Origin of the sequence: Campylobacter devanensis (assembly GCF_002139915.1) — a bacterium.
GTDB lineage: Bacteria > Campylobacterota > Campylobacteria > Campylobacterales > Campylobacteraceae > Campylobacter > Campylobacter devanensis.
In genome coordinates, this window is sequence record NZ_CP018788.1 from 980,415 (window position 1) to 1,038,085 (window position 57,671).

Sequence of the window (57,671 nt, forward strand, 5' to 3'; positions counted from 1 at the left end):
TAATTTAAATATATATATGCAGGGGGGGGGTAGAGACATTTGTTAAATTTCTATTTTCCACATCTATATAATTATTTTAAATATTTTTTAAGGTAGAATCAATGAAAAAAATATTGGTTGTATTTGGAACTCGCCCTGAAGCTATAAAGATGGCACCACTTGTTAAAAAGCTTAGCACTATTCCTGAGTTTCAAACAAAAGTATGTGTAACAGCCCAACATAGACAAATGCTTGATCAGGTTTTAGAATTATTCGATATAACTCCTGATTATGATCTTGACATAATGAAAAGGGATCAAAATTTAGTTGATATTACGAAAAATGTTTTATCTGGCATAAATGATGTTTTATTGGATTTTGCTCCAGATATTGTACTGGTTCATGGTGATACTACCACTGCAGCAGTTACTAGTTTGGCGGCATTTTATAATAAAATAAAAGTAGCCCATATTGAAGCTGGGCTTAGAACAAACAATCTCTACTCTCCATATCCAGAAGAGGCAAATAGGCAGATAATAGGAGTTTTAGCTAATTATCATTTTGCGCCTACAAGAATTGCTATGGAAAATTTAATTAGAGAAAATAAGCCTACTAGCAATATTTTGGTTACTGGGAATACTGTAATAGATGCTTTATTATTTATATTAGATAAAATTTTGCATAATGAAAAAATTAAAGATTCTATTTTAAAATCACTCAAAAATGAGGGCTTTATTTATAATCAAAATAGAAAACTTATTCTTGTAACAGGTCATAGAAGAGAAAATTTCGGTGATGGATTTATAAATATTTGCAATGGTTTAAAACAAATTGCTTTAAATAATCCTGATGTAGATATTTTATATCCGGTGCATCTAAATCCAAATGTTCAAACACCTGTAAATAACATATTAAGCGAAATTCAAAATATCCATTTAGTAAGTCCATTAAAATATGAAAGTTTTGTATATATGATGCATTTGTCGCACTTCATTATTACAGATAGCGGTGGCGTACAAGAAGAGGCTCCAAGTCTAGGTAAACCAGTATTAGTAATGAGAGATACCACGGAAAGGCCTAGTGCTTTGATAGCTGGCACCATAAGGCTAGTTGGCACAGATATTACAAAGATAACTCAACAAGCTCAAATATTGCTAGACAATGAAAGTGAATACAAAACAATGTCAAACGCTATAAATCCTTATGGTGATGGAACAGCATCTGAAAAAATAGCTGCCTATTTGCAGCAAAACTTATAAACCTAATAATATATAAAATAAGGAGATTAATATGGAAAAAGTAAAAAATATTTGCGTAATAGGCTTAGGCTATATAGGACTACCTACTGCTGCACTTTTAGCAAATAATGGTTATGTAGTTCATGGTGTTGATATCAATCAAAACGCAGTTAATACTATAAATGAAGGTAAAATACATATAGTAGAGCCCCAGTTGGATAAATTTGTATATGATGCTGTAAAATCTGGCAAATTAAAAGCTGATACCAAGCCTTGTGAGGCAGATGTATTTATAATAGCAGTTCCAACTCCATTTCATCACAATAATGATGATATTCCTACTCCAAATTTAGACTATGTAACAGCCGCCACACAATCCATACTTCCTTATATAAAAGATGGAAACATAATAATATTAGAATCAACATCACCTGTTGGGACAACAGATATGATAGCTAATATATTAAAAGATAATAAAATCAATATAGATAAAGTTTTTATAGCTCATTGTCCAGAGAGAGTTTTGCCAGGACATATAATGAAAGAGCTAGTTTATAACGATAGAATAGTAGGCGGTATAACCAAAGAAGCTACAGAAAAAACAGCTCTATTTTATAAGAGCTTTGTCAAGGGTGAAGTATTACAAACAGATGCTAAAACAGCAGAGATGAGCAAGTTAGTTGAAAACAGTTTTAGAGATGTAAATATAGCTTTTGCTAATGAGTTATCACTAATTTGCGATAAGCTTAATATTGATGTATGGGAGCTTATAAAACTTGCTAATAAACACCCTAGAGTAAATATTTTGACACCTGGATGTGGAGTAGGAGGCCATTGTATAGCAGTAGATCCTTGGTTTATATGTAGCAGTGTGCCTGAATACTCTAAACTTATAAAGACGGCTAGATTGGTAAATGATTCTAAACCTAAATATGTAATATCTAAAATAAAAGAAAAAATAAAAGATATAAAAAATCCAAAAATAGCCTGCCTTGGTCTTGCATTTAAACCAAATATTGATGATTTAAGAGAGAGCCCAGCTGTTTTGATAACAGAGGAGTTATCACAAATTCCAAATTCTCAAATTTACGCAGTTGAGCCAAATATAAAATCTCTACCAAAACAATTAAACAAAGATAACATTCATCTAACTTCATTAGATATAGCATTAAAAGATTGTGATGTTATAGTAGCCCTTGTAAAACATAATGAATTTATAGGACTTAAATCAAACAAAATTGTAGATTTTGTGAATTTGTAAGGAAAATAGTATGAATATAGATAATAGAGATGTTGTGAATATTGATGATGCAACTAAAATTGATCAGTTGCAAAGAGAAATTTTAAGACTAGAAAAAGAGTTAGAAGATTATAAAGGTGCTAGATTAAAATATAAAAGATTGGCTACAAGATTGCAAAAAGAGTTAGAAGATTATAAAGGTGCTAGATTAAAATATAAAAGATTGGCTAGTAGTTGGGAATTTAAATATAATAAGTTAAATAATAGTACTCTAATAAAAATTTCTAGATTATTAAAAAAACCATTTAATAATAAATTATTTAAAAAAAGATCAAAACATATAAAATTAGAATTATCAAAAAAAGACAATATACCATCCATAAAACTAGATTACGACAATGTTGCTTTTGAAAAATTACAAAATTTTGGTAATAAAGACAAACCAGTAATACTTATCTATGGCGACATTAGTTTAAATGTAGTTGATGGCTCATCTATTTGGCTTAGTAATATATATAATTTGGCAATCAGTGCTTGTGATGTGATATTACTATCAAAGCAAAATATACAAAGCAATCTGATTACTTCAAATTTTATAAAAAATGATAATCAAAGTATAGTTTTAGAACCAAAAGATTTTGGCGAAAGTGAATTTAACATAGAAAATGCTATAAAAGCTTTAGTGGCAATTGATTCATTTGTGCCTAATATTCAATTATTGGTTACTAGAGGCTTGGAGCTTAATGTAGCAATATGTTCAAATAATGTTTTTAAATATAGGTTGGTGCCTTATTTAACAGATTTTTATACCATCACGAACAAAGGTCTAGAATATAAAGATGATATAGAAAATAAACTTGATTTAATAGCCAAACAAGCTAAGATTTGGCTATTTCAAACGCCTAATATTCAAAATGAAGTTGAAAAAATCTTAGGATATAAATTAAATTCTATAAATTTTGCTCCAGTGATTCCTAAAACAAAAAATTATCAAACTGTTAAAAATGATGTGATTACTATAGCTTATGGAGGTAAAATTCAGCCAGATTGGGGAATTTTGGAATTGATAAAAGAATGCAAAGAGCTAATATCTCTTGGTTATAAGCTAAAACTTGTTATAGTATCTAGTAAAATTTCTGCTAAAAGCGATATTGTAAATGATAAAAATTTTATTCAAAATATAAATAAGCTTTTATCTGAGCCTTTTGTTGAGTATATTGATAAAGCCAATCAAGAAAAAACGCTAGAAATACTTAGCAAGGCTGATATTTTATATGGTTTTAGACCTAAGTATTTTGAAGAGCATACACTTGAGCTATCTACAAAAATTTTAGAAGCAGTAGCTCTATATAAGCCTATAATATGTTACCCAAATGATATAAATATAGAGTTATTCGGCAAGGATTATAGATATTTTATACATGATATTTATGAATTGGTTAATATATTACAAATGGATAATTTTGATATAGATAAAAATATCTATGATTCTATTATTAAAAAATACTCTTTTGACTATAGAAAAGACTCTTTTAAACAATTTTTAATAGATAGTAAAGATAAAAGACTGCTATGTATGGCTGGGCATGATTTTAAATTTATTGATCATTTTTATTCCTATATGAAGGCAAGTGGATATAGAATAAATAAAGATGTATGGGAATGGGGTGAGTGTAAAAATGAGATGAGAAGTAAATATCATTTGCAAGTTAGTGACACTATATTTTGTGAATGGGGATTAGCAAATGCTGTATGGTATTCAAATAATAATAGCAATAATAAAAAAATTTATGTAAGAGTACATGCACAAGAAATTAGAGAAAAAGCTAGAAAATTCGGATTTAGAATAAATAGTAGCAATATTACAAATTTTATTTTTGTAAGTGCTAGAGTAAGAGATGAATATATAAAAATGTTCAACTTAGAAAAATCAAAAACTAGCGTTATACCAAATTATGAGCTAAACGATGATTTTTTTATAAATAACAATAAAAAACTTGGTATAAATTTAGGTATGGTTGGCATTACGCCACAAAGTAAAAGATTGGATAGGGCAGTTGATTTAATTCAAAATTTATTAACCATATATCCTGATGCAAAATTATATATAAAAGGTCATAGACCAGAGCAGTATGAGTGGATGCACGCACCAGGACGCATAAAAGAGCTTGAATACTACAATCAACAATACCAAAGAATAAATGATAATGAAGCCCTGAAAAATGCTGTTATTTTTGATGGATTTGGCAATGATATGAGTAGATGGTATCAAAAGATAGATTTTATACTCTCTCCTAGTGATTTTGAAAGTTTTCATTATGCCTTGGCCGATGGTGTTGCTTCTGGATGTTTGCCTGTGGTATGGAACTGGGATGAGGCCAGTGTATTATATGATGGCTCTTGGATTGTAAATGATGATACTGAAGCGGTCGAAAAGATAAAATCATATTTAAATGCTGATAATATAGATGAGATAAGAAATAATAATAGAAAATTGATAATACAAAGATATGGATATCAAAAAGTGTTTAATCAAATAAGAAAGGCTATATATGAATCATAATATATTAAGAATTTTTTATCCAGAAATTTTTAGCAATTTAAAAAAAAGTAGCCTTAAAGATAATTTAGATAAATTAAAAAATAATATCCTAAAAGGTGATAAAAGGCGAAATCTAGATGATCTAAAAATAATAAATGAGAGAGATTGGGAGCAAACAAATACATTACCAGACTCAGCTGCTTGGCATTTTCATACATTAGGCAGGTCTTTATCATCAAATTTATATGAAAAGATCAGAAGCGATGAGAGCATAGATTTGGTTGTTGAGCATGTGAAAATGTGGATAAATTGGGATAAAAATAGCAAAATAAAACACGAACAAGTATACAGTGGTCATACTGTAGCATTAAGATTAGAGTTTTTATTGCTAGTATATATATTTAGACAAGATAGCCTAATACTAAAAACAATACAAGAGCATATTGATTTTTTAAAACAAAATTATGATGGCGATTGGAATCATGGATTAGATCAAAGTATAGCACTTTTAAAAGCGGCATATTTTTTTAATTTATCTGCTATAAAAGAGCTCGCTATACAAAGAATATATTCAAATTTTAATCAAACATTTGATGAAGAAGGGGTCTGCCAAGAACAAGCTATATCATATCATCATTATAATATATATAGATTTTGGCATGTAATGAAAATATTCAAATTTATAAATGAAAATTATAAAATATTTGAGAATAAATTAAATTTAGCCAATAATTTTTTACTATGGGCGATACTTCCAAACGGGTATTATTGTAATTTAGGTGATACGATATATGAAAAACCTAGTTTTGATGTTTTTACAAAAGAACAAAAAGCTTTAATTGAGCAAAATAGTAGTTTAATAAATGAGCTTTTTTATCCATCTGTTAATGGTGGGGCTGTTTTTAAAGCTGGTTATATATTTATGAGATCTAATTGGGGGGGGGTAGTGAATAATTCTTCTCCTAGGCATTTATCAACTAGATTTGGTCCAGCTAGAATTATACATGGCCATAATGATCACATGAGTATAACATATTTTGATGGCAAACCTTTGATTGTGGATGGCGGTTTTAGTGGATATTCAGATGATGCTTTTAGAAATTTTGTTAGATCTCCATTAGCCCATAATGTAGTATTTATTGAGAATCATCCAAAATTTAAATGGGATAGTGAAACATTTTTAAAAGAGTATAAAACTTACGAAAATAACGCATATTTTACATTGGAGGATACTCCCTATGATGGAGTAATAAGAAAAAGATCTGTGTTTAGCAATATAGATAATGCTACGCTCGTAATACAAGATACAATTATTTCAAATAGGGAATTTACTTATACTCAAAATTTTAATATAGATGATGATATTTTGCTAAATAATAATGGAGATATTGCACTAAATTGCGGATATATATTAAAAAATATAATTAATAAAAATGATAAATTAGAAATATCTAAAGTCAGAATGCAATATAATGGTGATAAAGTAAATATATTAGGTGGATACGCTTGTAATGTTCCAAATAATAAAGAAATTTATAATGTTCGCACTTATAAAACTGGCAAAAAAGTTGATTTTTTATCTATTTTTTCTAAAAACAAGATAGATTTAATAGATAATAATTTAATTATATGTGATAATACTTTATTTGATATTGCTAATAAAGCACAATATAAAATTAACTCTTTAAATACAACTTCACAAACAATAACTAACAATAAAAATAAAAAATCTTTTATAGAAATTGACTTGCCTTTATGGCAGTATATATTACTATATATAGAGTGTCAAAATGATGGATATTTCTATATAAAACCGAGCGATAAGATAAAATATAGGTTTAATAAATACTACATCTTAAAGGATAAAAAACAATTAGAATTTGTATTATTAGAAAATCAAAAAATAGATGTAAAAATAAATATTAACAATTTAGAATATTTAAAGTATAAGGAGAAATAATATGATAAAACCAGCTGTGGAACCAAAAGTGGTATTTCATGAGAGCGATTTAATCGATATAGCAAGTAATGGAATATGTACTCAAAGTAGTATAAGTATATATAGTCGTCAAAATGATGCAAGAAGACCTATTTTACAAAATAATACGGATTTGAGAGACTTTTCTATACATACAGCCGCTGGGCCAAATCAATGGTGGATGATAGATTTACAAAAACCACAGAGTATAGAATATATAAGAATAACTAATAGGGATAAATATAAAGAGCGGCAAAAAACATTAAAATTTGAGTTTTCTATAGACAAAGATAGTGAATTTATAGAGTTTGATAAAAGTCTTATTGATTGGAGTGACGACTTGCAATATATAACAATATATGTAGGTTACAAAATGGATATTAGATATATTCGCATTACGCAAACTGCCCAGTGGCCACTTTATTTTAAATATATAAATATTTATCAAAGAAAATTTCCATATCTTATAGTGGCTACCAGATTAGATGGTTTTGGCTCTCGCATTTTTGCCCTATTAAATGCGATGTATTTAGCTTTTAAATTAAAATCAAAATATGGGTTTACTTGGAATTCCTTTTCTAACTCATCAAAAACTATTGGCGAGCTAGATGAAAAGTATATATTTACTCAAGATTATCTTAAAAAATATAGCTATACAGACTCAGTAGTTCATAGATCTTTTCCAAGATTTAGTTTTTATGGAAGTTTTCAAGAGCTTGAATATTATCCAACTGAAAGATATGGATTTTATATGCCAAATCATTATCCATTAAATAAGCATTTCATAGATTTTGATGATAATGAATATAGAGCTTGTCTAAATAAATCATTTTATAATATAGGTTTTAACGATAGTATAAAAAATGCTATTGATATAGCTAAAAAATTATCTGATGAATTTGGAGAATTTGAATGCATTCATATCCGCAATGGAGAATGTATAGACGAGCTTATAAATTTTATTTTAAGAAGCGATGCAAATGGCAGAATTTTCCCGTTGGAACTGGTAAATATCTTGTTAAATAAACTCAGTAACAATAAGACAATAGTTTTATTTAGTCCTGATAACTCCGCTGATCTTATATGTGATATTATAAAAAATAAAAATATTATAAACTCGGCAAATTTATTTACTACTAAAACTACATATAAGCTAAATAGTATAGAGCATATTGCGTTTGATTTAGTTTTGATGAGTAAATCAGGCGTAATATATAGCAGAAAAGCATCTGTTTATTCTTTGTTAGCTTCATATATTGGTAATACCAAATTAGAGTATATAGATAATTTATTTGATGAAAATGAGATAATTTCTTTAATAAAAACATCAAATATAGATTACAATGATAATAAATTTAAAATTGCCAAATTTGCATATTTAATATATATAATGATGCAAAATAATCATCCAGATTTGGAAATTACAGTACTTGATGGGTATAAGCAGACTGGTTTTGGTATATTTTTAGCCGAATATTTAAATTATTTATTAAAAAATAGTGATACCGATAAAGCAAACTTTTTTATTAAACAGCTAAATAGTATAGATATTAACAATATGCTTAATTATCTTAACCCGCAAAATCAAAATCAAGCATTTATACAAGTTGGTGGATTAGAGTATATATCTGATATATCAAATAATTTAAAAATATTTTTTCAAGAAAATAAAATAGAATTTTAATAACAATAAAAATATTGTTTTATTTTGTCCAGATTCTAAATCTATTAAATGCTATAAAAGGGTATTTAATAGATTTAGAATACATTAATGTGCATATTTCAAATGATATTCTTAAAGACACTTTTGGATATTTGGATAAAATGTCAATGACTATTGCCGATTTTGCTCTATTGTTGAAATCTTCAAATATTTATTGTGGAGACAGCTCTATATCTATACACCTAGCTACTTTGATTAATAACAATTGTAAAGCAGTTAATATATTAAAATATTTTAATATAGATGAAATTTATGAGTGTATAACAACTAGTCCATTGATACCAAATATAACTCCTTTACAAAAAGCCGGTTCTTTATCATATATTTTTGCTAAGTCAAAAGAGCTAAATTTGGATATGAATAAACAGATAGATATATCAACTAAAGCTTCATTTCATGATTCTGAAAATTTCGCATATCCGATTATGATAGTCATAGTTTTGTTAAGATTTAATTGTTTTAAAGAGGCAAATGATCTTTTAAAGAGATACATCGATGACTCATATGAGCAAATTATAAATATTGCCTTTGTTAAATATCCTGCAGAAACAAGGGCTAGTTTGGCAAGAACACCATTAGAATACATTGAACTATTTAATATATTAGGTGTTTCTGATATAAAATCATATGAATATTTATCCTTTTTATATGCTCATTTTCTAAAATATCAAAAAGATTTTGAAAATGCTAAAAATATTTGTAAAAATATTGATGCTTCAAGGATAGATAAAAATATATTTAATGATTTTTTATCTAGTTTATCTTAAATTTATTGGTTTGTATAAATTTAAACCCTTATTTATATATTCAAGCAGTGTAATACTGCTTGAATATATAAAGTATATGGCAAGTGTCAATTAATACTATAAATAAACTTTATATATAATAAACTTCAAAGTATAACTGTAAATATATAGCTACACTTTGAATTCAAATTTAAAAACTAAATCTCTCAATTAGATCGCTATGATACTTTTTAGCTACATCTGGATGAGATCTAATCATTCTTTTAAAATAATTTTCTGCAACATTTCTAAGAAGTGGATTTTTAGGGTCTGTATCTACTCCGGTACTCTCTTTTTTAAGGTGCTCTGGCAGTTCTAAAATCGGTATATCCTTATCAAGCTGCACACCTAAAAAATATGCAATAGAAAATCTCTCATTAGGGGTTAAATTTACCCTATGGATTGTTGCTTTTAGATAGCCATTTGTAGCAAGCTCCAAAAACTCACCGATATTTACCACCACAGAGCCTTCCATTGGCGGCACATCAATCCACTCGCCATTTAATAACCCTTGCAATCCCGACTCTTTATCTTGTAAAACAAATGTTATTAAACCGCCATCTTTATGCGATCCAACACCTTGAGTGTTGCCATCAAATACTGGCGGATAGCGTAATAATTTAGCATGAGCGTAGGAATTCTCTCCATAAAGTTTATCAAAAGAGTCTTGTGGCAACTCAAGAGCTATAGCAAATCCTTTTAGAAGTTTTAAAGTCGCTGTGCTTGTTTGTTCAAACCACTCATTAAAAACAGTTTTAAGCTCTGGAATCTCTTTAGGAAATAAATTTGGGCCTTGAATTCTCATCCAAATAGGCGAGTTTATATCCCAATTTAAAGCCTCTTTATCGCTTCCAGCATCTATTTGTTCTCTATAATCCATTCCGCCATCTGTATATTCACCACCCTCTTTTGAATAACCACGAAATTGTGGCGATTTAAGCATCGAAATTTGCTCTTTTTGTTCTAAACTTAGAGCAAAAAACTCCTTGCTAAGCCTTTGAAGCTCTTTGCAAAGATCTAAATCGATACCATGATTTATCAAATAACAAGTCCCAAAAGTAGTAAATGCTCCCTTTAAATCTGCTATAAATTTTTCTTGATTACTATCTAACTCACTTAGGTCAAGTACTGGTATATTCATACTTTTCTCCTTAGTTTAAATTTAAAATTCTCATTTTATCATATCTTTTATAATAAAATAGAATATATTAACCAAATTTATGTAAAATTAATTCATAATTTATTAAGAAAAAATATAAAAAGGATAAAAAATGTTCAAATTCTTCACTAAAAAAGCGCTACTACCCCCCCATATCTTTAAACGATGAGCTTGAGCGACTACGAATACAAAACCAAGAACTCCTAAAAACCAATAAAGAACTAAAAGAACAGATAAAAGCACTCCAAGAAAACCCAAAATCTAACTACTATGAAGCATTTCATAATATTACAATGAGTATGACAAATAGCTGTGTATCAAATTTAAATCTACTCCAAAGTGAATTTAGTGACTCTATTACACTGCTAAATGATACTCAAGAACTATCAACTAAAAATCAAAAAAATACTATAAAAATTCAAGATATGCTTCTAGATGAGTTAAGCCATATGGAGGATAGATTGCAAGATTTTCATGAGACAGTAAAGCAAGTACAAAAAGATTTTGTATCTATCTCTGGTGTAATTTCGCTAATCATTGATATATCTGATCAGACAAATTTACTAGCCTTAAATGCTGCTATAGAAGCAGCACGTGCTGGAGAACATGGTAGAGGCTTTGCCGTAGTAGCTGATGAGGTTAGAAACTTAGCTGAGAGAACTCAAAAGGCTACAAAAGAGATTGAGATGAATATGGCAATAGTTCAACAAAATTTTGCTAAAATGCAATCTGCTACTGATGATGTAGTCGAGCATATGCGCTCTTTAGCTAGTCGTAATGAGACAATGAATGATGTTCATGAACTATCAAATACGATTAATTTCAACTCTCAAAAGGCGCTTTCTACTATATTTATCAGCCTTGTTAAATTAGATCACCTATTATTTAAAGTTAAAGGTTATAAGGCGATTTTTGATGAAAACTTAAATGAAAAATTTGCCGATTGCCATAGTTGTCGTCTTGGCAAATGGTATGAAACAGGACGCGGCAAAGAGCTATTTAGCAAATATCAACACTATGCTAAATTAGAACCAGTTCATAAAGATGTTCATGAAAATATCGCCAACGCACACAAAATAATGGTAGAACACGGCAAGACAAATGGGTGTTTAGATAAAATTTATAAACAACTAAATGCGGCTGAGAGTGCAAGCAAATCTGTTATAGATATTTTAAATACTCTATTAAATGAGAGAATTATGGAGTTAAAAGTTAAATTTAATAAAAAATAACTATATTAAAATAGTGTTGGCTCATCTATGCTTTGAGCCAATACAGCCTCTACATCTTCATAATTTTCAAAAACTAAAGCATATCTAAACTCATCAAGCTTTTTTATATCTTCTATATCATCATATACAAAATCAGCCATAAACGCTACACTACTACTAGCCCTAGCACAGATAATAATATCACTAAATTTCTGCCTTAAAAGCGTAGCCTCTAGCCTAAAAAGCTCTTCATCGCTTTCGCAAATTATCGCTCTATGACTTTGGCCAAATTCTTTAATCACAAAAAATTTATCAACAAAAATCGCCTTAAAATGGCTAAATTTATCAAAACTATGAACCTTAAATCCCACACTATACTCATCAAAAAACCTCATCACACAAACTAAATCTTTTATAAAAATATTAGGAAATTTAAGCTCACTATAGTAATTATTTTTAAATAAAATCGTAGTGTAAAAAAGCGATCCATTATCCATAAGCTCATAATGTAAATCGCTTAGACTATCATCGCTTAAACTTGCATGAGAAAAGCTAAGTCTATCAATCATCGCCTCATCATAGCTTAAAACTACCATATCGTTTTCTGCCTCAAGTATCTGCATAAAAGCTTTACTAATATCACAGCTAAATAGACACATCGATCTAGGTAGATATAAACACTCTAAAATCGAGCTTTGTAACTTTGTAAGATGGATGAAATTTAGCTCTTTTTGTGCTGAGAGAAATCTCATCAATCTTATCATCGCCATAACCACGCTATCAACTTTGATTATTGCTATTTCATCATCTTTGCTATTTAAGCTCAAATCAGTGATAATAGCATAAGCTCCACTTTTGATAGCGAGCAATGCGTCATCTATCGTCGCATTTAGAGCAAAATAAGCCATGCCAACTTTAACCAAATTTGGATCTAGACAAAATCCATTTATCATACTGATTTTTGGGCTATTTTTTAACTCGCCATTTAATAGCGTGGTTAGGTTTTCTATTCTCATCTATCCTACAATTGCTCCATTTTTTACACTTGCGTGAGTACCTAGAAGCGTTAGGCTCCCATCTTCAGCGCTAAGAATCATACCTTCACTTAAATGTTTAAATATCTTAGCTGGTTTTAAATTAGCTAAGACGCAAACTTGTTTGCCTATTAGGCTTTTTGGCTCATAATACTTAGCTATACCGCTGATAATCTGTCTTGGCTTCTCTTCGCCTAGATCGATTTTAAATTTAAGCAATTTATCACTACCTTCGATATTATCGCATTCTAAGATAGTTCCTACCTTTATAACACACTTTTTAAAATCATCAATTTTAATCTCTTCATCTTTTGATTTAATCTCATCTATTTTAGCCACCGGTGCTGGCGCCATCAGCTCGTGTTCTATCTTGGCAAATAGAGGAGTTGTGGCGTTGGCTTTAAAGTTGATTAAATTTGAGTTTATTATTAGCTCATTATAGCTATTTGTATTGATTTCAAATTCCAAAGTATCGGCTATTTTTTGAGCAGTTTGTGGCATAGCTGGACTTAGCAAAATAGCAACCCTAGCCAAAAGATTTGCCACCAATGCCACCAAGGCATTTGCTTCATCAAATTTATTATTCTTTACCAAATTCCAAGGCTCATATTTAGCGATAGTGGCATTTGCTATATTTAAAACCTTCCAAAGCTCTTCTAAATATCTATTTGGAGCGATATCTTCTAAACTAGCAAGTGCTTGGTCTATATGTATTTTTGAAGCTTCAAGCTCACTAGAATAAAACTCTTTTACATTATTTGAATTAATTATATTAGCTGAGTATTTTGAACTCATACCCACTATTCTACTTAGCAAATTCCCTAAATCATTGCTCAATTCGCTATTTATACGATCTATCAAGGCTCTTTGTGAAAAATCCCCATCTTGACCAAACGGCACCTCTCTTAATAGAAAATATCTAAACGCCTCTAATCCATAAGTATCGGCCACCTCTTTTGGATTTACCACATTGCCAAGGCTCTTGCTCATCTTAACCCCATCTCTAGTCCACCATCCATGCGCTGCTACGCTTACTGGTAAAGGCAAGTCAAGACTCATCAAAAATGCCGGCCAATAGACCGCATGAAAACGCAAAATATCCTTACCAACTATATGTAAGGTGTTATTCCAATACTCCATTCTCTCTTCATCTCTAGTGTATCCTAAGGCTGAGAGATAATTAACTAGCGCATCTAGCCATACATACATCACATGTTTTGGCTCATTTAGCTCTTTTGGTAGTTTAATCCCCCACTCAAAGCTGGTTCTAGTGATGGATAGATCCTTTAGACCGCCTTTTACAAAGCTTATAACCTCATTTTTCTTGCCTTTTGGTAGGACGCATTTGTCATTTTCATACCATTTTAACAATCTATCTTGGTATTTTGATAGAGCAAAAAAGTAACTCTCCTCTTTTACCAACCTAGTCTTTTTACCGCAATCAGGACAGCACTCATCATCTATTAGCTGATTAGCAGCAAAAAAGCTCTCACAACTCACGCAATAGCTACCCTCATACTCGCCCTTATAGATATCTCCATTTTTAAGCATTTTAATAAAGACATTTTGGCTAGTTACCTTATGATACTCATCGGTTGTGCGTATGAAGTGATCATAGCTTATACCAAACTCATCCCATAAGGCTTTGAATTTCGCACTTATCTCATCTGCGTACTCTTTTGGGCTTTTGCCTCTAGCCTTAGCGGCCTCTTCTATCTTTTGGCCATGCTCATCTGTGCCTGTAAGAAAAAAGACATCATCGCCCCTTAAGCGATAAAATCTAGCCAAGGTATCGCAGATTATCGTAGTATAAGCGTGTCCGATATGTGGGACATCATTGACATAATATATTGGTGTGGTTATAAATTTTTTCATCATCTTCCTTTAAATTTGTTAAAAATCAAATTGACCGCCACGGCCTTCATTCATCTTTTCATATGTGGATTTGACATAATTTTCCCTTATATCGCACTCAAAAATCCTATCACAATCCATACAACTACTTAGATTATTTGCCTTTTGGCAATCTTTGAGCCTAGCTGTGGCAATATCAAATTGTAAAATTACAAACTCCTTAATCCTATCACAGCCAAAGACCCGTTGACACTTTGAGCAGCTATCTCCAGATGAGTTTTGAGCGATACAATTTTTTAGCGCTATCTTTTTGGATTCTAGCTCATCAATAGCGCTAAATTCGGTAATTTCAGCCATTTTTGACTCTATCAATCTCAAATTTAGACCCAAAATAACAAGGCGTAGTTTGGTGAGTCTTTTCAATTTTGATATCTAATAAACTATCATTTACCCCATCAGTTGTGGCACCACCAGCCTTTTCATATATATAGGCAAATGGTAAAACCTCAAAAGCAACCCTAAGCTTGCCATTTGGCGCATCAGGCGTGGCTGGATAGCTAAATAACCCGCCGCCTTTTAGTAAAACTTGATGAAGATCGCTTACCATAGCGCCACTATATCTAAGCCTATAGCCATCATCAAATAGCGATTTTATCATAGCTCTATGAGAGTCGCTCCAGCCCTTTTGTGTGCCACCTGTGGCATTTATCTTGCCTCTGTCTTTTAACTCTAAATTTTTGATAAATTTAAACTCATTATCTCTATTTAACCTAAATAATCTCACGCTATCATCGCACACTACCATCTCAAGCCTTGGGCCATAAACTACATAAATCGCCCCTACTAAACTCCTAGCATCCAAAGAGCCTTTATAAATCCCAAATATCGATCCAACAGCGAAATTCACATCCACCAAGCTACTACCATCAAGTGGATCATAAGCTATAATATAATCTGCATTTGAGTTTATCTCTAAAATAGACTCTTTTTCTTCACTAATTATAGCCTTGATATTGCTAAGTTTTTTCAATCTATTTTCTATTATCTCATCACTTAATATATCGAGCTTTAATTGAGTATCACCTGTGGAATTTGAGCTTTTGGCATAGCTAAAATCACCATATTTTAGTAGTTCGCTAATCTCTATAGCGATCTTCTCAACTGCTTTTATAATCTCTTTCATTTTACACCTTTTTTGCGTTTTTATCTATCCATTTTATAATCTCATCTATATCTTCAAGACCAAATTTATCCCCACAAGTATCAAACTCAACATTACTAGCAAAAGCATCGCTAAATGGGATAAAATCATCTATAACCTCATCTCTAAATATAGTAATTCTAGGAAGTTTTAAGCTCTTTAAGCCCTCAATTATCAAATAATCAAACTCACCAAAATGAGCCACTAAAATCTCTAGCTCACTATCAAAATTATCCAAATTTGGCTCAAATTTCTCATTTTTATCTCTGTGTGATTGCGAGCTTATCCTATCTTTACCACCAAATAGCCCACTTTGTAAAAAAATTGATGTTCTATTTGGGCTTACTACTGCGACATCTACGCCGATACTACTATATATATAGCTATCCTTGCCAGGATAATCAAATTTCGCCTTATCACCTGGATCGTGCTTTGTTATCACAACCTTAAATCCACGAGATATAAGCTCTTTTGCTACCTTAGATATGAGCGTTGTCTTGCCGCTTCCACTAGCTCCGCTAAAAGCTACAGCCAATCTTTTAATGATATATCCTTTTTTGAATTTCTCATAATTTTAGCCAAAAAAATCTTAAAAAATGAAATTATAAATTTATTTAAAATAGCGTATCAAATCGCTAAAAACCTCATAAAGCTTCGCTACTTCATCTATGCTTACTCTCTCATTGAGTGCGTGAATTCTATCATTTACCACACCAAATTCCACCACAGGCACCCCAAAAGCCGCAAAATACCTAGCATCACTTGTCCCACCAGTCGTGCTAAGCTCAGGCCTAACCCCGCAAATTCTATTAATGCTATCTATCAAATTCGTAACAATTTTGGAATCTGCATCTGTCAAAAATGGCTTTGAACTCTCCTTAAGAGTTAGCTCATAATCAAGCCCATTAAATATATGCTCGCAATATTGCTTAACATCTTCATAGCTTGTTAGGTCTGAATTTCTGATATTAAACATTATTTTAAGCTCACTTGGCGTTACATTACAAACTTCCATACCGCCCCTAATATCAGTGATTACTATCTTTGAAGGGTCAAAATATCTACTTCCAGCATCCATATCATATCCAGCAAAATTAGCCAACACGGCACTTGCTTGATGGATTGGATTGATACATTTAGATGGATAAGCCGCATGACCTTGAATGCCATTAACCTTGATAACACCATTGATAGAGCCACGGCGACCTATCTTTATCATATCACCAATTTTATTAGTAGATGTAGGCTCGGCCACAATAGCAAAATCAGGCAAAGAGTTATTATCCTTTAGATATTTTAACGCCTCTTTAGTTCCATAAATCCCATCACCCTCTTCATCGCTTGTCAAAATAATAGTTAAACTCCCATCAAATTCCCTAGCATCCTTACACGCTTGTAGTATCGCTGCTACTCCACTTTTCATATCTTGGGCACCTCTAGCATAGATATATCCATCTTTTTGCTCTGGCTCAAATGGATCACTACTCCATCCATCTCCTGGTGGGACTACATCGATATGCCCAGCAAAGCATAAATTTAGCCCATCACCAAATTTTTTACTAAGGATTAAATTCTTAACCCCATTAATATCCAAAAGCTTAGCATCAAACTCACTCATAAGTAGCGTGATGTAATTCATAGCACCATCATCATCTGGCGTGATACTTCTAAATTTCAATAGCTCTTTTAAAAGCTCTATAACTTCCATTTTAACCCTTTAAAAATGTATTAAATATCAGCATAATAGCAAATCCCGCCATTAAAATCGCCGAGATATATGCAAATGCCATTTGAGTTTTTGCCCCTATAAATTTGCGTGAGCGACTAACTATAAAAGACAAAAACACCACCCAACTCACTATACTAACAACCAACCCGGTAAAGCCCATAATCACACTAGGCAGTATCATAAACACACCGCTAACAGAGAGCCAAAAGCCAATTATATATGGATTTAAAATATTCATTAAAGCCCCCTTAATAAAACAGCTCCAAAATCCCCCTGATAATCCAGTTTTTTGCCTAGCTAAACTCTTAGCGCTTTTTAGTGTAAAATATGCAATATATAACAAAAATAGCGCCCCAAAAATAGCTAAAATTTGAGTTAATATCTCATTTTGGCTAAATTTCAAAAGACCAAAATTAATAGCCAAAAGATAGCCTACATCTACAGCCATCGCCCCTAGACCAATAGCTAGCCCAAGGCGAAATTTAACCAAAGCATAACTCATAATCAAGATATTCACAGGCCCAATAGGCACCGCCGCACCAAAACCCAAAATAGCACCGCTTAAAAATCCCCCAATACTATCTATCATAATTTCACCACTTTACTACCAAATCCACCCTCGCTTGGCGCCCCATCTTTGAAGGCTTTGACGCTTGGATGGGATTTTAAAAACTCTTTTACGGCATACGCTAGCTTGCCTGTGCCGATACCATGCTTTATTAAAACCTCATCAAATCCTGCTATCAAGGCATCAGAGATAAATTTATCTAATCTTTCAATCGCCTCATCGCTCCTAAGCCCATGAAGATCTATCATCACGCTAGCAGAGTTTGGGCGAGATAGGCTTATATTTACGCTTTTTTGGTTATTTAATGGGCTTTGATTAGTAGGCTTTAAAAGCGATATTGGCACTCTTAGATTAACCCCATTGCTATCTATAATCGCATCATTTTTACTAAGGCTTAAGACCACGCCTTTAATCTTATCATATTTAACTCTATCACCTACTTTTAGCTCTATTGGCTCACTTAAAATCGTAGGCTTTTGGATAGATTTTGCTATGAAATTTGCGTTATTTAGGCTTCTTTGTTTCTCTTTTGTATCTTTTAAGTTTATCCCTCTTTTAGCCTCATTTATAGCTTTGTAAAATTCAGCTTCTAATGAGCTTAATCTCGCTCTTAGCGTCTCATCGGCTCTGATTTTAGCCTCTTTTAAATCCTTTAATAGCTCGTCTAATTTTAGCTCTTTTTCCTCTACGCTTTTAAGCTTTAATTTTAGCTCTAATTCTAAATTCAAAGCCTTAGATATCATCTCATTTAAATTCTCTTTATCATCGCCATAAGCGCTCTTAGCACTTGCTACAAGATTAGCTGGAATTCCATATCTACTAGCAGTCTCAAAGGCGTAAGATTTACCTATAATTCCTTTTAAAAACTCATATTTAGGGCGTGAGTTTTGCTCATCATATAGTGCGGCTATCAGCTCAACTTCGCTATTTTTAGCTAGTAGCATAGCAAGTCGTTTGTGGTGAGTGGTTATAACCATTTTAATATCGCTACTCATCATTGAAGTTAGCAATACGCTATATAGACTAGCTGCCTCTTCAAAGTCCGTTCCTAGCTCTATCTCATCTACACCGATTAAAATCTGCTTTTTGCCTAAAATTTTAGAAAATCCTAGCATTCTACCAGCAAAAGTGGATATATCATTTTTGGAATTTTGTGGATCTTCTATTATAGCCTCAAACTCCTTAAAGCTACCAATGCTAGATTTAGTGCTATTTATGCTCATAGGAAGTAGATATTTAGCTAGTAATGCCGCACTCAATATACTCTTTAATAGCATACTTTTACCACCGGCATTTACCCCAGTGATTAAGAGAATTTTACCACGAAAATCCACGCTAATACGCTTTGGATTTTTAAGTGCTGGATGGGCAAATTCGCTCAAAATTATATCTTTGCTAGAATTAGCCAAAACAAAGTTATAATCCTTGCTCTTAGCAAAGCTCACCCTAGCAATCAAACTATCTATATAATCAAAAGCTGAATTTATAAATTTCAAAAATGATAAATTTTTATGGAAAATAGCGCTAATTATCTTAGCATGCTCAAACAAAATCTCCTCTTTTTTATCTAGCAGATCGCTCTGTTCGCTCTTTAATTTACTGACAATATCAGGCAAAACATAGAAGTATCCACCGCTACTTCTAGCTATCACTGTGCCTTTTAAAGCGTGATTAAATCCGCCACGCACCAAAAGAGCTTCATTTGAGTTGATATAGTGAATTTGAGTATCGACTAGATATGGGCTTAAATGCTTGGTATAAATGAGCTTTTTTAAGCTCTCATCTATCTGCTTTTTTTTGTTTTTATAAGCTTCGTTTATAGATATTAAACGCTCATCAATGCTCTCTTTAAACTCCCCATTTTCATCAAAATAGTCACAAATTTTATCAATACTAGATGGAATTTCAATCTTATCTAGATATCCACGCATTTTATCACCGAAATTTTGCGATTTTAGGTAGTTAAAATACTCTATAATCTTGCTAAATTCATATATCTCGCTGATATGTAAAACAGCTTGTTTAGATACTCTCATCAAGGCATCATCTAAATTTGCTATCTCTTTTGGGCTTTTTAAATTTAGAGATGAAATTTCTTCTATTTTTTCATAATTTGCCTTACTATCCCCACTTATAAAAAGCGATTTAGGCCTAGCTAAAAATTCATTATACGCACTCAAATACTCGCTTAAATCCAACTTCTCAAACAGCTCTTCCATAAAACCTCGCAAAAAATAATTTAAACCTCAATTATACTAATTTTGGCTTAAATCTATCCATTTTATGAGAGTTTGAATTAAATTTAACTTATCAAATTTAAATCTAAATTTAATAAATTTAAAAATATATTAAATTACTTTATATTGACAAATAGCTATCTTATTGATATAATTCTCGCATTAAAAGATTAATATATCTTTTTACTATATTTTAATACAAGGAGAAAAATATGGCAAATTGTGCTATAAATTCATGTACTAGACTAGATCCAATTGACAAAGCTGGTCTAGAGGCTCTAATCAAAGCTGGAAAAGAGAATCCAGATGTTATTAAGACACTTAAATGTCGCACAGTCGCAGAGGGTAAGTTTCGCCACGCAAACTATATAAGAAATCTACCTGCATACATAGTAGATGAGCCACCAACACTACTTGGAGAAGATACCGCACCAAATCCTAGCGAAGCTGTTTTAGCTGCTCTTGGAAGTTGTATAGCAGTAGGAATCCACGCAAACGCAATCGCTCAAAATATAGTTATTACTAAACTTGAAGTTGAGCTTGAAGGAGACCTTAATATAACTGCAGTTTGGGGAACTGGCGATCTAAGCCAAAAGCCACTTGGCTTTACAGATGTAAGAGTAAATGTGATATTAGAAAGCAACGCTGATAAGGCTAAACAAGACGCCCTAATAGCTCACGCTTTAAAATACTCACCAGTAGCAAATACTTTGCTTAGAAATGTAAATTTAGAAGTTAAATAAGGATAAAAAATGGCACTACAAAAATTAGCAGAATTAGCACACTCTATAGATAAAGATGGAATTTACCCAAAAGAGTTATTAAAACAGATAGCTCAAAATGGTGATTTCGCTGTTTTAAAAACTAGAAGCGATATATACAAAGCTATAGAAAATATAGCGAAAATTTCAAATATTTGTGGAACTAGTGGATTTTGCATGTGGTGCCAATTTGCGATTATCTACTACTTGATAAATAGCGATAATCAAGAGCTAAAAAACGAGCTATTACCAAAACTATATAGTGGTGAAATTCTAGGTGGAACGGCACTATCAAATCCTATGAAGGCCTTTGCTGGGATTGAGAAAAATCATCTCAAATCTACAAAAGTAGAAGGCGGATATATCATAAATGGCAATCTACCATGGGTATCAAATATCACTGAAGATAGCGTATTTGGCGCTATAGCCTTAGATGAAGATGATAAGCCTGTAATGGGCGTAATAAGAGTTGGCAAAAATGCTACTTTAAAATCAAATATCAAATACGCCGCACTTGAGGGCTCAGCTACAAAAAGCGTGGCTATAAAAGATTATTTTTTAGCTAGTAGTGATATTTTAGCCACTAATATCTATGAGTATCTAATCAAAATAACTCCTGGATTTATACTCTTACAAACAGGCATAGCAGCTGGAATCATAAAAGCAGCCTTAGATGAGATAGAAAAATCAAACAAAACTCACGCTGATATAAACTCATATCTAAATATAAATTTAGATGAGTTAAAAAGCGAATTTAACAATCTTTTAAATGAGATTAAGCTTATATCAGAAAATATCGAAAACATAGAGCCAATTAGGGTTTTAAAAGCTAGGTTAAATGGCTCACTCCTAACTCAAAGGGTAACGAGTGCTGCGGTGTTGTTTTGTGGTACTAAGGGGTATTTTGAGAAGTCTCATGTAGCAAGACTCCAAAGAGAGGGTAATTTCGTCCTTATAGTAACTCCTAGCATAAAGCACCTTTTAAAAGAGATAGCTCAAGTAGAAGCTGGGCGTGGCTGCATAAAATCATGGCGAGAAAAATTATAAAAAGGATAAGATATGAATAGAAGATATGCACTTGGATTTTTAGCTGGTTTTTTGGCTCTTAGTGCGACTAAGAGTGTGGCAAATTCTAAATTTAAAAAAGGTATTAAGATAGGATATCTGCCGATTTGCGATCATTTGATTATAATCGCTAAAGATATCTTTAGTAGTGATGAGTTTGATATTGTTCCTATTAAATTTGCTAATTGGGCGGATTTGAGCGAGGCTCTAAGGGCTAAAGCAGTTGATGGGGCGTTTTTATTAGCTCCGCTTGGGCTTATGCTAAAAGGTAGTGGAGTAGATATCAAAGCCATTATGGCCGCACACAAAAACGGCTCATCTTTGGTGGTAAATAACAGCATTAAGACAATCAATGAATTAGAAGGCAAAAATATAGCAATTCCATCTAGATTTTCTAGCCACTACTATATCTTACACAAGCTTTTAAGCAAGCATAATATAAAAGTAAATTTAGTAGATATGGCACCTACTGAGATGCCTTTTGCCTTGCTAACAAATAGAATTGATGGATATATTGTTGCTGAGCCTTTTGGTCAGCTTGGCGTCCAAAGGGGAGCTAGAAATTTGATATTAAGCAAAGATATCACGCCTAATCACATCTGCTGCTTACTAAACTACTCTAGCGAGTTAGCCAACTCACCAGTTGCGGCGCAACTGACAAATGCCTTTAAAAAGGCGGCTGATTTCATAGAGAAAAATCACAAAGAAGCCTCTATAATAGGCTCTAAAATCCTAGCTCAAGATGCCAATATCATCAACAAAATTGTAGAAGATAAAATCGTATCATATAGCGATTTAAAGATAAATAAAGAAGATCTAATAAATCTAAAAGAGTTTTTGATATCTCAAAATTTAGCAAATGATGGGCTAAAAAATTTAGATATAGATAGTTATTTAGTGGAGCAAGTATGAAATATATTTATCAAAGTATAGTTTTAGCTTTTGCTATATTAATATGGCATATATTTAGCTCTGAGCTAATTCCATCGCCTATGCAAGTTTTAAACGCATTTAGGCTAATAATAGATAATAATAGCTTACAAATTGGAATTATAGATTCGCTATATAGATACGGTATTGGGCTTATTTTGGGCGTTATTTTTGGGGTTATAATTGGTTTTATATTTGGTTATAATCCAAAATTTGCTCAAGCATTTGATCCGCTATTTAATATTTTGCGTCCTATCTCGCCAATTGCATGGGTGCCAATTATCTTAATAATATTTGGAATTGGAGATTTACCAACTATATTTATTATAGCATATTCAGTATTTTTCCCTATGGTATTATTATCTACAAAAGCCATAAAAGATCTACCTAGCCAACTAATAGTAGTAGCTAAAAATTTTGGTGCTTCTAAATTGCAAATTTTCACTGGAGTTATCATACCATCTAGTTTTTTATCTCTTATATCTAGCCTTAAATTAGCCGCAGCTCTTGCTTGGATAAATCTAGTCGTAGGAGAAATGTTAGGAGCTCAAACTGGACTTGGATATATGATTATCGATAGTAGAAATCAATTAAGAATAGATATATTAATAGCTACAATTATTACTATAGGTATCATTGGTATGATAATTAATACTATATTTGGATATATAGAAAAAGTAGTATCAAGGAGATATGGCTATGATAGAAATTAAAAATCTTAGAAAATCATTTGGCGATATTTGCGTTTTAGATGATATAAATTTAAAGATTAATAATGGTGAGTTTTGCGTACTTTTAGGCTCTAGCGGAAGCGGCAAAAGCACAATATTAAAAATTTTAAGCTCTCTTGAAAGCTTTGATAGTGGTGAGATTAAATTTGATAACGAGAGCTTTAAATCTCAAATTCCAAACTCCAAAGAGCGTCAGATAATAATGCAACACTACTGCTTAATGCCATGGCTTACTGCGCTTGATAATATCAAATTTGCTCTAAAGTGTTCTGGCTTAAAGAATAAAAAACTAATAGATGACATAGCTAAAAAATATCTAAGCCTAGTAGGGTTAAAAGATAAAATGAATTTATATCCAAATAGCCTAAGTGGCGGCCAATGCCAAAGAGTTGCGATTGCTAGAGCTTTAGCTCTTGATCCAAAGGTGCTATTTTTAGATGAGCCTTTTAGTGCTTTAGATCCAGTTGTTAGAGCAAATTTACAAACCGAGCTTAAAGAATTAACTAAAAATAAGCAAGTGATATTTGTAACTCACGATATTGATGAGGCTATACTTTTAGGTGATAAAATTGTGATTTTACATGCTGGAAAGATAATTAAAGAGCTACAAAATCCTAAATTTACTCCAAATACTCCAAAATATTTTGAGCTAAAATCTGTAATATATAAGCTAATTAATGGCGAAATAGAAAATATAGAATATATGATTTAAGATAGCCAAATTGGCTATCTTTATCTATCTTAGAAGTGTTGATACTTGTTGAGCTAGTAAAGTCATATTGTGAGCAGCCGCCAAAGTCGTGCTATTGAGCTGTAAATTTGATCTATTTAGATCGCTTAAATTTTTTACTACATCGTTATTTTGTAGCTGTGATTCACTAGCTTTGGCTGAATTTGATGCTGTGATAGAAGAGTTGATATTGCTTAAAAGCCCTTGCTGAGTGCTACCGATATCAGCTCTCATAGCATTAACGCTATCCTTAAAAGCAGCTATGCTATCTTGAGAGCTAATATCAATTGAGCTAATATTTGGACTATTTAGCGATATTGTAGTTGCAGAACTACCAGTTTGAAAGTTCATAGTCGAACCAAATATATTTTGACCATTAAAGCTAGTTGAATTTAGCGTATCTTGCATAGATGTCTTAAGCGCTTGAGCCTCTTTTGCAATAGCAGCTCTTGAGTTACTATCCATAGCTAGACTATTTGAACGAATTGATAGTTCATTTAATCTATCAGCACTATTTGTTAAATTTTGTAATGCTCCATCAGCAATTTGTAAAACACCAATTGCGTCATTTGCATTGTTAACGCCTTGAGAGATGGCATTAGCATTGCTTAAAAGTGTATTAGCGATAACCATATTAGCACTATCACTACCGCTAATAGCACGATTTGCTAAGATATTATCCAGGGCTTTATTAGCACTATTTTGAGCATTGTTTAAATAGTAATTTTGCATACTATTTGAATAGTCATTTATCTTCATTTGATACTCCTTACTTTATTATCTTAAATTTTAACTAAATTTAGCTTAATTTTCACCTAATTTAGGGGTAAATTTAATAAGTTTAAGATATAATTTCGCCACAAAATTTAAAGGAAATTCGTGGATAAAATCCCTGTGGCTTTGCTTATTGGTGCTAGTAGTGAAAGCTTAATTGCTATAGCTTATGCTAAAAAACTTGGACTAAGAGTTGTTGCCTTTGATATTAATCCTACAGCTCCAGGACTTAAAGAAGCCGATATATCATATAACGAGGATATCTCAAATCCAAATAAAATAATAGCAATTTTAGAGCGTGATGGATTAATACCAGCAATAATTTTACCCGTACCAATTGGCAGATGTCTTAATACTATTGGTGCTTTAAATGACTATTATAATCTAAATGGTTTTAGTTATAAAATGGCAGATATTTGTACTGATAAGCTCAAATTTGCTACTGCTTTAGCAGATAATGGGGGATTAGGCTCTTTAAGAGATATAAAATTTGATATATTTGATCCAAATTCAAATCACAATAAGCTTAAATTTCCACTAATAATCAAGCCAAGATTTGGCAGTGGTAGCAAGGATACGATAGTTATATCTAATCTTGATGAGCTTAAAAATATCACTCAAAATATTAAATTTACTAAAATGAATTTTTTAATCGAAGAGTTTATAGATGGCTTAGAGTATGGGATTGACGCAGCTATTATTAATGGCGAATTTCATCATATTTTATTAAGACAAAAGCTATTAACCCCGCTCCCATATAGACAGGCTATAGGGTATATTAGCATAGATGAAATACCATTTATAAGTAGCTATATCCAAAAGGTTATAACCAAATTAAATATAGATAATTGTTTATTACACGCTGATATAATAACCAAAGATAATAGAGCATTTATCATAGAGCTATCTACTCGCCCAAGCGGGCATTATCTAAGTAAATTTATAGAGATTACAACTGGGATAAATCCTACAAAAGAGTGGATAAATAAGAGCCTAAATCTACCATATAACTTCAAGCCAAAATTTAGAAAAAATACAATAATACGCTATTTTGATTTTGAAGGCGACTGGATAGCGGCTGATTTTGACTTGCTTAAAGATAGCTTAGGGATTATAGATTATAGGTGCGAAATTAATTCAACACTACCAAAAGTTATAGATGGCTCTACCATAATGGATAGAGGCTATGCGATAATACAAACCAACTCAAAGGAGCAATCACTTATAAACACGCAAAAATTAATATCAAATTTTAAAAGGAAAATAGATGGATGAGATAATAAAAGCTCAAGAACACTCATATAAATTATGGGAGCAACATATATCTAACTCAATGCTACTATACCCAAATGAGTATTTGACTCGCTATATCTATGCTAATAGAAGGGATTTTAATAGTATATTGGATTTTGGCTGCGGTGATGGACGGCACTTAGAGATGATAGCTAGGGCTGGACTAGAGCATATAATTGGCGTAGATTATAACCGTTCAGTGCTAGATATAGCTCAGCAAAGATGTCAAAAATATAATATCAAATGCGAGTTATATCAAAATAATCAAAACTCAAATTTAAAAGATCTAATCCAAAGAGATAATTTAGATTGCGTGGTTTGCTGGGGGATAACCCTTACTAATGCCTATTACGCCATAAGCGATATTTTTAAGCAATTTGCTAAAATATTAAAGCCAAATGGCAAGGTGATAGCTAATTGGAGAGCGCAAGATGACTCACTATATGGCGATGGCAAAGAGATAGCTAAAGATACATTTATAATTGAGCGTGATAGCCATAAAGGAATGCTATATTATATCCCAAATTTAGATGATATAAAAGAGATTTATAAGAGTGCGAATTTAGAGATTATAAGCATAGATAGCGAGAGATTTACTATTGATAATGGCAAGATTATAAACTCATGGCATATCATAGAAGCCAAAAAAATTTAAAATAAAATTTAAAAGTAATTTAATGAAAAATAGCGTAAATGATTATAAAGAGCATTTTAATTTTTGGGAGGATTTGATATTAAGCGGAGATAGAATTTATCCTAGTGAGTTTGTTGTGAGATTTGCTTTTAAGAATAAATTTAAAAGTGTGCTCGATTTTGGCTGTGCTAATGGTAGGCATTTAGAGTGTTTTAGCAAGGCTGGTGCTACTAGATTAATAGGCATTGACCTAAATCAAAAGCCACTTGATCTAGCCAAAAGTAGATTAGAGCCGATCATAAATAGCCGTGGCGCCACACTAGAGCTATATAGTAACAAAAATAGAGATATTAATGAAATTTTAAAAGATATTAGAGTTGATGCGATACTTCTTTGGGAGATAGTATATTTATATACACCAAATATAGTTTTAAATCTTTTAAACTCACTCAAATCTCATCTAAATCCAAATGGCAAAATGCTTATAAATTTCATCAGTAAAGATGATAGCCTAAAAATCGACGCAAAGCCTTTAGGCGAAAATATCTATGAGATTACAGAGCCAACTCATAGGGGGTTGATTTTTACATTTTATGATTTAGATATGATTACAGAGCTTATGAAAAAGGCTGGTTTAAAGATAATATCTATAGAAAAAAACCACTATTGGCTAGATGGTGGAGCTATCAAGCATGACTATATCAATATCCAAGCCACGCATGATAGCTAAAATTTAAACCCTAAACTCCACAGAAAGCTTATGAGCCTCTAGCCCTTCAGCATCAGCTAGAGCCATACAAGCCTTGCTAAGCTCATCAATTGCTCTTTTATTCATAGAGATTATAGAGCTTTTTTTGATGAAATTACTCACGCTTAAAGGTGAGAAAAATCTAGCGCTACCGCCTGTTGGTAGCGTGTGATTTGGCCCAGCTAGATAGTCTCCTATTGCTTCAGGGGTATAGTGGCCTAAAAATATCGCCCCGGCGTGTTTGATGCGTGGTAGATAATCATACGCATTATCACACGCTATCTCTAAATGCTCCACAGCCAACTCATTCATCAATTCCACACACTCATCCATATCACGAGCGACGATTATAGCAGCTTTATTATCTATACTTGCTTTGGCTATCTCATATCTTTTTAAATTTGGCAATAATCTTTGAATTTCGCTATTAACCTTAGTGGCAAACTCATCACTAAAAGTAATTAAAAAGCTACTAGCTATCTCATCGTGCTCAGCTTGGCTTAATAGATCGATAGCTATATGAGTAGGATTAGCACTCTCATCAGCTATCACACCTATTTCGCTTGGGCCTGCTATCATATCTATATTTACATCACCATAAACCATCTTTTTAGCCGTTGCGACAAAGATATTACCAGGACCAGTGATTACATCAACTTTTTTAATGCTCTTAGTCCCATACGCCATAGCCGCTATAGCACTAGCACCACCTACTTTATAGGCGTTTTTGATACCTAAAAGATGCATAGCGCCAAGCAATAAAGAATTAACCACACCACCAACAGCAGGAGTACAAACCACTATATCCTTCACCCCTGCTACTATAGCTGGGACTGCATTCATAATCAATGAGCTAGGATATGCGGCTTTGCCACCTGGGATATATAGCCCTGCTCTATCTACGGGCGTTACCTTTTGACCTAAGAGCGCACCGCTAGGCTCAAAGTCTATCCATGACTTTTCTACCTGTTTTTCGTGGTAAGATTTTATCCTTTTATATGCTACTTCTAAGGCGTTTTTAAGCTCACTATCTAAAGCTTCATAAGCGCTTTTCATCTCATAAGTGCTTATAGCTAGATTATCTTTTACTTCCCACTTATCAAACTTAGCTATTTGGGCTTTTAATGCCTCATCGCCATGGGTTTTAATCTCATTTATAATACCATTTACAATTGGCATTACGCTTTGTATATCCATATTTGATCGATTGACTAATGAGTTAAACTCATCTTTAAAATTTGCTTGATTGCTATATAAAATTTTCATAAACATCTCCTTAAATTTACAAAATTATACTCTATTTTAAACAACTTAATCTTAATCACCATTAATTTCAAAAATTAACTCAATTTTTAATTTTGTCTTTATAATATTTAATAAACTTAAATTTGGAAATTTAATCTCCATCAACTCATCAAAACTCTTAGCCCCATTTAACGCCAAACAGCGCAAAATAATCCCCCGATAATGCTTAGCAAAGTGGCTGATAGCTCTACCATTTTTTAGGAATTTCATAGTTGTATATGGGGATTTAATAGAGTAGAACTTATCATAATATCCAGCCCTAAGATCCAATATCTCATCACCACCCAATAACTCATCTAAAGCGGTATTAAGTCTAGTTTTATAATACTTTACACTATCTATATCGCCTATCATTTGACCTTGCTTAAGCTTATAAAATCTAACATAATCCCCAGCCCTTAACACCCCATAAAGATTAGAAAATATCAATAAATTCTCATCAATATATCTAGCTGATTTTTCATCTAAACTTGGATAATCCAAAGCATCATACGCCACGCCATCATACAAAAGCACAGCCTTATGATAGAGATTTTGGGCTGATAAATTAGCTATTTTATCAATCTCTTTAGACTCTTTAATCCCAAAAATCTCGATTAAAGCTCTCTCATCTTTGCTATTTAAAATTTCATAATATCTATTTAAAATTTCATCTCTATCACAATTTATAGCCATCAAAGCCGATTTAAGCGGATTTGGCGTTGGCTTTTTGCTCTCACTTGGCGAAAATAGTATTTTCACAACTTAGCCTTTGAAATTCATCTTTTAAGCTCTTAAATTGCTCCATAAACGGAACTCCATGAACTCTAGTATATCCTATAGTTGTAATGAAATTTGTATCTCTTTGCCATCTTGGGACAAGATGATAGTGTATATGCTCAGCTATCCCAGCACCAGCTGCTGCGCCTAAATTCATACCGATATTGACTCCATTAGCATTTAAAACTCTCTTTAGCACATCTACACCGATTTGGACTATTTGACTCATCTCTAACCAAATTTGAGTATCTAAACTCTCAATATTATCTATATGCTCATATGGAATTACCATAAATTCGCCCAAGGTATATGGATATCTATTCATCAAACCAAAGCAATTTTTAGCTCTAAATAGCATAAAATTCTCACTATCTCTATTCTCATTAGCAATCTTACAAAAGACACATTCGCAATCCTTTGGCCTAGAAAAATACTCCGCTCTCCACGGCGCAAACTCATCTATCATTTAACACCCCTTATATCCATTACCGCTTGGTATATATCATCTTGACGCATAAAATGCTCACCTATCAAAAATCCCCTAATGCCACTTTGATTTAAGCTCAAAATCTGATTATATGAGTATAATCCACTCTCAGCTACCACCACTCTATCTGATGGTATGAGCTCTTTTAACTTTAAGCTAAGCTCCATATCCATATCAAAGGTTTTTAAATTTCTATGATTTATCCCTATAAGTTTAGCATTAGTTTGTAAAGCTTTTTCTAAATCTTCTTCATCGTGAATTTCCATTAATACGGTTAAATTTAACTCATTAGCGTAATTTGATAACTCTATTAAGCTCTTTGTATCCAAAGCCTTCGCAATCAACAAAATCATATCCGCACCATAAATTCTAGCTTGAGCAATCTGATATCTATCTATGATAAAATCCTTTCTAAGCAAAGGCAAATTCACAAATCTACGCACCAATCCCAAATACTCAATACTACCTAAAAAATAGTGTGGCTCACATAAAACGCTTATCGCCCACGCTCCGGCTCTTTCATACTCCAAAGCTATTTGCAGTGGATCAAAATCATCCCTTATAACTCCCTTGCTAGGACTTGCCTTTTTAACTTCAGCTATGATATTTATCCCATCTTTAAGGCTTTTAAGCGGATCAAGTGGGCTGCGTGAGTGGCTTAGGGCTTTTTGTAATATATTAAATGGTAGTTTCTGTTTTTGCTTCTCAAGATCAAATTTGGTTCTATCAATAATCTTATTTAATATCATTTTTTGCCTTTTATACACTTTGTAATCTTATTATAATGAGATTTGAATTCATCCTGCTTCAAATACTCAGCGCCGATTTTTTCTATCCAATCAATAGCCATATCGCACTTTTTAAGCTTATAATATCCCCAAGCTATTGAGTCTATTATATATGGCGACTTAGGATTTAGCTCATAAGCCTTTAATACTAATTCAAGACCTTTATAGATGTTAATATCATGATCGATTAATATATATCCATAATAATTATAATATACTGAATTATCTAGTTCATAAACAGACTCTTCAAAAAGCTTTATAATCTGTTCTATATTTTTAGTTTTGCTAAATTCATACTTATATATCGCCATTTTGGCTTTATAATCTTTGTTATCAGTTAACTCATAAAGTTGCTCTGCTAAGGCATAGGCCTCTTTATATTCTCCTAGCTGAGCATAAATTTGCGAGAGCAAATCATCGTTAAATTCATACTTTTTAAGCACTCTTTTGGCCTCTTTAAAATCCTCTTTATATAGCAAAATCTCAAGCGCATTAACAAGATACTGACTAGCTTCATTCTCTAAATATAACTTTTCATAAATTTTTACCATATTATCAAAATCAGCTAAATTTGAGTATAAATCTAGCAAGACATAGCAAGTTCTTTGACCACAACCATTTTGATTTATCCACTCATTTGCAATCTTAGTAGCCCCAACATTATCGCCTAAAAAATCATTAAAAATGCTAACTATACGTATCATATTATCTTCACTTTTATCAATTTCATATGCTCTGTTATATAGCTCCATAGCACGCTTTTTATCATCTTCAAAAGCATAGATATTAGCTAATAAAATATAATTTTGGCTACTTTTATCTTTTTTGATTAACTTTTTAGCAAGCTGCTTAGCCTCTTTGAGTTCATAAATTGACAAAGCATAACCGATTTTTAGCCTTAGCGTTTGAGCATCATCGCCCTTTAGCTCATCCATTAATTTATATAACGAATTTGATTTTGCACTTAAAGCTAGTTTAGCAGACTCTTTTAAAAAGACCTCATTTTGACTCTTTTGATATAATTGATAGAATAAATCACTAGCCTTAGCGACCTCGCCATCTTCTACCATCAAATAGGCGTTGATAATCTCTAAATCGCTATTATCTTCTACATCATAAATGGTGCTAAAATGTGGCTGACCTACTCCACAACCACATAAGAAAAAAGCTAAAGCTATAACTGCCTTACGCCAATACATTCTCTCTCCAACTCTTTATAATTTTTTTTAAAATGCTCCCAAAATGGGAAGGTTCTACACTGCTTAGGTCTATACTCATATATAGAGCAATTTTTATTTTTCTCATCAAAAAATATACACGCCCAGCCATTTTGATATGGTTTTTCTTTAATACTATACTTATTATCAAATTTTTCTAAAAATATCTCTTTAATAAGCTCTGGCTTATAGCCTAAATACTCACCCAAACTTCTAATCTCATCTTCACTAATCCATATATATCCACTCTCGCCAGTGCAACATTTACCACCGCACTCATCGCATTTGCTAGAGTCAAACTCATAATTAAACCCATCTTGCCTTATCACTTATAAACCTTACTTATAGTATTTGCTCTTTTAAAAATCTCTTTTGTCTCTATGCTAAATTCATCTTTATCAAAAACCACCAAAGGTGGCAAAATCTCGCACATAGATTTACTACTTTTTTTAGCCTCAAATAGTGCTAGTTTAGCGTTTTGACCTCTTTTAGAATGGACAAATCTAAGCTTTGTTAAATTTAGTTTAAATTTAACCAATAATGCTAAAATCCATCCAATTTGCTTTGCATCATAGCAAAAATATAGCACACCTTTTGGTTTTAGATTTCTATTAGCCCCAGCTAAAAATTGCTCAAGACTTAAAGAGTCATTATATCTTGAGTTTGCTATATGTTTATTTTGGCTTTTTGTTACTCCAAAGTGATAAAATGGCGGATTAGAGATGATAAAATCAAATTTAATCTCACTTTTAAACTCGCTAAAATCTCCTGTGATAAACTCTGCAGTAATACCATTTACACTAGCATTATACTGGCTAATTTGTACATTTATAGGGTTTATATCTATACCTTTTAAGATTACACTGCTATCACGAGCAACCAAAAGCCCTAAAATCCCACATCCGCATCCAACATCTAAAATATCACCCCTAAGCTTGCTAGCGCTGATAAAATCATATAAAAATAGAGTATCGCTATTATATCTATACCCATTTTCAAGCTGATAAAGCTCAAGCTGACTCATTATTATCTCTATTTATCTCTTGGGTTTTGATATTTTTTATTAACTCTTCATAATATTTTTTTTGATTTTCTATCTCTTTACTATGCTCTTTTTTATTCATTTCAATAGTATCTTTAGCTTTTTTTATAATAGTTGCAATTTGTGAGTTTAACTCACTATTTTTAATCTCTAAGTCTGTAATTTTTGAGTTTAATAGCTCATAATTTGCCAGCTTTTTAGTGTTATTCATATCGCTTTTTAGGCTTAAAATTTGCGATTTTAAGCGTTCTATCTCTTTATCCTTACTGGCTGTTTTTTTCTCTAGTTCATCTATTTTTTGTGCGCTTTTATTGGCGTCTCTTATGTTAAATTCAATCTTTTTTCTTAAATCAATTATTGAATCTTTATACTCTTTTTCTTTATTTTTTAACTCTTTTTTATAATTAATCTCTTGATTTACTAGTTTTGCATTTAAGCTAGCAATTGTCATATTTTGATCTTTTAGACTCTTTTCATACTGCTCTTTTATCTTTTTATCGCTTGCAGTTTGAGTCATTTTATAGCTATTTTGTAGATCTTTTTTGAGCTCTTTTAGCTCTTTTTCTTTATTATCATTTATATTTTTTATAGTTAAATTTAGTTTTTTTATCTCTGAGTTTTTACTATTTAATTCATTAAAATATTCACTCCTTTGCCTATCGATTTGCGCTTGGAGTTCACTTACATTTTTGGCATTTTGGTTTTGAAGATCAATAAGTGCTAGAGTTTGAGAATGCATAAGTTGATTTATCTCTTCATTTTTGCTAGTTATCTCTTTTTTTAGCGTATTTATCTCCTTTTCTTTTGCACTTAAATTACTATTAGCCTCACTATTGGCTTTTAAATTTTGCGCCTTAAGTGCTGCTATTTCATCACTTAATTTTTGATTACTATTTTGAAGATTTTGATTCTCTAACTTCTCTTTCATAGCGCTATTTTTTACCATCTCATCAGCTACGATTTTAGACTTTTGAAGTTTAGAGTTTAACTCATCAACATTACTTTCTAAATTTACAATTTTCTCTTCATATTTTTTGATACTCTCTATACTTTGAGCCTGTAATTCATTTATTCTTTTTGTTAATTCGTTGATATTTTCTTGGTGCTGAGCTTGCACGGATTGCAAGGCTTCATTATAGTTATTTTGAGCATTTTTATCAGCATTTATTAGAGCTATTTTTTGGCTTTCAACCTCTTTTGCTAGCTCTAAATTTTGCCGCATCAACTGAACATTATCACTTAATAAAACCCTATTATCACGAATTGCAATCTCTAGGTTATGTTTGAGTAAATTTGGCTCATTTGGTATCTCTAGGACATCACTTTGGATATTATTACCACGCACCTCAAGCCACGAAAAATAATCCCCAAGTGCCTCGTATTCAGATTTTAAGACATATCTATTTTGTTCGCTAGGGCTTAAATCATCAAAGCTAACTTGCTTATCATCTCCGCAGCCAACTAGCAATGCGCCAACTAGAAAATACCAAATTTTACTCACTATTACGCCTTATTTATTATATAATTAATAATTTTATGTGCATCATTTAGTGCTGATACAATGCTAGCTCCATTTTTACTAGCGATATCACCACCTACATATAGGCCTTTTACATTAGTTTGTAAATTTTCATCTACGATTGGCTTAGTATCGCTATCAAGCTCTATGCCACATTTTTGTAAAAAATCAACCGGAGTTGAACCGCCAATTGCATATATAATTCTATCATATATAACTACACTTCCATCGCTATAGCTTACTGATACTTTACCATTATCATTTTCTATACCTGTAATATCTACACCTAATTTTAAAGTTAGCTTGCCATCTCTTGCGCTATCTTCTACAGCGGCTAGATTTATATCATTTAATCTAGTAAATGTAGATCTTCTATAATTTAGCGTTACATCATTGCAACCGCTTAAATCTACAGCATATTCAGCTGCTGAGTTTCCACCACCTACTACAATGATTTTTTCACCACAATTACAATTATTTAAATTATAATTTACAACTTGGATTAATGAAGGTGGAATTTTATATTCTGGCTTATTTGGCTTGCCCATTCTACCTATACCAACCATTACATTTTTAGCTTTAAATACGCCTTTTGCTGTAGTTACAATTAGCAGATCGCCATCTTTTTTTACACTTTCAACCTCAGCATTAAAAACTGCTTCAATATCGCCATCATCAAGCAATTTATCAAAATAATTTAATGTGCTTTCTTTTGTTCCATCAAAGAACTCTACGCAGCCTCTTGTCTCGCTCTCTAAACCTTTATAAACCTTATCTACACGCTTACCATCTTTGTAGAATTTGCGAATTGTTTGAGAGTGATTATCGCCTTTTTCTAAAAGAAGAACATTTTTAAATCCTGCTTTTTTAGCCTCAACTACTGAAGCGATACCAAAAGGACCGCCACCAATAACTACCACATCATATAAATTTTCCATATTTTTCTCCATTTATTATATTTTTAAAACATAAAATATTAAATATATCTAAATTCAACTTAAATTACTATTGATTTTTAAAAGTAAATTATTAGATAAATTCAAAATATATTTTAATTAAATAAATACAATACAATTTAAAGATTAAACATATAAATGGTATAATTTAGCAAAAAAGGAAAAAAATGTTAAAAAACCTCACCTTTCTTATCATTTCATTAATGTTGGCTGGTTGCTGGGGAAAAAGCTCACTTCACTCAGATGCTAATCTTAAAAACGAATTATTAGCCTATACGCAAAAACACAACTCTGCTGAAATATTACTAGTTGCTACCTACCTAAATCCAATATATCAAGGAGAATTTACGACTGATATGCAAGATTTTGATACCTTTATAGTATCAATCTATCCACAAAATTTAACTCCAAAATCTGTAACTATAAATTCACTTGATGCTACACTAACTAAACTAGAAAAAGATGATAAACTCTCTACTTTAGTTTCGATGACCATACCTTGGAGTAATTATTATAAAGCCACTATTCCAACTCAAAAATCAAATATCCTAAGCGTAAATATCACTCTAGATAACAACACTACAGCTACGCTAAATTTCCAAAAAGTCGCCCGCTCACTCTACTGGCATACTAGATAAATTTACAAATTTAAAACTAAAAACCAAACAAAGGCAAGCCTAAAAGCTTACCTTTGGCCTAAATCCATCGCTTAACTCAGGGATTAAAACATTGTCAAAAAAGTGCGATATTTTAGTACTTTTACCAAGAGCAGCAAGATATATTATATAATTAGCCAAAACCTTTTTGCCATATATTCTACTCTCAGCATACGGCACCAAATCCATAGACAAAAATGGCTCATATCTACTATACTCGCTTTTACGATTAAATAGATCTCCACGAAGCAACATACGCTTAGTAAAGCCGATTCCACCATTATAAGCGTATGCTATAAATAGCGGATTATATAGATAATTTTCTAAATAATCTAAGTGAAAATTCGCAAATTTATAGGCAATTTCTGGCTTAAACATATCATCAATATCAAATTTATTCATTTCAAGTTTAGCAGCTATATCTTTAGCCAAAAACGGCATAAATTGCATCATCCCAAGAGCGTATGAAGTGGATATCGCACTAGGGACAAACCTACTCTCTTGTCTAGCAAGGGCTAAAATCAGTGCTTGCCGCCTGATATCTTTTGTACCAATGTATTCCATAAATGGCATCGGATAGAAGTGAATTTTATGATTATGCGCTCTTTCCATTATATAGCTATACTCTCCAAGGGTGCTTTGAGTATAAAACCTTGATGCATATGAGATTAGCTCAGAGCTTGGCATTTTAGCTACTTTCTCTCTTGTGCGTTGCCATGTAAATGGGTCGGTATAATCATATTTTAATAACTCTTTTGTAGCTGGCCTTGGTACTGCTATTTTAATCTTTTCACCACTAGTAAATTCTCTAGCATAAAGGCTATAGATATTGATATCAGCACTTTTAGCAATCTGTTCTAAAATATTCTCATCTTTAGTAATTAGATATATCCAAAAATTAGCATTATCTTTATTGCTAGCAAATTTGGATTTTGTAGCAGCTACTTTAAAAAACTCCACTGCCCTACTCTCATTATGCAATAAAATCGCATTTAATCCAAATATAAATGCCATATCGCTATTGAGTAGCTCAGCACTAACTCCTAATAAACTACTACGAAATTTGGCATTTTTTTTATTAATTACAGAGTCTTGAACAATTGATTTAAATTGCCAATGATTTAGGCTATTTGTGATTAATTTTACACTTGGAATGTAGGTATTTAAAAACTCTTCTTTATTTTTAGCGGCTGCGTAGTGTCTAAAATATCCAACCGGATCACCAACTGCTATATAATAAGCTAGTGGGTCTGCTGTATTAAATCCTTGAATATAATTTACAAATTTAGAACCACTAGTTTTTAAGCGTGTTACTAAATCTGCCCTTTGGCTAGGCATTAAAGAGTTTATAAATCCAGCGCTTATAACCATATTTTGACATGTCCAATTAGCAGTATGAATATTGTTAAAATTATATTTAGAACAATCAGCTACTTTCTCTTTTATAGGGCCAATTTTTTTATCAAAAAGCGCTTTAATGCTACCTTGATAGCGAAAAATCTGCCCTTGTAATTTCTTTAGTTGAGCCTTGCTAGCTTTTTTTTCATTAGCAAATCTATATATATAATAATCCTTGACTAGTCCTTTTGGTGCTGTTTTTAAATTCTCATAGCTTGGCACACTAGCCCAAAGCGGTATAACCAAAAAAGTTAAAAATAGACTAAATTTGATAAGCCAACGCACGGATATATCCTAATACAAATCTACTTATAAACTCCAAAGCAAGAAGTATTATAATAGGCGCTATATCGATCCCACCAAAGATCGTTGGAATTCTAAGCTTTCTTATGAGATTATACGCTGGGGCGCTAAGGCGATAAAGTAACTGGACAATAGGATTAAATGGATCTGGTCTTACCCAGCTCACAAGCGCTGCAGCTATGATTATAAATGTATAAGCTCTTATTACTATTTCTAAAATATCAACCACTGATATTATAAAATGGGATAAAATCGTCATTTGGCTACAATCTCCTTAATATCAGATCTTATCAATGGATATAGATCTTTAAGCTCTGGGCCATGCTCAGCGCCCGTTAAAAGCAATCTAAGTGGCATAAATAGCGATTTACCTTTTAAATTTGTCTCATCAGATATCACAATTTTAAGCTCATCAAAGCTATGTGGAATTTGCATATTTAAGATAACTTTTCTTATCTCATCTGCTTCTTTTTGCCATTGTGGTGGGATAATTTTGGCTGAGTTAATAGCGTCAATTTTGGCTATTATTTCAGGGATTAAGCTACTTTCTTGAGTATAGAATCTAGCTAAATCTGGCGAGCTAAACCCAAGCTCAACTAGCCTATCATCACTAGCGAGTTTGATATGCTCTCTATTGATTTGAGCGAGCTTTTCTTCGCTAAATTTAGCTGGCGAGCGTGAAATATTGCTTATATCAAACCAACTAGCAGCCTCTTGAATAGTAAAGATTTCACACGGCGTTTTATTGCCTATTAATATCAGATAATTTGCTATAGCCTCAGGCATATAACCCTTATCCAAAAGATAGCTAACAGAAGAGCTATTATCCCTTTTGCTCATCTTTTTACCATCCATATTTAGGATTATAGGCAAGTGAGCGTAGCTTATCTCTTGAGTATATCCTAGGGCTTCTCTAATCAAATTTTGCTTTGGAGTATTGCTTACATGATCTTCACCCCTAATTATCATAGTTACACCCTCAAGCATATCATCAATCGCACAAGCGAAGTTATATGTAGGAGTTTTATCAGCTCTTAATAGCACAAAGCTATCTATATTTTCAGGCTCAAACACTATCTCGCCTTTAATCTTATCAACAAATTTTTGTGTTGTTTTAGGTGCTTTTAGCCTCAAAGCCGCTGGGCGTGGATTGTTTAAAATCTCTTCATCACTTAAGTTTTCACAACTCCCATCATATCTATATGCTACGCCATTTCTAGCGGCTTCTTCTCTCTTTTTTTCTAGTGTCTCATCATCACAAAAACACAAAAAAGCCTTCTTATCTATTAAAAGCTTAGCCCCAAACTCTTGATGAAATTTAAGATTTTGGCTTTGATAATAAAGAGTATCCCATTTAATCCCAAATTTCTTTAAAATCTCCATTATCTCTTTATCTTTGCCCTCTATATTTCTCTCTTTATCAGTATCTTCTATACGAAGTATGAAGCCACTTTTATCTTGAAGTGAAGATATATAATTTAATATAGCAACTCTTAAATTCCCAATATGCATATCACCTGTTGGCGATGGCGCAAAACGATACATATCTTAATCCTTAAATTTAATTTTTTTATACTCTATAGGGTCGATTTTGCCACTATCTCTAAACCCTTTTAGTCTTAATAGACAGCTATCACACTCCCCACAAGCAGCGTCCCCACTCTCATAGCAACTCCAAGTATTAGCTAGATTCACACCAAGCTCATAGGCCTTAGAGACTATTTGCGATTTTGATAACCCAATTAAAGGTGCTTTAAAGACAAACTCACATCCAGTGCCCAAATTCACCGCTCTATTCATCGCTTTTAAAAACTCAAGCCGACAATCTGGATAGCCACTACTATCAGCCTCTACTAACCCCATATATATAGCCTCGCAATTTCTCACCTGTGCCACACTCGCACCAATAGAGATAAAAATCCCATTTCTAAAGGCAACATAGGTATTTGGTAGCTCCTTATCATTTAGTGAGTTTTTTGGAATTTCAATGCTTTTATCAGTGAGAGAATTCCCACCAACACTAGCTATAAAATCAGCATTAATCACGATTCTATCTACAACCCCTAAATCATCGCAAATTTTATCAAAGCACTCACGCTCTTTTAGCATTGTTCTTTGATGGTAATCAAAATGCAACCCCACAATCTCATAGCCCTCACTCTTAGCGATACTAGCTGCTACTGCACTATCCATACCGCCACTTATAATACACAAAGCCCTACGCATTGATATTAGCCATAATTTTATCTACCAAAGCTATAACGCCATTTTGAATTTCTAGCATATTTTGCTCTGAATTTGCTTCAAATCTAGTTACTATCACAGGAGTTGTATTAGACGCTCTTACTAGTCCCCAGCCATTTTCAAATTTAATTCTCACCCCATCAATATCGATAATATCAACTATCTTTGGTAGCCCATTATTAGCTCTATTTAACTCAATTTTTAAAGCCTCTATAATCTTAAATTTACTCTCATCATCGGCTTTTATCTTCATCTCATCGGTTGAATATAGCTTAGGTAATTTATCTAACTCCCCATCCAAATCAAACCCATTTGCTATTAGCTCAAGCACCCTTATCATCGCATATACCCCATCATCAAAACCAAAAAATCTCTCTTTGAAAAATATATGCCCACTCACTTCAGCCGCCATATCGATATTTAGCTCTTTCATAGCTTTTTTGATATTGCTATGACCGGTTTTGCCCATGAAGCTTTTACCGATTTTATCTATCTCATCATACATATTTTGGCTACATTTGACCTCGCCTAAAACCCTAGGATTTTTCATATTTTTAGCATATAAATAGGCTAAATCATCCCCTTTTATCGTGCGTTTTGGCGTTAAAACCGCTATCCTATCAGCATCCCCATCAAATCCAAACCCAATATCATAGCCATTTTTTAAAGCCTCTTTCAGCTCTTTTATATTCTTCTCTTCACTAGGATCTGGATGGTGATTTGGAAACTCTCCATCAGGCTCTGGGTATAGCACATTAAACTCCAGCCCAAGCGCCTTAGCTATAGGCATTAGAGTTATACCCGCTACGCCATTTCCCGCATCGCAAATAATCTTTGTCTTTAGCCCTTTAAGATGCGAAAATTCCTTAGCATAAAAATCCACATATGAGCTTAAAATATCAAATTTAATAGCACTAAAATTATCTTCAACCACTCCACCACTAGCTATAAATTTATTAACGGCATCTTTTAAAGCTTGTAAATCATCACCAAAATAGCTATCTTTTTTAATCGTAATCTTAAATCCATTATACTCCTTTGGATTATGACTACCAGTTATCATCACATTAGCATCAAATTTATCCGTAAAAACGCTAAAATACCCAACCGGCGTAGGCAACATCCCAATATCATAAATCTCAAGCCCAGCCGCATTAAATCCACTCACTAAATACCCAAATAAATCTCTAGCCGAAACCCTAGCATCATATCCTACGCTTACACTCTTTACTCCACGGCTTTTCATCACATTGCCAAGGCATATTCCTATTGCTTTGACGCTTTGCTCATTTAAATCTTTTTGGTAAATTCCTCTTATATCATACTCTCTAAATATAGAATCAAACATATTTTAGCCTTAAATCAATAATAAGGCTAGAATTTTAGCCAAATTTTTATAATCATTAGTTTAAATTTTATAAATTTTAATACGCATTTAATAGCTATTTTGTCTTTTTTGGCTATAATCACACCTATGAAACAGATAATAGTAAATTCAATCACAAAAAATGTAAATTCCAACACACTTTGCCAGTTGCGAGCTGAGCTTGGCTTTGATGATAGCGTGATTACCATATATAAAGGCTTTGCTACTAATGATGATTTAGAGCTAAGCGATGGTGATAGCGTAGTTTTTATAAACAAAGGTGAGCTTCCGCCAAAAGAGTGCTTAAAAGAGATGATGAGAGCTAGAAATAGCCCTGAGGTAAATATCGCTCTTGATAGTGCTAAAGTCGGTATAGCTGGGCTTGGTGGCCTTGGTAGTAGCGTGGCTATAGCCTTAGCTAGAGTTGGGGTAAGCTCTTTAAAATTAGTCGATTTCGATACCGTAGATCCATCAAATTTAAATCGCCAACAATACTTCATAGATGACCTTGGCAAATACAAAACCCAAGCCCTAGCAGATATAATCGCCAAAATTAATCCATTTGTAAGCGTAGAGATAGAGACCATAAAACTAGATGAAAACAATATAAATTTAGTATTTCAAAACTACGATATAGTCGCCGAATGCTTTGATAATCCTAAAGCCAAAGCTATGCTTATAAACAATCTCAAAAACAAAATTATAGTCGCCGCAAGCGGCATGGCAGGATATGGTAGCAGTGATGATATCAAAACAATCCAAATGGCCAAAAATCTCTATATCTGCGGAGATTTAAAAAGTGCTGCAAGCATAGGAAATGGCCTTATGGCTCCAAGAGTCGGTATCTGTGCTATGAAACAAGCAAATCAAATTTTAGATATTTTAATAAAGCGAGTAAAAGATAATGGATAAACTAAATTTAGGCGGAAGACTATTTGATTCTAGATTTATTATGGGAAGTGGCAAATTTGACCCCGAGCTAATCACCGCTTGTATAGAAGAAGCAAACGCTCAAATCATCACCCTAGCAATCCGCAGAGTAAATAAAGATAGCGATATAAGCATAACCAAATTTATCCCTCAAAATATCACCCTACTACCAAACACAAGTGGCGCTAGAGACGCTAGTGAAGCCCTTAGAATCGCCCGTTTAGGTAGAGAGCTTGGCTGTGGCGATATGATAAAAATAGAAGTAATTAGAGATAGCAAATTCCTACTACCTGATAACTATCAAACATTAAAAGCCGTTGAGCTTTTAGCTAGTGATGGCTTTATCCCACTTGCTTATATGATGCCAGACCTAGTCGCTGCTAGAGATATGGCAAATGCCGGCGCAGCAGCCATCATGCCCTTAGCCGCACCAATTGGGTCAAATAAAGGCCTAAGCAATAAAGATATAATCCAAATTTTAATAGATGAAATAGACCTACCAATCATCGTAGATGCCGGTATCGGCCGCCCTAGCCAAGCGTGTGAGGCTATGGAGATGGGTTGCGCTGCTGTGATGGTAAATACCGCTATTGCCACAGCTGGCGATATAAAAGGCATGGCAAGAGCCTTTAAAAACGCCGTTATAGCCGGTAGAGACGCCTATCTAGCTAAATTTGGTAGAGTTATAAATACCGCTCAAGCTAGCTCGCCACTAACTGGATTTTTAGGACAATAGATGAAATTCATACAAAAAACAGACCCAATGGCTTATCTACCATCGCAAGAACAGATCAAAAGCGATATAATGCTAAGGGTTTTAAATGAACGCCAAAATGTGGATTTTGATAAATTCAGTGCCTTTGATGTCCAAAAAGCCTTGGATAAAGATAATCTAAATTTAACAGACCTCCAAGCCCTTTTAAGCCCAGTAGCTGCTAATTTCCTTGAAGAGATAGTAGCCAAATCCAAAGCCACCAAAGAGCGATATTTCGGTAAAAATATCTATCTTTTTACCCCGCAATACATAGCAAATCACTGCGATAATAACTGCGTTTATTGTGGATTTAAAGTGGGTAATGATATCAAAAGAGCGCAATTAGATGAAAATGATATCATCAAAGAGCTAGAAAATATCGCCAAAACCGGATTAAAAGAGATACTCATCCTAACAGGCGAATCCCAAACCAAAACACCGCTAAATTATATCGCAAACGCTTGTAGATTAACTAAAAAATATTTTGATATAGTTGGTGTTGAAATTTATCCATTAAATAGTGATGAATACGCTATTTTACATGATAACGGCGTGGATTTTGTAACTGTTTTTCAAGAGACTTATAACCCTATAAAATATGGCAAAATTCATCTATACGGCAACAAAAGAGTCTTTCCATATAGATTTAACGCTCAAGAAAGAGCATTAATAGGCGGTATGCGTGGCGTGGCATTTGCGGCACTTCTTGGGATCGATGACTGGCGCAAAGATGCTATGGCAACCGCTCTTCACGCATCCTTAATCCAAGCCAAATACCCTCACGCAGAAATTTCCATCTCCGTCCCACGCCTAAGACCGATTATCAATAACAATAAGATAAACCCACGAGATGTAACCGAACGAGCCTTATTACAAGTGATCGCTGCTTATAGGCTGTTTTTACCATACGCCAATATAACGCTTAGTAGCCGTGAGAGTGCGTATTTTAGAGATCATGCCATAGCTCTTGGCGTCACTAAAGTCTCAGCCGGAGTAAGCGTAGCTATCGGCGAACACGGTGGCAAAGATGATGAAAGCAAGGGTGATGGACAATTTGAAATAAGCGATAATAGAGATGTCAATCAAATGAAAATCGCTATCAAAAATGCTGGTTTAACACCAGTAATGAGTGATTATATATACACAGGAGAATAAAATGAATAACGACCCAGTTTTAGGTGGTAGTCAATGCCCTTTTAGCACAATGACAGCTAAAATTAAAGCAATTTTTAGAAAAATATTTAAACAAGGCTAAATATTTTAGCTTAAACTTTTAACCAATCATTACTAGCTAACCTATTAGCTAGTAATATTTTAAATAATGTCAAGATTGATTTAAATTCTAATAATCTATTAAAATTTATTACAACTTATAAAATATCGTTTATTATAAACTTCTACCAAAACTTTGGAACACCATTTGCTTAGGGCTTTTATAACTTAATAATATTTCTATAAAAGGATTTATAATGGGTTTTAGAATAAATACAAACGTAGCAGCCTTAAATGCGCATGCTAACTCTGTAGTAAATGATAGAGCACTTACTGGCTCTCTTGGTCGCCTTAGCTCAGGTCTTAGAATTCAAACAGCAGCTGATGATGCTTCTGGTATGGCTATTGCTGATAGTCTTCGCTCTCAAGCTAACTCCTTAGGTCAAGCCATATCTAATGGTAATGATGCTGTAGGTATCATCCAAACTGCTGATAAAGCTATGGATGAACAGATTAAAATACTTGATACTATTAAAACTAAAGCTATCCAAGCAGCACAAGATGGTCAAAATGCTGATTCTAGAAGAGCACTTCAAAATGATATTAGCAGACTTCTTGAAGAACTAGATATGATAGCTACTACTACAAGCTTTAATGGCCAACAGTTACTAAATGGAAATTTTTCAAACAAAAACTTCCAAATAGGTGCTTATAGTAATGAAACTGCAAAAGTAAGCATAGGTGCTACAAACTCAAATACTATAGGGCATACTAGGTTTGAGACACTAAATAATGCGGTTTATTCAGTTTATTCTAATATTTCAGCTCAAGATTTTATTGTAAAAATCAGTGGTGTTGATGGATATCCTAATGGCTATACATTCCAAACATTATCTGGAACAATTATTCAAAAAGATGGTTATAAAGCAATAGCTGAAATGATGAATGGTGTAAGCGATAAAACTGGTGTAAGAGTTGAAGTTAATAATACTCAAATATTTAACGATGTGGTTAGTGCTGGTAGTATTAAAAATCTAATGATAAATGGCGTAACTATTGGAAATATTACCGTAAAAGCTAATGATTCTGACAATGTCCTAATTGGAGCAATTAACGCTAAAAAAGATGAAACCGGAGTAGAAGCAAGCCTTGAAAATGGTAGATTAGTATTAGCTGCTAAAGATGGTAGAGCTATAAGAATCGGAGCATTTTCAGGTGCAAGCTTTATGGGTGGTGATACTGCTGGAGCGTCTGCAGGAAGTGATGGTGGTGGTGCTTTATTTTTAGGGACTATGACATTTATTCGCCAAGATGCTAGGGATATTAAAGTTGGAATTAATGGAATATCTCAAATATCTGGATTTACAAATGGCGGTGGAAGTATTACAGCAGTAAGCGTTGCTTCAACTGCATATAATCAAGCTAGTGTAAATTTAAAATATATGAATGCTGGTACAATTGTTTCAGATATGGCTAAAGCAATGGGATTTTTTAGAGGTGGCGAACTTTCTACTGGAACAGCTCAAGCTGGAGGAGTTAACACATATGCAGGCGCTCAAGCTATGGTTGATGTAGCTGAATCAGCTAGAAAAACTCTAGACAAGCTAAGAGCTGACCTAGGTTCAGTACAAAACCAATTAATAGCTACACTAAATAACATCACAGTTACTCAAGTAAATGTAAAATCAGCTGAATCTCAAATAAGAGATGTAGACTTTGCTAGTGAGAGTGCAAACTTCTCTAAATATAACATTCTAGCCCAAAGTGGAAGCTACGCTATGAGTCAAGCAAATGCTGTACAGCAAAATGTCTTAAAGCTGCTACAATAAGTTAGTTTTAGTACTACGCCTAAACACAAGGCGTAGTAATCTTTTATATAAATTTAACTAATCACACTACTAGGGATATTTACAATCCTATCAGCTTTGTGCTATCTCATCAATCCCACAGACCATTCCAATTCACCTATGCTCGATACATATCCAGTATCAATACACTGCCATAGATACTCCATCTCTACCTAGAAGCCTTAGAGAATGTAGAGGAATTTTTTACTATTGTATTCATTTTTGATAAATCTTACTATCTCTTCACATAGTGGTTTGCTATATTTACATTTTTGCATCTAGATATCTCCCTTTTTCTATGTGATTAAACTCAGGTAAAACTTGCATAAATTCCGCCATTATCGCATCTTTATCAAATTTTCCATCTGCTATCATTGATTTTATATTTGCCTCAAATGTATTTAGACCTGCCCCATTTATCACCGGCTCATTCTCTATCACGCCAATACTAGCAAACCGCTCCATATCTAACTGCTCATTATCTGTGTAAAACTCCTCATAATCTTTCTCGCCGGTTGTATCACTACTACCAAATAGGCACGCCCATTGTCCATTTTGCGCTAGTTGAGCAGCCTTTGCTCTAGCCTCATCTTCATTTTTACATATATATGGCTCATAGCCTTTAGAATGTAGATAACGCACAGCTATATCACTGAATTTTATCAAATTTAGCTTCTCATCTAGCTTTGGAAAGAAAATCTCTCTATTTTCTCCAAATATCGCACTTAATAAACATAATTCGCCAGATTCCTTAGGTGTTATAAAATATCTACGAACATCATTTGGTGCTACAATTGGCTGGAGCTTTTTGATTCGTTGTTCAAATCCGTGTAATAAGCTTCCATCGCTAAAGGCGACATTTGCAAATCTAGCCATACTTACTGGTGTTAAATTTGATCTGTAAAATGCAAACATCTCCATAATTCGTTTACTAGCCCCCATCATATTAGCAGGATTGGCTGCTTTATCGCTACTAACAGTGAAATATCTTTTTGAGCGTTTCATCAATTCATCACTATTGAATATATTTGTTTGGATTAGTCGCATTAATGTATATGGATCCTTTTCACTTCTTACATGTTTTAAAGCGCTTAAATTTAGCACATAATCATACTTATTACCATCTATCAACGCTTTAAATATATTTGAACCAGCATCTATAGCATAGGTAGCAAACTCACCTTGTATATAGCCATAACTACTTCTAATATCACGCACTAACTCTACTAAGTTATTTTCACTAATATCAACTACATCAAGACGCATTGGCTCTCTAGCAAATATCTCTTTTACTACCGCTGAGCCGATACTACCAGCGCCACCAACTACTAAAAATTTAGAACTAGAAATACGCTCATTTAATTCATCTTTAAGTCTAGCCATATCACTATCAAATAGCGACTCACTCCTACCTATAAGATTTAAAACATCAATCATTTTATACTCTTTTTTTGATTATATTTTACCAACTTATAGCTGAATTTAGTAAATTTAATACTCTTTTACCTCTGGTTTCCCAGAGGTAAAAAGGACTTGTAAAGTTTAATGAGTTTTAAAAGTGCGAGTTGATTAAATCACTCTACGAACGACCGCACACCGTGAGTAGAGTTAAGAGGCTTTTATCATTGCATAGCAATGAAATGTATATTACTAAAACTAACTTATTGTAGCAGCTTTAAGACATTTTGCTGTACAGCATTTGCCTGACTCATAGCGTAGCTTCCGCTTTGGGCTAGAATGTTATATTTAGAGAAGTTTGCACTCTCACTAGCAAAGTCTACATCACGAATTTGGCTTTCGGCTGATTTTACATTTACTTGAGTAACTGTGATGTTATTTAGCGTAGCTATTAATTGGTTTTGTACTGAACCTAGGTCAGCTCTGATTCTATCTAGAGTTTTTCTAGCTGATTCAGCTACATCAACCATAGCCTGAGCACCACCATAAGTATTTACACCGCCATTTTGGTCTGTCAACTGACCAGCATTAGAGGCTCCACCATCAAAATACCCCATTGCTTTAGCAATAGCTGCACTAATTGTTCCTGAGTTCATATATTTTAAATTTACGCTAGCAGCATTATATGTAGCCGAAGCAGATACTGCCTCACTAATAGGAGCTGCAGACATACCGCTAATAGCAGATAGACCACCTTGCAAGCCAATTTTAATATCTCTAGCATCTTGGCGGATAAATGTTATTTGACCCAATAATAACGCACCACCAGATGTAGAATAAAGAGCGCTTGTACCAGCAGTATATCCACCCATAAAGCTTGCACCAGATAAAATATTTAATCTAATAGCCCTACCATCTTTACTAGCTAAAACTAGTTTTCCATTTTGCAAACTAGCCTCTACTCCGGTTTCATCTTTTTTAGCGTTGATTGCTCCAATTAAAACATTATCGCTATCATTTGTTTTTGTAGTGATATTTCCAATAGTTATACCATTAATAATTAAGCCTTTAATAGAACCAGCTGATATAGTATTGCTAAAGATTTGAGTATTATTAACTTTTGCTCTTACGCCAGTTTTATCACTTACACCATTCATCATATCAGCAATTGCTTTATAGCCTTCAGTTCTAAAAATCTTATAATCAAGTTTTTCAAATTCATAGCCATTAGGATATCCATCAATTCCGCTTAGTTTTACACTAGCACTCACATTAGAAATTGTACTAAATGATGAATATCTTGCATTATTTGTAGTCTCAAACCTAGTATGCCCTATAGTATTTGAGTTTGTAGCACCTATGCTTACTTTTGCAGTTTCATTACTATAAGCACCAATTTGGAAGTTTTTGTTTGAAAAATTTCCATTTAATAGTTGTTGGCCATTAAAGCTTGTAGTAGTAGCTATCATATCTAGTTCTTCAAGAAGTCTGCTAATATCATTTTGAAGTGCTCTTCTAGAATCAGCATTTTGACCATCTTGTGCTGCTTGGATAGCTTTGGTTTTAATAGTATCAAGTATTTTAATCTGTTCATCCATAGCTTTATCAGCAGTTTGAATGATACCTACAGCATCATTAGCGTTAGCAACGGCTTGACCTAGGGAGTTAGCTTGAGAGCGAAGACTATCAGCAATAGCCATACCAGAAGCATCATCAGCTGCTGTTTGAATTCTAAGGCCTGAGCTTAGGCGACCAAGAGAGCCAGTAAGTGCTCTATCATTTACTACAGAGTTAGCATGCGCATTTAAGGCTGCTACATTTGTGTTGATTCTAAAACTCATTATAAGTCCTTTTCTTAAAAAATTAAAAGTTCGATGGGGTATAAGCAATGTGTGTTCCAAAATTTAAAATTTGTCAAAAATTTAAATTTTTATACCCAAATATATGAAAATCAAAATTGAATTTAGAGTAAATTTTAAATTATCTCATAAAATTTATATTAAAAATTTCTTAATTAAGTAAATTTTTATAGAGTTTTTGATATTATGCCAAATATTTTTTAAAAAAGGAGTATAAATGGATGCGATAAACACCCTATTTATAATGCTTTGTTCGCTATTGGTTTTGCTAATGACTCCGTCACTAGCAATGTTTTATTCTGGGCTAGTTCAGGCTAAAAATGCATTAAATACTATAATGAATTGCTTCATAGTCTTTGGATTAGTCTCATTTACTTGGATATTTGTTGGCTTTTCATTAGCTTATGAGGGTGATTACCTTGGTATTATAGGTGATCTTTCGGCTGCTTTTTTAAATGGCGTTAATGGTGTAAATGCTAATGGAGTCCCGCAACTTCTAAATGTGATATTCCAAATGATGTTTGCCCTAATAGCAAGCGCTGTTATCACAGGATCGCTTGTTGGGCGTGTAAAGCTTAGTGTTTTGGCGATATTTTTGATCTTTTGGAGTATTTTGGTCTATGCTATTTTGGCTCATATGATCTGGGATGAGCAAGGATTTTTACTAACTCGTGGTGGGCTGGATTTTGCTGGTGGCGGTGTCGTTCATATCAGTGCGGGGACAGCTGGGTTAATTGGCGTTTTGATGGTGGGCGCTAGAAAAGAGATAGCACATATCAGTGAGCAAGCTCACTCTATACCTTATGCTTTTTTAGGTGGTATTTTGCTATTTATAGGTTGGTTAGGATTTAACTCAGGTAGCGCTGGAAAGGTAGATGAAATCGCCGTAAATGCCTTTATAGTTACTATTATTTCAGCTTCTAGCGGATATATAGCTTGGATATGTATGGAAATTTTAAACAAACAAAAACCTAGTATATTAGGCTCTTTAAGTGGCTTAGTAGCTGGACTTGTAGGTATCACACCAGGTTGCGGATATGTAGGCATAGCAGCTAGTATAATAATCGGTGCTAGCACAGCTATTGTCTGTTTTTGGGGGTTGATAGTTATCAAATACAAACTCAAACTAGATGACTCATTAGACGCCTTTTCACTGCATGGATTTGGCGGTATATGGGGCGCTTTGTGTGTAGGGCTATTTGCTACTAAAGAGATAAATCCTAGTATTGAATTTGAAGGATTATTTGTAAGCTTTAATCCGCATTTGCTTTTAGAGCAGATTATGGGAGTTGTGGTTTGCTTTGGGGTTTCGGCTATTATTAGTTTTGTGATATTTAAGGTTATATCATATTTTACCCCGCTTCGTGTAGATAGTGAGCATGAGAGCCTAGGCCTAGATGCTAGCCTACATGGCGAGAGCGCTTATAAAAGATAAAGTTTAAACTATCTTCATACTATGAAATTCGCAGATTAATGGTATTTAACCCACTAAATCTGCGAAATTAAATTCCAAAATTCCTAAATCAAATTATTTGAGCTATTTTACAATTCTTGTTAATAATATATTAATTTATGTTATAATATTTGACAATAATCAAAATTAAAAGGGCAAAAATGGATATTAGCAAAGAGGTAAATTTTATTTGGAATATAGCTGATAAGCTTCGTGGAGCCTACACCAGTGATAAATATAAAGATGTGATTATCCCTATGGTTATTTTACGCAGATTTGAGTGCGCCTTAGCTGATACCAAAAACAAAGTGCTAGAAAAGTATAATAGCGACAAAAACTGCCCAGCAAAAGTGCTAGAAAGCTTCAGCGGATATAAATTTTACAACACAAGCAAATTTGATCTAAAAGAGCTTAGAAACGACCAAAACAACATAAAAGCAAATTTGAAAAATTATATAGATGGTTTTAGCGACAATATCAAAGAGATATTTGAAAATCTAGAATTCCAAAAACAGATAGACAAAATGAGTAAAGAAAACTGCCTTTTTAGCATCATCAAAGCTTTTAGCGAACTTGACTTAGATCCCAAAATCGTCCCAAATCACACAATGGGCTATATATTTGAAGAACTAATCCGCAAATTTAGCGAAAATGCAGAAGCCGGCGATCACTATACAGGGCGTGATATCATAGCTTTAATGGTGGATATTTTGCTTTTTGGTGTAGATATACAAGGCGATAATAAAGTAATTTCAGTCCTAGACCAAGCTTGCGGAACAGGCGGAATGCTAAGCATAGCAAATGAAAAGCTAAAAGAACAAAACAATAAAGCACAAATTTATCTATACGGCCAAGAGATCAACGGCGAGAGCTACGCTATCTGTAAAGCCGATATACTCATAAAAGGGCAAAATGAAAAAAATATTTTAAAAACAGATACTCTAAAAAACAATGAATTCCCAAATGAAAAATTTGATTTTATCATCGAAAATCCACCATTTGGCACTTCATGGGGTGGAGAAAAAGCAAAAGATGGTGTAGAAGACGCTGTAAAACTAGCCTATGAGAGCAAATCTCGCTTTTTGGCAGGACTACCAGCCAAAAGCGATGCGCAACTTCTCTTTTTACAATCAGCCCTAGAAAAGGTCAAAGATAATGGCAAAATCGCCATCATCCAAAACGGCTCCCCGCTATTTAGCGGCGATACCACCTCAGGCGAGAGTCAAATTCGCCGCTATCTACTAGAAAATGACTATATAGATAGCATTATCGCCTTGCCAACAGAACTTTTTTATAACACTGGAATTGCTACTTATATATGGATACTACGCAAATCCAAACCAAATGAAAGAAAAGGCAAACTAGCACTAATCGACGCTAGTAGCTTCTATATAAAGCTTAGAAAATCAATGGGCAATAAAAGAAACGAGCTAAACGAGCAAAATATAGCACAAATTACCCAAATTTACAAAGATTTTAAAGAGAATGAGTATTGTAAAATCTATAATAATAGCGAATTTATCTATAAAGAATACACCATAATGACCCCACTTCAAAAGAGCTATACCATCACAGATGAGAGCCTAGAAAGCTTGAAATCTGCCTTTTATAATGACACCAAAATAACAGAATTAGAAAACAAAGATGAATTAAACCAAAAAGAGCAAAAAGAGCTAAGCAAACAAAAAGAGGCCAAAGAGCTTGCTAGTGCGATAATAAGCAAATTAAATGACCATAAAGATGGTAAAAAATATCTAAACAAAGATGAATTTATCAGCTTTTTAAAGCAAATTTTAGATATCAAAGATACCAAAACACTAGACAAAATAGCCAAAATATTTAGCCGTGATGACGATGAAGCACAAATTCAAAGAGATAAAAAAGGCGAGATTATCTACGATAAAGATGGCCGTGATAGCGAGATAATCAACATTAACGCTAGCATCGATGAATACATGAAAAGCGAAGTCTTGCCACATTTGCCACTAGCAAAAGCCTTTGATGAGGGCAAAATCGGCGCCGAAATTCCATTTACTCGCTACTTCTACAAATACCAAAACCCTAAAAGCACTGATGAGATAAAACTAGAATTTAAAAACCTAGAAAAAGAAGCAATTGAGCTTGAAAGTGGTATTTTTGATGAGTAAGCAAAATATGGAATTCAAAGATAGTGGGATCCCTTGGATAGGTCAAATCCCAAAACATTGGGAAGTAACAAAAATAAAATATTGCCTTAAAGAAAATTTCGGTGGTTGCTGGGGAGATGATTTAGAAAACGAACAAATTTCTCAAAATAGTCGCCTTTGTATTAGAGTTGCTGATTTTGACTTTGACAAACAAAAAGTTAAGCAAACAGCAGATACTTTTAGAAATTACACAAAATCACAAATTTTATCTACAAAATTACAAGATGGAGATTTAATTATTGAAAAATCAGGTGGCGGTGATAAAATGCCTGTTGGTAGAAGTGTTGTTTTTGAGCAAAATTTATTTGGTGCGAAAGAAGTTCTTTTTGCGAATTTTTGTCAATGTTTTCGTCCTTTAAATATTAACAATAAATTTTTTGCTCACGCAATGAAAGCTTTTTATCAAAATAATAATATGCGATTTTTTTTCAATCAAACTACTGGAATTCAAAATTTAAGTATTTTTAATATTCTAAATGCTTTTTTACCTTATCCCCTACTCAATGAGCAAAAAAAATAGCTGAATTTCTAGATAAAAAATGCGAAATAATTGACAAAAGATTAAGCAATTTAGAGAGAAAAATTAAGAGCTTAAAAGAGTATAAAAAATCACTCATAAGCGAGTGTGTAACCAAAGGGCTAAATCCTAAAAATATGGAATTCAAAGATAGTGGGATCCCTTGGATAGGTCAAATTCCAAAACATTGGGAAATTTCAAAAATAAAATATTATTTTAATTTTTCATCAGGTCTTAATATCACAAAAGAAAATTTAATTGAAAGCGGAATTCCGGTTATAAGTTATGGTCAAATTCACTCAAAAGAAAATACAGGAACTTTTATTAAAGATAGCTTTTTTAGATTTATTTCGCAAGACTATTTAAAGAATAAGAAATCTCTTGTAAATAAAGGCAATTTTATTTTTGCTGATACGAGCGAAGATTTAGATGGTGCTGGAAATTCTGTATTTGTAGATTTAGATTTAACCATGTTTGCTGGATATCATACTATTATTTTAAAAAATAAATGTAATTTTGAATTTTCTAAGTTTTTGTCTTATTTATTTCAAACTGATTTATGGCGTTCGCAAATTCGTTTGGCTGTAAGTGGCGTAAAAGTTTTTAGTATAACAAAAAAAATACTTGCTAATTGTGAAATTCTAGTCCCCCCACTCAATGAGCAAAAAGAGATAGCAGAATTTTTGGATAAAAAGTGCGAAAAAATAGATAGATTAAATGAGAATTACACCAAGCAGATTGCCGCACTAAAAGAGTATAAAAAATCCCTAATCTACGAGTGCGTAACGGGCAAAAAAGAGATTTAAATTTGATGGAATTAGAAATTTAAAGGACAAAAATGAGCAAAACTATATATGATGAAAAAAGACAATATCAAGCTGATATAATAAAAGAATTTGCTAAAAATGGAGTTGTAGAGCGAAACGCAAAGTACTATGATAAAAATTTAGCAATGGATAAAGAGATATTACTAGAGTTTTTAAAATCCACTCAAGAAAAGGAGCTTAATTCGCTTGGGCTAAAGGGTGATGAGATAATCTCTAAAATCAATGACTATATAATCAAAAATGGAATTCTAGAGTGCTTAAAAAATGGCGTAATGATAAATAATACAAACTTAGAGCTAGTTTATAACAAAGAAAGCTCTGGTTTTAATGCTGATTTAGCCCAGAAATATGAAAAAAATAAAATCACAATAATACAAGAAGTAAATGCCGATAATGAGAATAAAGAGCGTGTGGATTTAGTGGTTTTTGTCAATGGTGTGGCGTTTGCTTGTATGGAACTTAAAAGCAATTATTCAGGGCAGGATTATAAAGATGCTATAAAGCAGTATAAAGAGGATAGAAACCCGCAAAATAGGCTATTTGATAATAGGCTTGGTGCGATTGTGTTTTTTGCTTTGGATCTGTATGAGTGCTATATGACTACAAAGCTAGAAAAATCCAAAACTAAATTTCTAGCCTTTAATAAAGGCAAAGGAAGTGGCAGTGAGACAGGGGCTGGAAATGATGAAATAGAAGGCAAAATAAGCAATGTATGGTATCTATGGGAAGAGGTGTTAGTAAAGGATAATATAATTGATTTGATTAAAAATTTTATATTTGATGATAAGGGAGTTATGATTTTCCCACGCTATCATCAAATGGATCTAGTACATAAAGTAAAAAGCGATATTTTGAAAAATTCAGAGTATAAAAACTACTTAATCCAGCATAGCGCAGGATCTGGCAAGACTAAAAGCATAGCTTGGCTGGCATATATGCTAGCATCTTTGTATAAAGATGGCTCTGTAAGATATGAAAGCGTGATAATCGTAACCGATAGAATAGTAGTAGATAGACAACTGCAAAATGAGATAAACAAGATCAAGCATCAAGAAGGATTTATAAAAGCTCTTGGCGATGAAAATAGCTCAAAAGATCTAAAAGATGCTATAAAAAATAGTGTAAAAATTATAATTTCTACAATACAAAAATTCTCTTATATCAAAGATGAATTAAAAAATTTTAACACCAAATGTGCTGTGATAATAGATGAAGCGCACTCTAGCACCAGCGGGTCTAATATGGAAGCTTTGATAGATACTCTTAGTGCTGAATTTGGCGCAAAGAATAAACCTAAAAATATAAGCCTTTTTGGCTTTACAGCTACACCAAAGAAAAGTACTTTACAAATATTTGGTAAAGAGATAGATGGCATGTTTGCGCCTTTTCATCTATACTCTATGAAACAAGCGATAGAAGAAGGATATATCCTAAATGTACTTGATAACTATACAACATATAACACTCTTTATAATATAGTATTAAATAGCAGCGATAAAGAGGTAGAACAAAACCAAGCAAAACGCAAAATAAGAGATATAATCAAACATAATACCGATATCATAAAAAGCCGTGTAGCTGTGATAGCTGAGCATTTTGCTAATATCGGTAGCGATATGCTAGGCAGTAAAGCTAAAGCTATGGTAGTGTGCGAGGATATAGAAAGCGTGATAAGATATTATCAAGCTTTTTGCGAGTATTGCGTGGGGAGATATGATTTTAAACCTTTAATAGCTTTTAGCGGTCAAAAAGAGGTTGATGAAGTGGAGTATAGCGAAAGTGGGATAAATGGCATAAGCGAAGCATCTTTGCCTAGTGAATTTAATAAAGATGAGCGAAGGGTGCTTTTTGTCGCAAATAAATACCAAACAGGATTTGACCAAAATAAGCTTTGTATAATGTATGTCATCAAAGCCCTTAGCGGAATAACCGCCGTCCAAACACTATCAAGGCTAAATAGAATTTGCCCAGAATTTCCGCATAAAACTACTTTTGTGCTTGATTTTGTAAATAAATTTGATGATATTATGGCGAGTTTTGCGCCCTATTATACGCAAACTATGCTAAAAGATGGCATTGATATGGCTGATTTACTTGATATCAACGCAAAAATAGATGGATATAATATCTTAATGCCACTTGAAGAAAAGATAGTAGCAGATGCTATTGCTAATATAGATGATAATACTCAAACGATGATAAGGCCATATTTCACAAAAGCAATAACACAGATAAATAATTTAGATGATAAGCATAAAGTAGAGTTCAAAGGGTTGCTTACAAACTACAAAAAGATCTTTTTACACTTAAAAATCATTTTTGGTGATATTTCTAGCGATAAGCTAAATAATAGATATACTTTTATAGAAATTTTGCTCAAACAGCTTACAAATGAAAATAGAAGTAGCGAAAATATAGATATAGATATAGGCGTGATAAATGTTCAAGTACTAAAAAACCAAACACACACAAAAGAGAGTATAAAACCAGATCCGGTGATGGAG

51 protein-coding genes and 1 pseudogene (1 of these 52 only partly in view) are annotated in these 57,671 nt (G+C 32.9%); 26 read left to right on the forward strand and 26 right to left on the reverse strand.

What is annotated here, in order from left to right; translation table 11 throughout:
- Window positions 1-101: 101 nt before the first annotated feature.
- The 6 genes from wecB to CIGN_RS04925 all read left to right on the forward strand — a co-directional run bounded on the left by wecB (window position 102) and on the right by CIGN_RS04925 (window position 9,467).
- Window positions 102-1,238 (forward strand): non-hydrolyzing UDP-N-acetylglucosamine 2-epimerase, encoded by a 1,137-nt coding sequence (wecB, locus tag CIGN_RS04900; protein ID WP_086302545.1) that lies wholly within the window; start codon window positions 102-104, stop codon window positions 1,236-1,238.
- Between the two features lie 31 nt (window positions 1,239-1,269).
- Complete coding sequence (gene wecC, locus CIGN_RS04905; protein ID WP_086302543.1) at window positions 1,270-2,478, forward strand: UDP-N-acetyl-D-mannosamine dehydrogenase; 1,209 nt, start codon at window positions 1,270-1,272, stop codon at window positions 2,476-2,478.
- Window positions 2,479-2,488: 10 nt separating this feature from the next.
- Window positions 2,489-5,020 (forward strand): glycosyltransferase, encoded by a 2,532-nt coding sequence (locus CIGN_RS04910; RefSeq protein WP_086302547.1) that lies wholly within the window; start codon window positions 2,489-2,491, stop codon window positions 5,018-5,020.
- The gene (locus tag CIGN_RS04915; protein ID WP_086302548.1) at window positions 5,010-6,959 is read left to right on the forward strand and encodes a heparinase II/III domain-containing protein; all 1,950 of its coding nucleotides are present in this window, start codon (window positions 5,010-5,012) and stop codon (window positions 6,957-6,959) included. Before CIGN_RS04910 ends, CIGN_RS04915 begins: the two co-directional genes overlap by 11 nt.
- Window position 6,960: 1 nt before the next feature.
- Window positions 6,961-8,661 (forward strand): discoidin domain-containing protein, encoded by a 1,701-nt coding sequence (locus tag CIGN_RS04920; protein WP_086302549.1) that lies wholly within the window; start codon window positions 6,961-6,963, stop codon window positions 8,659-8,661.
- A gap of 89 nt (window positions 8,662-8,750) precedes the next feature.
- Window positions 8,751-9,467 (forward strand): hypothetical protein, encoded by a 717-nt coding sequence (locus CIGN_RS04925; protein WP_143297685.1) that lies wholly within the window; start codon window positions 8,751-8,753, stop codon window positions 9,465-9,467.
- 169 nt (window positions 9,468-9,636) lie between these two features.
- Here the strand turns inward: CIGN_RS04925 and CIGN_RS04930 are convergent, their stop codons facing one another.
- The gene (locus CIGN_RS04930; protein ID WP_086302552.1) at window positions 9,637-10,626 is read right to left on the reverse strand and encodes an isopenicillin N synthase family dioxygenase; all 990 of its coding nucleotides are present in this window, start codon (window positions 10,624-10,626) and stop codon (window positions 9,637-9,639) included.
- A 467-nt stretch (window positions 10,627-11,093) separates the two neighbouring features.
- Between CIGN_RS04930 and CIGN_RS08415 the strand changes: the two are divergent.
- Together CIGN_RS08415 and CIGN_RS08300 are read left to right on the forward strand one after the other, a co-directional pair.
- Window positions 11,094-11,399, forward strand: a pseudogene (locus tag CIGN_RS08415) (methyl-accepting chemotaxis protein); the annotation flags it as partial.
- A 30-nt stretch (window positions 11,400-11,429) separates the two neighbouring features.
- Complete coding sequence (locus tag CIGN_RS08300) at window positions 11,430-11,876, forward strand: CZB domain-containing protein (RefSeq protein ID WP_236844801.1); 447 nt, start codon at window positions 11,430-11,432, stop codon at window positions 11,874-11,876.
- A gap of 5 nt (window positions 11,877-11,881) precedes the next feature.
- On the opposite strand, the gene CIGN_RS04940 is transcribed toward CIGN_RS08300, so the two are convergent.
- From CIGN_RS04940 to CIGN_RS04975, 8 genes are all read right to left on the reverse strand, one after another.
- Window positions 11,882-12,871 carry a hypothetical protein gene (locus CIGN_RS04940; RefSeq protein ID WP_086302557.1) on the reverse strand — a complete coding sequence of 330 codons (990 nt, stop codon included), beginning with the start codon at window positions 12,869-12,871 and terminating at the stop codon, window positions 11,882-11,884.
- Window positions 12,872-14,764 (reverse strand): methionine--tRNA ligase, encoded by a 1,893-nt coding sequence (gene metG, locus CIGN_RS04945; protein ID WP_086302559.1) that lies wholly within the window; start codon window positions 14,762-14,764, stop codon window positions 12,872-12,874.
- A gap of 18 nt (window positions 14,765-14,782) precedes the next feature.
- Window positions 14,783-15,100 (reverse strand): hypothetical protein, encoded by a 318-nt coding sequence (locus tag CIGN_RS04950; RefSeq protein WP_086224248.1) that lies wholly within the window; start codon window positions 15,098-15,100, stop codon window positions 14,783-14,785.
- Window positions 15,093-15,926, reverse strand: a complete 834-nt coding sequence (locus tag CIGN_RS04955) for a class 1 fructose-bisphosphatase (protein WP_086302561.1) — start codon at window positions 15,924-15,926, stop codon at window positions 15,093-15,095. The genes CIGN_RS04950 and CIGN_RS04955 overlap by 8 nt, the downstream gene beginning before the upstream one ends.
- 1 nt (window position 15,927) lies before the next feature.
- Window positions 15,928-16,488 (reverse strand): molybdopterin-guanine dinucleotide biosynthesis protein B, encoded by a 561-nt coding sequence (locus CIGN_RS04960; RefSeq protein WP_086302563.1) that lies wholly within the window; start codon window positions 16,486-16,488, stop codon window positions 15,928-15,930.
- A gap of 66 nt (window positions 16,489-16,554) precedes the next feature.
- A complete protein-coding gene (dapE, locus tag CIGN_RS04965) occupies window positions 16,555-17,652 on the reverse strand; it encodes a succinyl-diaminopimelate desuccinylase (RefSeq protein ID WP_086302565.1) in 1,098 nt (365 codons plus the stop codon).
- 1 nt (window position 17,653) lies between these two features.
- Window positions 17,654-18,262 carry a LysE family translocator gene (locus CIGN_RS04970; protein WP_086302567.1) on the reverse strand — a complete coding sequence of 203 codons (609 nt, stop codon included), beginning with the start codon at window positions 18,260-18,262 and terminating at the stop codon, window positions 17,654-17,656.
- Window positions 18,259-20,460 (reverse strand): endonuclease MutS2, encoded by a 2,202-nt coding sequence (locus CIGN_RS04975; protein WP_086302569.1) that lies wholly within the window; start codon window positions 20,458-20,460, stop codon window positions 18,259-18,261. The genes CIGN_RS04970 and CIGN_RS04975 overlap by 4 nt, the downstream gene beginning before the upstream one ends.
- A 230-nt stretch (window positions 20,461-20,690) precedes the next feature.
- On the opposite strand from CIGN_RS04975, the gene CIGN_RS04980 reads away from it, so the two are divergent.
- From CIGN_RS04980 to CIGN_RS05000, 5 genes are read left to right on the forward strand one after another with little or no spacing between them, the layout of a single operon-like run.
- Entirely contained in the window at window positions 20,691-21,221 is a 531-nt protein-coding gene (locus CIGN_RS04980; RefSeq protein ID WP_086227874.1) for an OsmC family protein, read from the forward strand.
- Between the two features lie 9 nt (window positions 21,222-21,230).
- Window positions 21,231-22,286: an acyl-CoA dehydrogenase family protein gene (locus CIGN_RS04985; RefSeq protein WP_086302571.1), complete on the forward strand. Its 1,056-nt coding sequence runs from the start codon at window positions 21,231-21,233 to the stop codon at window positions 22,284-22,286.
- A 12-nt stretch (window positions 22,287-22,298) separates the two neighbouring features.
- Window positions 22,299-23,216 carry an ABC transporter substrate-binding protein gene (locus CIGN_RS04990; protein ID WP_086302573.1) on the forward strand — a complete coding sequence of 306 codons (918 nt, stop codon included), beginning with the start codon at window positions 22,299-22,301 and terminating at the stop codon, window positions 23,214-23,216.
- A complete protein-coding gene (locus CIGN_RS04995) occupies window positions 23,213-23,947 on the forward strand; it encodes an ABC transporter permease (RefSeq protein ID WP_086302575.1) in 735 nt (244 codons plus the stop codon). Before CIGN_RS04990 ends, CIGN_RS04995 begins: the two co-directional genes overlap by 4 nt.
- Window positions 23,934-24,677 (forward strand): ABC transporter ATP-binding protein, encoded by a 744-nt coding sequence (locus tag CIGN_RS05000; protein WP_086224663.1) that lies wholly within the window; start codon window positions 23,934-23,936, stop codon window positions 24,675-24,677. Before CIGN_RS04995 ends, CIGN_RS05000 begins: the two co-directional genes overlap by 14 nt.
- 24 nt (window positions 24,678-24,701) lie before the next feature.
- Here CIGN_RS05000 and CIGN_RS05005 read toward each other — a convergent pair whose 3' ends face one another.
- On the reverse strand, window positions 24,702-25,454 hold the full coding sequence (locus CIGN_RS05005) for a flagellin (RefSeq protein ID WP_086302577.1): 753 nt from the start codon (window positions 25,452-25,454) through the stop codon (window positions 24,702-24,704).
- 120 nt (window positions 25,455-25,574) lie between these two features.
- Here CIGN_RS05005 and CIGN_RS05010 point away from each other — a divergent pair, with 120 nt between their 5' ends.
- The 3 genes from CIGN_RS05010 to CIGN_RS05020 are packed head-to-tail and all read left to right on the forward strand — an operon-like array spanning window position 25,575 to window position 28,126.
- Window positions 25,575-26,744 carry an ATP-grasp domain-containing protein gene (locus CIGN_RS05010; protein ID WP_181892529.1) on the forward strand — a complete coding sequence of 390 codons (1,170 nt, stop codon included), beginning with the start codon at window positions 25,575-25,577 and terminating at the stop codon, window positions 26,742-26,744.
- Window positions 26,737-27,417, forward strand: a complete 681-nt coding sequence (locus CIGN_RS05015; RefSeq protein ID WP_086302579.1) for a class I SAM-dependent methyltransferase — start codon at window positions 26,737-26,739, stop codon at window positions 27,415-27,417. Before CIGN_RS05010 ends, CIGN_RS05015 begins: the two co-directional genes overlap by 8 nt.
- Before the next feature lie 22 nt (window positions 27,418-27,439).
- Window positions 27,440-28,126, forward strand: coding sequence for a class I SAM-dependent methyltransferase (locus tag CIGN_RS05020; RefSeq protein ID WP_086302581.1), 687 nt, complete (start codon window positions 27,440-27,442; stop codon window positions 28,124-28,126).
- Between the two features lie 3 nt (window positions 28,127-28,129).
- Here CIGN_RS05020 and hisD read toward each other — a convergent pair whose 3' ends face one another.
- Genes hisD through CIGN_RS05065 form a run of 9 tightly spaced genes read right to left on the reverse strand, consistent with a single transcriptional unit; the run spans window position 28,130 to window position 36,199 of the window.
- Complete coding sequence (gene hisD / locus CIGN_RS05025; protein ID WP_086302583.1) at window positions 28,130-29,410, reverse strand: histidinol dehydrogenase; 1,281 nt, start codon at window positions 29,408-29,410, stop codon at window positions 28,130-28,132.
- Between the two features lie 51 nt (window positions 29,411-29,461).
- Window positions 29,462-30,190, reverse strand: a complete 729-nt coding sequence (locus CIGN_RS05030; RefSeq protein WP_086302585.1) for a YaaA family protein — start codon at window positions 30,188-30,190, stop codon at window positions 29,462-29,464.
- Window positions 30,165-30,674 (reverse strand): HIT family protein, encoded by a 510-nt coding sequence (locus CIGN_RS05035; RefSeq protein WP_086227176.1) that lies wholly within the window; start codon window positions 30,672-30,674, stop codon window positions 30,165-30,167. The genes CIGN_RS05030 and CIGN_RS05035 overlap by 26 nt, the downstream gene beginning before the upstream one ends.
- Window positions 30,671-31,444 carry an indole-3-glycerol phosphate synthase TrpC gene (gene trpC / locus CIGN_RS05040; RefSeq protein ID WP_086229140.1) on the reverse strand — a complete coding sequence of 258 codons (774 nt, stop codon included), beginning with the start codon at window positions 31,442-31,444 and terminating at the stop codon, window positions 30,671-30,673. Before trpC ends, CIGN_RS05035 begins: the two co-directional genes overlap by 4 nt.
- A complete protein-coding gene (locus CIGN_RS05045; protein WP_086302587.1) occupies window positions 31,441-32,682 on the reverse strand; it encodes a tetratricopeptide repeat protein in 1,242 nt (413 codons plus the stop codon). Before CIGN_RS05045 ends, trpC begins: the two co-directional genes overlap by 4 nt.
- Entirely contained in the window at window positions 32,658-33,026 is a 369-nt protein-coding gene (locus tag CIGN_RS05050) for a YkgJ family cysteine cluster protein (RefSeq protein WP_086242982.1), read from the reverse strand. Before CIGN_RS05050 ends, CIGN_RS05045 begins: the two co-directional genes overlap by 25 nt.
- Window positions 33,026-33,724 carry a tRNA1(Val) (adenine(37)-N6)-methyltransferase gene (locus tag CIGN_RS05055; protein ID WP_086302589.1) on the reverse strand — a complete coding sequence of 233 codons (699 nt, stop codon included), beginning with the start codon at window positions 33,722-33,724 and terminating at the stop codon, window positions 33,026-33,028. Before CIGN_RS05055 ends, CIGN_RS05050 begins: the two co-directional genes overlap by 1 nt.
- A complete protein-coding gene (locus CIGN_RS05060; protein WP_086302590.1) occupies window positions 33,711-35,243 on the reverse strand; it encodes a coiled-coil domain-containing protein in 1,533 nt (510 codons plus the stop codon). Before CIGN_RS05060 ends, CIGN_RS05055 begins: the two co-directional genes overlap by 14 nt.
- Before the next feature lie 2 nt (window positions 35,244-35,245).
- Window positions 35,246-36,199: an NAD(P)-binding domain-containing protein gene (locus tag CIGN_RS05065; RefSeq protein WP_086224218.1), complete on the reverse strand. Its 954-nt coding sequence runs from the start codon at window positions 36,197-36,199 to the stop codon at window positions 35,246-35,248.
- Between the two features lie 185 nt (window positions 36,200-36,384).
- On the opposite strand from CIGN_RS05065, the gene CIGN_RS05070 reads away from it, so the two are divergent.
- The gene (locus CIGN_RS05070) at window positions 36,385-36,855 is read left to right on the forward strand and encodes a hypothetical protein (protein WP_086234364.1); all 471 of its coding nucleotides are present in this window, start codon (window positions 36,385-36,387) and stop codon (window positions 36,853-36,855) included.
- A gap of 39 nt (window positions 36,856-36,894) precedes the next feature.
- Here the strand turns inward: CIGN_RS05070 and CIGN_RS05075 are convergent, their stop codons facing one another.
- Genes CIGN_RS05075 through CIGN_RS05095 form a run of 5 tightly spaced genes read right to left on the reverse strand, consistent with a single transcriptional unit; the run spans window position 36,895 to window position 42,166 of the window.
- Complete coding sequence (locus CIGN_RS05075; protein ID WP_086290943.1) at window positions 36,895-38,556, reverse strand: lytic transglycosylase domain-containing protein; 1,662 nt, start codon at window positions 38,554-38,556, stop codon at window positions 36,895-36,897.
- Window positions 38,534-38,833 carry a YggT family protein gene (locus CIGN_RS05080; RefSeq protein ID WP_086302592.1) on the reverse strand — a complete coding sequence of 100 codons (300 nt, stop codon included), beginning with the start codon at window positions 38,831-38,833 and terminating at the stop codon, window positions 38,534-38,536. The genes CIGN_RS05075 and CIGN_RS05080 overlap by 23 nt, the downstream gene beginning before the upstream one ends.
- The gene (gene gltX, locus CIGN_RS05085) at window positions 38,830-40,119 is read right to left on the reverse strand and encodes a glutamate--tRNA ligase (protein WP_086302594.1); all 1,290 of its coding nucleotides are present in this window, start codon (window positions 40,117-40,119) and stop codon (window positions 38,830-38,832) included. Before gltX ends, CIGN_RS05080 begins: the two co-directional genes overlap by 4 nt.
- Window positions 40,120-40,122: 3 nt before the next feature.
- Window positions 40,123-40,800, reverse strand: coding sequence for a 7-cyano-7-deazaguanine synthase QueC (gene queC / locus CIGN_RS05090; RefSeq protein ID WP_086302596.1), 678 nt, complete (start codon window positions 40,798-40,800; stop codon window positions 40,123-40,125).
- Window positions 40,793-42,166: a phosphomannomutase/phosphoglucomutase gene (locus CIGN_RS05095; RefSeq protein ID WP_086287012.1), complete on the reverse strand. Its 1,374-nt coding sequence runs from the start codon at window positions 42,164-42,166 to the stop codon at window positions 40,793-40,795. Before CIGN_RS05095 ends, queC begins: the two co-directional genes overlap by 8 nt.
- 126 nt (window positions 42,167-42,292) lie before the next feature.
- Here CIGN_RS05095 and thiF point away from each other — a divergent pair, with 126 nt between their 5' ends.
- From thiF to CIGN_RS05115, 4 genes are all read left to right on the forward strand, one after another.
- Window positions 42,293-43,096, forward strand: coding sequence for a sulfur carrier protein ThiS adenylyltransferase ThiF (thiF, locus tag CIGN_RS05100; protein WP_086302599.1), 804 nt, complete (start codon window positions 42,293-42,295; stop codon window positions 43,094-43,096).
- Entirely contained in the window at window positions 43,089-43,850 is a 762-nt protein-coding gene (locus tag CIGN_RS05105; protein WP_086234358.1) for a thiazole synthase, read from the forward strand. Before thiF ends, CIGN_RS05105 begins: the two co-directional genes overlap by 8 nt.
- A complete protein-coding gene (gene thiH / locus CIGN_RS05110; protein ID WP_086302601.1) occupies window positions 43,851-45,023 on the forward strand; it encodes a 2-iminoacetate synthase ThiH in 1,173 nt (390 codons plus the stop codon).
- A gap of 314 nt (window positions 45,024-45,337) precedes the next feature.
- Window positions 45,338-46,909, forward strand: coding sequence for a flagellin B (locus CIGN_RS05115; protein ID WP_086302603.1), 1,572 nt, complete (start codon window positions 45,338-45,340; stop codon window positions 46,907-46,909).
- A gap of 282 nt (window positions 46,910-47,191) precedes the next feature.
- On the opposite strand, the gene CIGN_RS05120 is transcribed toward CIGN_RS05115, so the two are convergent.
- Entirely contained in the window at window positions 47,192-48,364 is a 1,173-nt protein-coding gene (locus CIGN_RS05120; RefSeq protein ID WP_086301330.1) for a UDP-N-acetylglucosamine 4,6-dehydratase, read from the reverse strand.
- Window positions 48,365-48,588: 224 nt separating this feature from the next.
- Window positions 48,589-50,166: a flagellin B gene (locus CIGN_RS05125; protein ID WP_086245652.1), complete on the reverse strand. Its 1,578-nt coding sequence runs from the start codon at window positions 50,164-50,166 to the stop codon at window positions 48,589-48,591.
- A 235-nt stretch (window positions 50,167-50,401) separates the two neighbouring features.
- Here CIGN_RS05125 and CIGN_RS05130 point away from each other — a divergent pair, with 235 nt between their 5' ends.
- The 5 genes from CIGN_RS05130 to CIGN_RS05150 all read left to right on the forward strand — a co-directional run.
- On the forward strand, window positions 50,402-51,619 hold the full coding sequence (locus tag CIGN_RS05130; RefSeq protein ID WP_086302604.1) for an ammonium transporter: 1,218 nt from the start codon (window positions 50,402-50,404) through the stop codon (window positions 51,617-51,619).
- 179 nt (window positions 51,620-51,798) lie between these two features.
- Window positions 51,799-53,784 (forward strand): type I restriction-modification system subunit M, encoded by a 1,986-nt coding sequence (locus CIGN_RS05135; protein WP_086302607.1) that lies wholly within the window; start codon window positions 51,799-51,801, stop codon window positions 53,782-53,784.
- Window positions 53,777-54,343, forward strand: coding sequence for a restriction endonuclease subunit S domain-containing protein (locus tag CIGN_RS05140; protein ID WP_143297686.1), 567 nt, complete (start codon window positions 53,777-53,779; stop codon window positions 54,341-54,343). The genes CIGN_RS05135 and CIGN_RS05140 overlap by 8 nt, the downstream gene beginning before the upstream one ends.
- Before the next feature lie 134 nt (window positions 54,344-54,477).
- Window positions 54,478-55,146 carry a restriction endonuclease subunit S gene (locus tag CIGN_RS05145; protein ID WP_086302611.1) on the forward strand — a complete coding sequence of 223 codons (669 nt, stop codon included), beginning with the start codon at window positions 54,478-54,480 and terminating at the stop codon, window positions 55,144-55,146.
- 32 nt (window positions 55,147-55,178) lie between these two features.
- Window positions 55,179-57,671 carry the 5' portion of a DEAD/DEAH box helicase family protein gene (locus CIGN_RS05150; protein WP_086302613.1) on the forward strand. The gene runs 360 nt beyond the window's last position, so the window shows 2,493 of its 2,853 coding nt (coding positions 1-2,493); the start codon lies at window positions 55,179-55,181; the stop codon falls past the right edge of the window.

What these genes read in the sequence shown, in the direction of transcription:
- wecB (WP_086302545.1), top strand. Translation starts at nt 102, where the DNA reads ATGAAAAAAATATTGGTTGTATTTGGAACTCGCCCTGAAGCTATAAAG.
- wecC (WP_086302543.1), top strand. Translation starts at nt 1,270, where the DNA reads ATGGAAAAAGTAAAAAATATTTGCGTAATAGGCTTAGGCTATATAGGA.
- CIGN_RS04910 (WP_086302547.1), top strand. Translation starts at nt 2,489, where the DNA reads ATGAATATAGATAATAGAGATGTTGTGAATATTGATGATGCAACTAAA.
- CIGN_RS04915 (WP_086302548.1), top strand. Translation starts at nt 5,010, where the DNA reads ATGAATCATAATATATTAAGAATTTTTTATCCAGAAATTTTTAGCAAT.
- CIGN_RS04920 (WP_086302549.1), top strand. Translation starts at nt 6,961, where the DNA reads ATGATAAAACCAGCTGTGGAACCAAAAGTGGTATTTCATGAGAGCGAT.
- CIGN_RS04930 (WP_086302552.1), bottom strand. Translation starts at nt 10,626, where the DNA reads ATGAATATACCAGTACTTGACCTAAGTGAGTTAGATAGTAATCAAGAA.
- CIGN_RS08300 (WP_236844801.1), top strand. Translation starts at nt 11,430, where the DNA reads ATGAATGATGTTCATGAACTATCAAATACGATTAATTTCAACTCTCAA.
- CIGN_RS04940 (WP_086302557.1), bottom strand. Translation starts at nt 12,871, where the DNA reads ATGAGAATAGAAAACCTAACCACGCTATTAAATGGCGAGTTAAAAAAT.
- metG (WP_086302559.1), bottom strand. Translation starts at nt 14,764, where the DNA reads ATGAAAAAATTTATAACCACACCAATATATTATGTCAATGATGTCCCA.
- CIGN_RS04950 (WP_086224248.1), bottom strand. Translation starts at nt 15,100, where the DNA reads ATGGCTGAAATTACCGAATTTAGCGCTATTGATGAGCTAGAATCCAAA.
- CIGN_RS04955 (WP_086302561.1), bottom strand. Translation starts at nt 15,926, where the DNA reads ATGAAAGAGATTATAAAAGCAGTTGAGAAGATCGCTATAGAGATTAGC.
- dapE (WP_086302565.1), bottom strand. Translation starts at nt 17,652, where the DNA reads ATGGAAGTTATAGAGCTTTTAAAAGAGCTATTGAAATTTAGAAGTATC.
- CIGN_RS04970 (WP_086302567.1), bottom strand. Translation starts at nt 18,262, where the DNA reads ATGATAGATAGTATTGGGGGATTTTTAAGCGGTGCTATTTTGGGTTTT.
- CIGN_RS04975 (WP_086302569.1), bottom strand. Translation starts at nt 20,460, where the DNA reads ATGGAAGAGCTGTTTGAGAAGTTGGATTTAAGCGAGTATTTGAGTGCG.
- CIGN_RS04980 (WP_086227874.1), top strand. Translation starts at nt 20,691, where the DNA reads ATGGCAAATTGTGCTATAAATTCATGTACTAGACTAGATCCAATTGAC.
- CIGN_RS04985 (WP_086302571.1), top strand. Translation starts at nt 21,231, where the DNA reads ATGGCACTACAAAAATTAGCAGAATTAGCACACTCTATAGATAAAGAT.
- CIGN_RS04990 (WP_086302573.1), top strand. Translation starts at nt 22,299, where the DNA reads ATGAATAGAAGATATGCACTTGGATTTTTAGCTGGTTTTTTGGCTCTT.
- CIGN_RS04995 (WP_086302575.1), top strand. Translation starts at nt 23,213, where the DNA reads ATGAAATATATTTATCAAAGTATAGTTTTAGCTTTTGCTATATTAATA.
- CIGN_RS05000 (WP_086224663.1), top strand. Translation starts at nt 23,934, where the DNA reads ATGATAGAAATTAAAAATCTTAGAAAATCATTTGGCGATATTTGCGTT.
- CIGN_RS05005 (WP_086302577.1), bottom strand. Translation starts at nt 25,454, where the DNA reads ATGAAGATAAATGACTATTCAAATAGTATGCAAAATTACTATTTAAAC.
- CIGN_RS05015 (WP_086302579.1), top strand. Translation starts at nt 26,737, where the DNA reads ATGGATGAGATAATAAAAGCTCAAGAACACTCATATAAATTATGGGAG.
- CIGN_RS05020 (WP_086302581.1), top strand. Translation starts at nt 27,440, where the DNA reads ATGAAAAATAGCGTAAATGATTATAAAGAGCATTTTAATTTTTGGGAG.
- hisD (WP_086302583.1), bottom strand. Translation starts at nt 29,410, where the DNA reads ATGAAAATTTTATATAGCAATCAAGCAAATTTTAAAGATGAGTTTAAC.
- CIGN_RS05035 (WP_086227176.1), bottom strand. Translation starts at nt 30,674, where the DNA reads ATGATAGATGAGTTTGCGCCGTGGAGAGCGGAGTATTTTTCTAGGCCA.
- trpC (WP_086229140.1), bottom strand. Translation starts at nt 31,444, where the DNA reads ATGATATTAAATAAGATTATTGATAGAACCAAATTTGATCTTGAGAAG.
- CIGN_RS05045 (WP_086302587.1), bottom strand. Translation starts at nt 32,682, where the DNA reads ATGTATTGGCGTAAGGCAGTTATAGCTTTAGCTTTTTTCTTATGTGGT.
- CIGN_RS05055 (WP_086302589.1), bottom strand. Translation starts at nt 33,724, where the DNA reads ATGAGTCAGCTTGAGCTTTATCAGCTTGAAAATGGGTATAGATATAAT.
- CIGN_RS05065 (WP_086224218.1), bottom strand. Translation starts at nt 36,199, where the DNA reads ATGGAAAATTTATATGATGTGGTAGTTATTGGTGGCGGTCCTTTTGGT.
- CIGN_RS05070 (WP_086234364.1), top strand. Translation starts at nt 36,385, where the DNA reads ATGTTAAAAAACCTCACCTTTCTTATCATTTCATTAATGTTGGCTGGT.
- CIGN_RS05080 (WP_086302592.1), bottom strand. Translation starts at nt 38,833, where the DNA reads ATGACGATTTTATCCCATTTTATAATATCAGTGGTTGATATTTTAGAA.
- gltX (WP_086302594.1), bottom strand. Translation starts at nt 40,119, where the DNA reads ATGTATCGTTTTGCGCCATCGCCAACAGGTGATATGCATATTGGGAAT.
- queC (WP_086302596.1), bottom strand. Translation starts at nt 40,800, where the DNA reads ATGCGTAGGGCTTTGTGTATTATAAGTGGCGGTATGGATAGTGCAGTA.
- CIGN_RS05095 (WP_086287012.1), bottom strand. Translation starts at nt 42,166, where the DNA reads ATGTTTGATTCTATATTTAGAGAGTATGATATAAGAGGAATTTACCAA.
- thiF (WP_086302599.1), top strand. Translation starts at nt 42,293, where the DNA reads ATGAAACAGATAATAGTAAATTCAATCACAAAAAATGTAAATTCCAAC.
- CIGN_RS05105 (WP_086234358.1), top strand. Translation starts at nt 43,089, where the DNA reads ATGGATAAACTAAATTTAGGCGGAAGACTATTTGATTCTAGATTTATT.
- thiH (WP_086302601.1), top strand. Translation starts at nt 43,851, where the DNA reads ATGAAATTCATACAAAAAACAGACCCAATGGCTTATCTACCATCGCAA.
- CIGN_RS05115 (WP_086302603.1), top strand. Translation starts at nt 45,338, where the DNA reads ATGGGTTTTAGAATAAATACAAACGTAGCAGCCTTAAATGCGCATGCT.
- CIGN_RS05120 (WP_086301330.1), bottom strand. Translation starts at nt 48,364, where the DNA reads ATGATTGATGTTTTAAATCTTATAGGTAGGAGTGAGTCGCTATTTGAT.
- CIGN_RS05125 (WP_086245652.1), bottom strand. Translation starts at nt 50,166, where the DNA reads ATGAGTTTTAGAATCAACACAAATGTAGCAGCCTTAAATGCGCATGCT.
- CIGN_RS05130 (WP_086302604.1), top strand. Translation starts at nt 50,402, where the DNA reads ATGGATGCGATAAACACCCTATTTATAATGCTTTGTTCGCTATTGGTT.
- CIGN_RS05135 (WP_086302607.1), top strand. Translation starts at nt 51,799, where the DNA reads ATGGATATTAGCAAAGAGGTAAATTTTATTTGGAATATAGCTGATAAG.
- CIGN_RS05140 (WP_143297686.1), top strand. Translation starts at nt 53,777, where the DNA reads ATGAGTAAGCAAAATATGGAATTCAAAGATAGTGGGATCCCTTGGATA.
- CIGN_RS05145 (WP_086302611.1), top strand. Translation starts at nt 54,478, where the DNA reads ATGGAATTCAAAGATAGTGGGATCCCTTGGATAGGTCAAATTCCAAAA.